Below are 57671 nucleotides of genomic sequence, written 5' to 3'. Positions count from 1 at the left end.
GCGGAATGTGCAGATTTTGTAGTGAAAGAACAGCTCGGCTACGACATGAGCGGTGATGGCGAATTTGTCGCTGTAAAAGTACGCAAAACCGATTGCAACACCTTGTTTGTGGGCGAGCAACTAGCAAAATTCGCCGGCATTTCCGCGCGTAACATGAGCTACGCCGGTTTGAAAGATCGCAAGGCCGTTACCGAGCAATGGTTCAGTCTGCAAATGCCCGGACAACCGACACCGGATTTCAGTCAATTTTCCCTCGAAGGGGTAGAAATTCTCGACGTCACCCGCCACCAACGGAAAATCCGTATTGGCAGCCTACAAGGCAATCATTTTGAGATTTTGCTACGCAACGCCGAAGAAACTGATGAACTCAAAGTGCGGTTAGATTTTCTGGCAAAAAACGGCTTCCCAAATTATTTCACCGAACAACGTTTTGGCCGTGATGGCAATAACTTAACGCAGGCGTTACGCTGGGCAAACGGCGAGATTAACGTCAAAGATCGCAATAAACGCAGTTTTTATCTTTCTGCTGCACGCAGCGAAATGTTTAATTTAATCGTGTCCAAACGGATGGAATTAGACTTGGCACAGCAAATTTTGGTCGGTGATGTTTTGCAACTGAACGGTTCACACAGTTGGTTTGTAGTGGACGAATCGGAAGATTTGGCACAACTGCAACAGCGTTTGGCACAACAAGATGTTTTACTCACTGCGCCCCTTATCGGCGAAGAAGAGAAAAGTGCGGTGGATTTTGAACATGAAATTTTCGCCCAACATCAGGCGTTATTTGATTTAATGCGACAAGAACGGATGAAAGCGGCACGGCGCCCCATTTTAATGCAACCGCAATATTTTCAATGGCAGTTTGAGCCAAACGGCTTGCGCCTTCAATTTGCTTTACCGGCGGGCAGTTATGCCACCGCACTCATTCGCGAACTGGTCAATATCGAGAATTAAAACACAGGAATTTTCTATGAATATTTTATTGAGTAACGACGACGGCATTCACGCGCCGGGCATTCGCGCCATGGCAGAGGCCTTGCGCAAGATCGCCAATGTCACCATCGTCGCCCCTGACAGCAACCGCAGTGCTGCGTCGAGTTCGTTAACCTTAGTGAAACCATTACAACCGTTACATTTGGAAAGTGGCGATTACTGCGTTAACGGCACGCCCGCCGATTGCGTGCACATTGCGCTCAACGGTTTTCTTTCCGGGCGCATCGATTTAGTGGTCTCCGGCATTAACGCCGGCGCAAACTTGGGGGACGATGTATTGTATTCCGGCACGGTCGCCGCCGCCTTTGAAGGGCGCCATCTTGGCTTGCCGTCTATTGCGGTGTCTCTTGACGGCCGTCAACATTTTGAAACGGCAGCCCGTGTAGTATGCGAACTCGTCCCTAAATTACATTCTCAATTATTGGGCAAACACGAAATTCTCAACATTAATGTGCCGGATGTGCCTTATGAAGAGCTCAAAGGCATTAAAGTCTGCCATTTGGGTTACCGTTCTTCTTCCGCCGAAGTCATTAAACAACAAAGCCCGCGTGGCGAAGATATTTATTGGATCGGGCTAAGTGGCTTACCGGAATATGACGGCGAAGGCACAGATTTTCATGCAGTGAAAAACGGCTATGTGTCCATCACGCCAATTCAAGTCGATATGACGGCACACCACTCAATCAATGCTTTACAACGTTGGCTAGAAAGTGAATAATTCGCCCTTTCGAAATAAGGAATGCAAATGAATTTATTTGGTGCAATGTATGATAAAACCATGGCGTGGTCGAAACACCGTTTCGCCCCGTTTTGGCTAACTTTTGTCAGTTTTATCGAAGCCATTTTTTTTCCCATTCCACCGGATGTCATGTTAATTCCAATGTCCATGTCAAGGCCGCAAAGTGCGGTGAAATTGGCCTTAGTTACGGCAATTGCTTCCGTCTTGGGTGGCATGATCGGCTATGCATTAGGTTATTATGCGTTTGATTTTGTAGAACATTACATTAACCAATGGGGCTATCAGTCGCATTGGCAAACCGCTATTCAATGGTTTGAAAAATGGGGCATTTTAGTGGTGTTTGTAGCAGGATTCTCACCAATTCCTTACAAAGTTTTCACCATCTGTGCCGGCGTGATGCAAATGGCATTTTTACCTTTTGTCATCACCGCGTTTATTTCCCGGGCGGCACGATTTTTATTAGTCGCCAAATTAGCCGCTTGGGGTGGCGAAAAATTTGCAGCGAAACTGCGCCAATCCATTGAGCTCATTGGTTGGTCGGTGGTGGTTTTAGCCGTTGTCGCTTATTTTATTTTACGTTAAGCAAGGTTATACAATGAATAAACTGATTTTCGTGTTGTCTATGGCACTCACAGCCTGTACGTGGGATGTTGATGAGCCAATTCAAGAAGAAAAAGATAAGGATGCACTTCCGCCGGGCATCATGCAACCGGTAGAAGGCACCGGCGCTATCGCAGGCGGTAGTTGGCTGCCGGAAATTCAACAACAACGTATGCCAATCAATATGCAATAAGGAATATTTTTATGAAAAAGTCTTTTTTACTTTTACCTATTACGGTGGCTATTCTTACAGCCTGTAGTTCAGACGCGCCGGCACCGGTAGAAAATGCAGACGGCACCTTATCCCCGGGCATCATGCAACCGGTGGACAATCCCTCTATGGGTGGCAATACCAGCTGGGAGCCTCAAATTCAACAAAGTAGCGTTCCGAATAGCATGAACGGTCCAATACCACAAACGCCGGCTCAATCTGCTCCACAGCCGAATTTCCAGCCGACGCATCAACCGCAGCCGGCACCAAAACCACAACCGGCGCCGGCAGTGCAAAATAAACCGCAGCAAACCTCGCAAGATTTTACGATTCCGCGTAATCCGGAAACCAATGCCCCGGATTACAGCCAAATCAATAAAGGTTTCTACAAAGGCGATACTTACACCGTACGCAAAGGCGATACCATGTTCCTTATCGCATATATTTCCGGTTTGGATGTGAAAGAATTGGCGGCATTAAACAATTTGTCGGAGCCCTATCAGCTCAACGTGGGTCAAGTGATGAAAATTTCATCCAATCGTTCACAACAGAATGTGTCACGCACCGCGACAGCTACCACATCGTCTGCCGCACCACAGGCTACTATGCCGACTGTGCCTGAAAGCAAACCGGCGGAACCTGTGGTCACCTATACACCGGGCGCCAACGGCACACAATATGGTTCAGACGGCACGATTACCGGACCGGTAAAAGCCACCGTGGGCACTGTGCCACCGAAAAATGTGCCGCTTATTACACAAAATACACCGGCACAGCCATCTCCTTCATCTCAACCGTCTGCAGACACAGCACCAGCCAATTCCGGTGTCATATGGAATTGGCCGACAAACGGCAGCATTATTCAAGGTTTCTCCAATGCTGACGGAGGCAACAAAGGGATTGATATTAGCGGTTCTAAAGGTCAAGCGGTTAATGCTGCCGCCAGTGGTCAAGTGGTTTACGCCGGCAATGCGTTGCGTGGTTATGGTAATTTGATCATCATTAAACACAGCGATGACTTTCTCAGTGCCTACGCACACAATGATCGTATTTTGGTCAAAGATCAACAAATGGTCAGCGCCGGACAACAAATCGCCAAAATGGGGAACACCGGCACAGATGGTGTGAAACTTCACTTTGAGATCCGTTACAAAGGTAAATCCGTCGATCCAACCCGTTATTTGCCACGACGTTAATCGTCCTAATTACAGGTTTATCTAAAACACAAGTGCGGTCAAAAAAACACTTCGTTTTTTGACCGCACTTTTTTTTCGCGAACATAAAAAAGGCGGATTCCAACAAACCCGCCCTTGTGTTTATGTGATGATTCGCTTGTGCGTTTATCCTTAGCCAATGACTTGTGGCAAGAAACCGGCTTGAATCAAGAAAGGAATAGCAATGATAAGAAGTCCGATAATCAGCGCAAACACCAACATTCCATTTCCGCCAGCGACACGGTATGGCAAATTTTTATGTTGTTGTCTTACACGCCATGCCAAACCAATAGGCAAAATGAGGCAATAAAACGCACATAGCAAACCGGCATAACCTAAAGCCGCAATAAATCCGTTCGGGTAGAACAAGGCAAAAGCCAACGGTGGAATGAAGGTTGCCATGGTTAAGCTCAGACGATTTGCCGGAATTTTTGCTCGTTTGAATAAATCATTTAGTCCTTCAAATAAACCAAGTGCGACACCTAAAAACGACGTAATTAATGCAAGCGAATAAAACACAGGCAAAATGCGACTTAACACATCGCTACCGGTGAGCGTTTTGGTGGCATTAATCAAACCGGTCAATGTTGGATTTTCTTTTAAGATGGTCACAAATTCATTTTGATTGAAAATGCCGTGCGTGGCCAATTGCCATAATAAATAAGCACTTAATGGAATGGCTGTGCCAAGAATAATGGCAGTTCTAAAACGCTTCACATCACCGTCTAAGTAACTGTTGATACTGCCCATCACCACATGGAAGCCATAAGAGGTAAAAAATACCGGGCCGGCAGACAAAATTAAGGCGTAATCTAACGGCATTTCCATTAAATTCATCGGCACGACTTCCGGCAACATCATGGCAAGCACGATAATAAACACGAAAATTTTGCCGGAAAATAACAGGCGTGTAATGCCATCAACACCATTCGTACCGATGACAACAAATGCCCCGAGAATAATGGTAAAGAGCAAAATTGAAGTTTTAAGATGCGTCCCCTCTTCGCCAAAAAGATTCGCCGGCAAGGCACTGGCTAACAATTCTCCACCACCGGTCATATATGCCGCCGATAAGGCATAAAGCAAGACAAATAAAGACACCGTGGAAATAATACGTCCCGGCATACCGAAATAATTTTCTGCTAAGGTGGCGACACCGTCGTCTTTGCGTTTCGCAGTTTGATAAACCTCCACAAAGAGCAGTCCGCTGTAGGCAAGAAGCAACCAAAGCCCGATCAATAAGATCGCAGTAAATCCGAAACCGATGCCGGCTGAAGTGAGCGGCATTGCCAACATCCCGGCGCCAATGGCGGTGCCGGCAATAATTAAGGCACTGCCCAGTGTTTTATTTTTTAATAACATAAGATCATCCTAAAAAAGTGGAGTCGTATTATCGCATAAAATTCCCCAAGATTAAGGGGATGTATGAAAGTGCGGTGGTATTTTCAGGTGTTTTTGACCGTTCACACGCCTCGGTCATCCACCCCGATATAAAGATAGCGACCGGCTTCGTCACACAAACTGCGAAAACCGACGTTGATAATTTGATAAGGCTGTTTTGAGTCGGCGTAATCAAAATTCTCATGGTGGTGGCCATGGTAAATTTGTTGTACGCCCATTTTTTCTGCCAGTTGATTAATCACCGCAAAGCCCGATGGATGCGGTTTCGGTGCTTCATGGCAAATTAAAATATCCGCTTGTTGCGTTTCCAACACCTCAATATCCGATGGAAAAATTGACGTACGGTGACGTAACGGCACACCACCTCGCCAGATTCTTTCCTGAGAACAATATTGGCAATAATGGATAGGATCAAAAAACATTGGTTTATTTGGTGGCATCCAAATTTGTCCGCGAAAAACGCCGCCTAAACCGGCAATCCGTTTCCCTTGAATGTTCTGCACCCGTCCATGCAAGTTACGCTGTTTCCATTCTGTTCCCCACAACGCTTCAAACGCCTCAACGGTCTTGCTGTCATGATTGCCGTGAATAAACCACAAATCAGCCAGTTGCGCCAGCTTTTCTAACGGTTCCGGCGTAGTGAGTTGTAAATCGCCAAGAATGACCAGCGCCACATCCTGTTGGTTTTTTAGGAACGGATAAAGGTGATCAAAACTGCCATGGGGATCGCCTGCAAATAAAATCATACGTACTCGAATTTAAAAAAGGGAATGCCCATGCTCACTGTTGAGCTCCGGCAGTTCTTCTTCGTTGAGAATTTTTTCAACAATCACTTTGACTTGATTATAACGCTCCAAATAACTCGGTGATTCAATTTCAATGTAAGGCACATTGTATTTATCAAGCAATTTTTTTAAGAGTTGTTGGAACCGCTGCCGTTGTTTTTGGCTTCCCAAGCTGCGTAAACCATCGTCCACCCATTGCGTATTGTTGTTGAGCAAAATGGTGACATCAAAAGGATATTCCTTGATCATGGAATCTAAAAACGGATGGGCTTTACCTTCATATTGAATGCAAAAGGCTTGCGTGGTGATGAAATCCGTATCAATAATGGCGACCTTGTGCGCATGACGCACAGCATAGTCAATGTAGCGTTGATGCCCCAGCGCCATTTGTGGGTAATCGGAATATTGCATGGCCTGCTCATTCCCCCCCAGTTGCTCAAACACGAATTCACGGCCGTATTCCCATGCGGATGTGGTGTTGAATACCGTCGCTAATTTGTTGACCAACACGCTTTTCCCGCTGCTTTCGCCACCTAAAATCGCAATGGTTTTGGCGAAAAATGGGTGCACTTCTTTCGGGATAAATTTCCAATAATGGAAAGGGTGATTCCGAATTTTAGTCGCAGAAACATTAAAGAATTCCCGTTTAGGATCCACTAAAGAGACGTCCAGATTTAAATACTTTTCATAAGGCGCTTTATCTTGCACTTCGCTGCTGAAAACTACACTTGGCGTAAAGCCTTTTTCTTTGAATAATTCTTTTACCCGACTCGCCCATTCCGGCCAACCGTTTGGGTAGCTGGCGATACCATCTTCCACTAAATGATGAATAAAAATATGATTTTTCTGATATTTAAAAATTTGTTGCATCCAGCGCAAACGATCTTGCACCGTTGGCATCCGTTTCATTTTGCTATCATAAAATAGCTTTAAATCCCGTTCCGTATCGCTACACACAATCACGTGCACTTCATCGACTTTACTGAAGGCTTCGTAAATCATATTAATATGGCCGGTATGAACAGGATAAAATTTTCCGAAAATTACTCCGACTTTTTTATTATTCGGCTCATTAATTTGTAGCACACGATGCAACGCAGTTAATTTTGCGGCGCTAGGATTCTTAATTTTTCCACTCACTAATTGATTGAAATAAGCACGAGTGATATTCGCCTGTTGGCATATATCGCTTACTTTCAGGTTAAGCTGTTTACGTTTTTCTTGTAAGTATTGGAAAGTTGACATACTTATTTCCTTATTTAACCTCGTTATTGAGGCAAAAGTGCGGTGATTTTTGGTAACGTTTTATAAAAAGCACAACACACCTTGATGCGCTTTAGTGCTGTCGCATAGCCTGCACTATTTTTGAAAAATATCGCATAAATGCCCTATTTTTATCTATTATCCGCACTATTTTGTGTAATTCAAGCATAAATAAAAACGTTTTTTATTCACAACCTTTGCGCTATACTACATCCACATTCTCAGGGCAGGGCGAAATTCCCTACCGGTGGTAAATATGTTTACACATAAAGCCCACGAGCGTTTGCTTTTTTGGCAAAGTCAGCAGATTTGGTGAAACTCCAAAGCCGACAGTAAAAGTCTGGATGAAAGAGAATTTAGGCAACGTCATGCGTTGTTATCTTTACGGCAATGTATGATTTACACCGGCGATATTCCCTCATCAGCCCTGATTCTGGTATCTCAAGTTTTAACGAAGGAATTTACTATGAATCAGTCATTACTCTCCCAATTCGGCACTCCGGAACAACGCGTTATGTCAGCCATTCAGGCTTTTCAACAAGGCAATGGCGTCTTAGTGCTCGACGATGAAGATCGTGAAAATGAAGGCGATCTGATTTTTCCGGCAGAAACCATCACGCCTGAACAAATGGCGAAATTAATTCGCTACGGAAGTGGCATCGTGTGTTTATGTATCACTGATGAATTATGCCAACAATTGGATCTCCCACCGATGGTGGCCAATAATACCAGTGTGAATAAAACCGCCTTTACGATTTCAATCGAAGCAGCAAAAGGCGTTTCTACCGGTGTTTCCGCCGCCGATCGTGTAACAACCATTAAAACGGCGATTGCCGATGGCGCGAAACCATCCGATTTACATCGCCCAGGTCATATTTTCCCCTTGCGTGCAGCCAAAGGCGGTGTATTAGAACGTCGTGGTCATACGGAAGCCGCCATTGAATTAGCCCGTTTTGCCGGTTTTAAACCTGCCGGTGTCATTTGCGAAATCACCAATGACGATGGCACCATGGCTCGTGCACCGGAAATCGTCGCCTTTGCCAAACAACATCACTTCCCTGTTGTGACGATTGAAGATTTAGTCGCTTATAAATTACAAGGTGAATAACAACCCGCACGTAAAACGTGCGGTTTTTAGGCTCCCCTTTAAGATCTATACTTCACAAGCCCGAAAGGGGCTTGTGAAAACTGGTAACCGTGTTTATTTTCATATCACTATTTTAGTGAATCGTAGCGTGCAACTTCTTGCACGAAATCATGAATGCCCGAAAGAGTTAAATAACGTTCCGTGCGTAATTTGGTCGTGCATCAAGATGCACGCTACGAACTTGCGCAACGAAATTTATTTCCGACGATACATATTGGCGCAAATGACTTCGCCTAAAATGTACAACGAAGATTGCGGTTGTAACGTAATCGTGTGCTGAGATTGACGTTTTGGCGCAGTACGAATGCCTTCTCCCCAGAAATCAGCATAAAAATCGCTACGCACATGCGTAAAATGATGATTCTCACAATTTAAGATCTTATATTGACGCATAGATTTGGCATATAACTTAGGATGCTCTTCAAAGACATATAATCCTTTATCTAAATTGATCACCGCATCAAAATGAATAAGACGTTTATCTTTGTTATCCACCCAAATGGAATCAGTATCAACATAATAAAAAATGCCCGGCATGAGTTGCAAGAAACCGACCTTAGTTTTCTTTGGTGGCGTGATGGAAACCTCTTCCTGCGCTTTTGCCTCATCTTGCTGCGTGGATACCGATTTGTTCGAATGGGAGAAGGAAGTACAAGCTGCCAATAAAAGTGCGGTTAAAATGACGATCGTTTTTTTCATAGCAAACTCCTTTTTTATTTCGAACGGTTCCTATGTGGTTCATTTTGTCATAATTTCTACCTAATAGCTAATTGAAACCTCGCCTTGAGAGAAAAATCCGTTTCACACCTCGCAAACGATTGCGTAAGCGTGTACAATGGCGCCCTCATTCATTTTATTTTCATAAATCAACGGGAAGCCATCGTGAGTACACCATCCTTAAGTTACAAAGATGCCGGCGTAGATATCAATGCCGGTAACGAATTAGTTGAGCGTATTAAACCTGACGTCAAACGCACTACTCGCCCTGAAGTCATCGGCGGCTTGGGCGGATTTGGTGCGTTATGTGCGATTCCGGCGAAATACAAAGAACCGATTTTGGTGTCCGGCACCGATGGCGTTGGCACAAAATTACGTTTAGCCATTGATTTAAATCGTCACGACAGCATTGGTATTGATCTTGTCGCCATGTGCGTAAACGACTTGGTGGTGCAAGGTGCCGAACCGTTGTTCTTCTTGGATTATTACGCCACCGGCAAATTAGACGTGGATGTTGCCGCCAGCGTGATTAAAGGCATTGCCAACGGCTGTGAACAATCCGGTTGCGCCTTGGTTGGCGGTGAAACGGCTGAAATGCCGGGAATGTATCACCAAGGTGATTACGACCTAGCCGGTTTCTGCGTGGGCGTGGTAGAAAAATCCGAAATCATTGACGGCAGTCAAGTCAAAGTCGGCGATGCATTAATCGCCCTAGGGTCCAGCGGCCCACATTCCAACGGTTATTCGTTAATTCGTAAAGTCATTGATGTTGCCGGTGTAAATCCTGCCGAGGCACAACTTGACGGTCGTTCTTTAGCGGATCACTTGTTGGCACCAACCAAGATTTATGTAAAATCCATTTTACAACTGATCAAACACGTTGATGTTCACGCTATCGCCCACTTAACCGGCGGCGGTTTCTGGGAAAATATCCCGCGCGTCTTGCCTAACAGTGTCAAAGCGGTGATTAACGAGAACAGCTGGCAATGGCCGGCAGCCTTTGATTGGTTGCAACAACATGGCAACATTACCGACCACGAAATGTACCGCACCTTTAACTGCGGCGTCGGCATGATTGTGGCATTGCCGAAAGAAGATGTGGAAACTGCCCTAGGACTTCTCCAACAAGCAGGTGAGAAAGCTTGGGTCATTGGTGAAATCCAACATCTTGCCCAAGACGATAAAGAACAAGTTGTTATTCGTTAATGAAGAAAATCGTTGTTCTCATTTCCGGTTATGGTGCGAATTTACAAGCGATCATTGATGCTTGCCAATCGCGCTATATCAATGCCGAAATCGTCGGCGTATTCAGCAATCAAGCAGATGCCTTTGGACTGCAACGCGCCCAAAGTGCGGGTATTTTTCACCGCACTTTTTTGCGCCGTGATTACGCCGATAACCTCGCCATAGATCGCCATATTGGTGATGAAATCGACAATCTCGGTGCGGATTTAATTGTGCTTGCCGGCTACATGAAAATTCTGAGCGCAGAATTCACCCGACGCTTTGCAGGAAAAATTCTCAACATTCACCCTTCCTTATTGCCGAAATACGCAGGGTTGCATACTTACCAACGCGCCATAGACGCCGGTGAAACGGAACACGGCATGACCATTCATTTTGTGAATGAAAAAGTGGATGGCGGAGCCATTGTATTACAAGCCAAAGTGCCGATTTTCCCCGATGATAACATCACGGACATTGAAGAACGGGTAAAAACACAAGAAATTCGGTTTTATCCCTTAGTGATAAAATGGTTTATGGACGGGCGTTTAACGCAAAAAGGCGATGGTGCTTATTTAGATGGGAACTTGTTGCCACCGCAAGGTTACGCAGTGGATGAATCCTAAACGTCATCTACACAATTTCTGTGTAGATGACGACATGAGGCTGACTTAAAATTAATGGTGCGCGTCGGCTAATGCTTTTTCAAAGCGTTCGTTCGCAAAATCCCAGTTGATTACATTCCAGAATTCTTTGATGTAGTCCGGACGGCGGTTTTGGAATTTCAAATAGTAAGCGTGTTCCCAAACGTCTAAACCGAAGATTGGTGTGCCTGAACAGCCGGCAAATTCTTTACCCATAATTGGGTTGTCTTGGTTTGCTGTAGAAACCACCGCAAGTTTGCCGTTTTCTAACACTAACCATGCCCAACCGGAACCGAAACGGGTCGCTGCCGCTTTTTCAAATTCCGCTTTGAAGTTTTCAACAGAGCCAAAATCACGTTCGATGGCATCTTTTAATGCGCCTTGTAACGTGGTGCCTTTTTTCAAACTTTTCCAGAATAAGCTGTGGTTTAAGTGGCCGCCTGCGTTGTTGCGTAATGCCGGGCGTTTTTCAGGCGCAACTTCATGTAAATGAGCCAATAATTTACCCGGGCAACCGCCGGCAAGTTCTTGTAATTCTGGGGAATTTTCCAACACAGCATTGGCATTGTTCACATACGCTTGGTGGTGTTTAGTGTGGTGGATTTCCATGGTTTGCGCATCAAAATGAGGTTCTAATGCGTCATAGGCATAACCTAATTCAGGTAAAGTATAAGCCATAATTTTTTCCTTTTGTTTGAGTAAATTCATGTTTAAAAAACGGGAAAATCATAGCATAAAAATTGATTAAGATCATTAAATGCTGCAATCAGAAAATAACTTGTTCTTGAGCTAAAAGGGGCATTTTTAGTAGAATTTGCCGACAAATTCAACGTGATATTTTTAGCGAAGAGAATTATAAAAATACACGTATCTCTTGATTAATCACGACAAGGAACGAAGATGAAAAACACTTCAAAAAAACACCGCACTTTTCAGTTAAGTTTGGTGGCTGCGGCATTAAGCTTAGCCCACTCGGCATGGGCGGTGGATCTCACTTGCAATACGCCAACCGGTTGTATATATACCCACGGAATTAACAACGAATGGTACATCAACAAAGCACCGACGGCATACAAAAATGCGCTAAATATCACCGTTGAAGCAGGAAATTACCAAAATAAAGCAAAAACAGAAAATGGGGCTGATCGCTCCCTAGGTCAACCTAGTCAATTAACGGATTTTTTGTTTAGTGTTTATGATTCAACAGCACAAGGGAATGTCATCACCTTAAAATCAGGCGTTAAAGCAACACTCAAAGAGGATTATACGTCTAGCCAATTACTGGATGCATTTAACACAACAGCAAATTTAGAAAAAGGTGTCAAACTCATTGTTGACCAAAACTTCTCTCAAATTCACAAGATTCCTGATGCTTACGGTGAATTTGACGGCAATGCTGCAATTCGCTCCTATCATTCAACCATCAATACACAAGCAGACATTGAGCTCAATAATGACGGTTCAAATGCAATTGAATCGAGACAAGCATCGATCATTAATTCTTCGAATCATCAAATCACGATGAATGGTAAAGACAACACAGCGTATGCACTTAACGAAAAAGACGTTGTGAACATTGAGAACGTGACCGTTAACGGCAATCGAGATTTGCAATCTGTTATTGATATTGTCTCTGATCTCCCTGACACGCAAAGTGTTAACGCTAAGAAGTTAAACGCCTCGTTAAACGATAAAAGTACCTTCATGGAAACCTATGAAGGTGGTTCACCAACGGTTAACTTAACTGATTCTAACATTAAAGCCGGTTATGGATTGATTTTGGGGACATTAGGTCAAGAACGCACAATCACTCTGAACTTACATAACACCGAATTAAATACCACTAAAGCACTCGTTTCCGTCAATGATCCGAATTTCCCATTTGAAGAAGACGAGGAAGACATTGCCAATAAAGCCACGTTCCATGTACAACTGCTTGCTGATAACAACTCCAAACTGAGTGGCGCAATTATTGAAAACCCACAAAAACCGGCAAACACTGAAGTAAACGTCACATTAGCAAACAGCCAGTGGCGTTTTAATCAATCAAGTATTCTTCATCATTTGAATACGCAAAATTCAACGGTCAAATTTGAACCGACATCGGAATATAAAACGTTAACAATTAAAGGAGATCTCACTGGCTCCACCACCTTTGATCTCAACACCAATATCGCTGAAAACAAAGCCGATAAAATCATCGTGAAAGGAAACGCGGAAGGTGATCATAACCTTAATGTGACAGATCACGGCGCGCATGTGGCAAACGGTAAAGTAACCTTAGTTGAAACCAATAGCGGCAATGCAAAATTTCACTTAGCGAACGCCAATGGTTATGTGGCGCTCGGTGCTTATAAATACTTCTTAACCACTGAAGGGAAAAATTGGGTGCTAGCGCACTCACAAAACGCAGTCACACCACAGCCACAAACTCAACAGCCACAAGCTCAACAGGCTCAGGCTCAGGCTCAGGCTCAGGCTCAGGCTCAGGCTCAGGCTCAGGCTCAGGCTCAGGCTCAGGCTCAGGCTCAGGCAAATATTACACCATCCTTACCGAAGACAGCGCAACTTCTTGAGCGCGCAAACGCACAAGTGTCTCTTCGCCAAGCGGAATTACTGATGGTCGAAAATGAATTAAACAGCATTCACCAACGTTTAGGTGAAATTAGAACCGGTGAGAAAGGCAATATTTGGGTGAAAAACGTCAATTCACATCAAAAACTCACCGCACTTTCCACAGGTGAAAGTCAAACTTCCGGCTTTAAGCAAAACGTACATAGCTTACAAGTTGGTGCAGATGCTGCAGCGACGAATAAGGTGCGTTTAGGCGGATTTGTCGGATATAGCCAAGCCAATATTGACTTCAACAATCATTACGGCAACGGAAAAGTGAAAGGACAAGCCATTGGAGTTTACGGGACTTACATGGCTGACAATGGTGTCTATTTAGATAACATCGCGCAATATAGTCGCTTAACCGCTGACTCGAATCATACAGAAAAACAGCGTTACAACGCTTACACGTTAAGCAGTGAAATCGGCAAACAATTCCAATTAGCCGGCGCATGGACCGTGACCCCACAAGCGCAATTGGCTTGGACGCATATTAACGGTAAAGAAAAGGAAGATAGCCTCTCAGCCGTGTCTTCTCGTGTCGGATTACGTCTCGCGAAAACCTTCGAGTTGAGCCAAGGATGGAAACTTCAACCTTATGCCGAAGCGAATGCGATCACGACACGCCACCGCCATAGCAACATTAACTACAATGGTAGCCAACTCAATGTAGAAAGTTATCGCGGTCGTTTTACAAGTGCGGTCGGTTTTAACGCCGGTTTTGGCAATCACCGCATTGGTTTAGAAGTGAATCGCGCCGACGGCAAACACATCAAGCAACCCTTTGGCGTACAAGCCGTCTATCGTTTCCAATGGTAGTTTAAACCGTTCACGTTCAGATTCCGTCTGAACATTTAGAGAATCCATAAGCGTTTTTCTTGCCAACAGAAAAACGCTTATTTTTTCACCGCACTTTGTCGTTCTAAAAGCAAGATCATTACATAAATAAACTTGCTTGCCGTGTATGCCTATTCATTGTTTTTATGGCTAGAGTTTTGAGCCTCAATCCGCTATATTAGCGCACAACTGTTAGCTGACTTTGGATTTTTAACCATGGATCTCAATTTTCATTTGATTCACCGTGTACGTAGCCAAGCAAAAACGCTGGCAAATCGCACCGCACTTCGTTACTTCAAAGACAACAATTGGTTGTCTATTTCTTGGTCAGAGTTACAACAACAAATTGACCAAATTTCCTTAGCGTTATTAGCAAATCATATTGATATTCAAGATAAAATCGGTATTTTTTCACACAATATGCCGCGTTGGACAATCACTGACATCGGTACATTGCAAGTGCGTGCCGTCACCGTGCCGATTTATGCCACGAATACCGCTAAACAAGCCCAATTCATTATCAATAATGCGGAGATGAAGATCATTTTCGTGGGCGACCAAGAGCAATATGATCAAGTGCTGGAAATCGTTGATGAATGCCCGAAACTAGAAAAAATCGTGGCAATGAAAAGTACGCTCCATTTGCATGAACACGTCAAAGCCTGCCATTGGCAAGACTTTATTGAGATGGCAGATGAGCAATATCAGGTGGAATTACAACAACGATTGGATGGCAAATGCTTAGAGGATTTATTTACGCTGATTTACACCTCCGGCACGACCGGTGAGCCGAAAGGCGTCATGTTGGATTACGCGAATTTAGCGCACCAACTCAATGCGCACGATCAGGCGCTGAAAGTAGATGATACCGATGTATCTCTTTCCTTTTTACCCTTATCGCATATTTTTGAACGCGCTTGGGTAGCTTATGTGCTCCATCGCGGTGCGACCAACTGTTACATTGAAGACACCAATCAAGTGCGGTCGGCTTTGACAGAGATTCGACCAACCTTAATGTGTGCCGTGCCACGTTTTTACGAAAAAATTTATACGGCCATTTTAGATAAAGTGCACAACGCTCCCAAACTACGCCAATGGATTTTCCATTGGGCGATGGCAGTCGGACGTCAACATTTTGATGCCCTTGCCCAAGGACAAAAAATCGGCTTTTTGTTAAAACAACAGTATGCCCTCGCCAACAAGCTGGTACTTGGCAAATTACGTGCACTGCTCGGTGGACGCATTCGCATGATGCCTTGCGGCGGTGCCAAATTAGAACCGACGATCGGGTTATTTTTCCACAGTATCGGTTTAAACATTAAGCTGGGTTACGGCATGACAGAAACCACCGCGACGGTTTCCTGCTGGGATGATCTCCACTTTAACGCCAATTCCATCGGTCGCTTAATGCCGGGCGCAGAAGTCAGAATTGGCGAAAATAACGAGATTCTCGTGCGCGGTGGCATGGTGATGAAAGGGTATTACAAAAAACCACAAGAAACCGCCGATGCTTTCACTGCAGACGGTTTTTTAAAAACCGGTGATGCGGGCGAATTTGATGCCGAGGGCAATTTATACATCACCGACCGCATTAAAGAATTAATGAAAACCTCCAACGGCAAATACATTGCACCGCAAGTGTTGGAAAGTAAAATCGGCAAAGATAAATTTATCGAACAAATTGCGGTCATTGCTGATGCCAAAAAATATGTCTCCGCCCTTATCGTGCCTTGCTATGCTGCTCTTGAGGAATACGCCAAACAGGTCAACATCAAATATCAAGATCGTTTGGAATTGCTCAAACATTCCGAGATTTTGCAAATGTTAGAACAGCGAATCAACGAGTTACAAAAAGAACTTGCCGGGTGGGAACAAATCAAACGTTTCACGTTGTTGCCTCAGGCATTCAGCACGCAACTGGAAGAAATTACCCCTACCTTAAAATTACGCCGAAAGGTTATTTTGCAACGCTATCAAGCGCAGATTGAGGCGATGTATAGTTAATAACGCGTGGCGTGAGTAAAAAGATTATTCATTCACGCCAGCCGCGATAAAGACGAGAAAAGAAAAAACCTGTTTTGAAAAAGATCAAAACAGGTCTTAAAAAGAAGTTACATCATGAAAAATGGTTGCGGGGGCCGGATTTGAACCGACGACCTTCGGGTTATGAGCCCGACGAGCTACCAAGCTGCTCCACCCCGCGATTGAGTTGGGCTATTCTACTCATTTCAAAATAAATTGCAAGTTTAAATTGAAAAATAATCGCGTCTGGCTTGAAATTGGACATAATTCACACATTATCTCTGTGAATTTATCGTTTTTTGATTAATCGCGGTCTGTTGAGACAGTCTGTTAAGACATAGGCTGCCTCCAGAAAAAGAAAAGGAAATTCAGAAAAAACAACAAGATGAAACATAACAAAACATTTACAAACACGAAGTAACATTTTATAGTAATGCGCGTTAGTCGGGGTGCTTCGTTCGCTTAAATAACGAAGCTGAGAAATACCCGTGAACCTGATACAGTTAGCACTGACGTAGGAAACTAATGCACTTCACTCTGCTTCTACGGCGTCTTTCAGCCGATTTCCCCCGTTGAGTTGTTAGCTGGTTTTATTTTTCAATCTCATCAAGGATTAGATCAATGACCATGCTTGCTAAAAATGATTCCCTTTTAAAAACGACCTTAAAAACCACCGCACTTTGCTTGCTTCCAATGCTGTTTTATACGCAAAACGCCCAAGCGGAAGGCAAACTCACCGTGTATTGCAGCGTGCAAAATGTCACCTGTGAAAAAGTCACGAAACGCTTTGCCGAAAAATATCATGTTGACACCCAATTTGTACGCAACAGCACCGGCACCGTGCTGGGTAAAATCAAGGCAGAAAAAGACAATCCACAGGCAGATGTGTGGTTTGGCGGCACCTTTGAACCGCACCTACAAGCCGCTGATCAAGGCTTGCTGGCAGTTTATCGCTCCCCATTACAAAAAGACATCATGCCACAGTTCAAAAAATTAATGGATGAACGAGGCGACTACACGTCAATTATCTATTTAATGGAAGTTGCCATCGGTGTGAATACGGAAAAATTAAAACAGCTCAATATTCCGGAACCGAAATGCTTTGCCGATTTACTCAAACCAGAATTCAAAAATCAAATTCAATATGCCGATCCCCGCGTATCCGGCACAGGCTATTCTTTTCTGACGACATTAGTGCAACTTTGGGGTGAAGAAAAAGCCTTTGATTACTTGAAAAAACTCAATTCGAACGTGGCGCAATATTCCAAGAGCGGTTTAGCCACCGGTAATTTATCCACCGGTGAAGTGAGTGTGGATGTTTCCTTTATGCATAGTTATGTACGTGAAAAAGACAAAGGCGCACCGGTAAAAGGCATTTTGCCTTGTGAAGGTGTGGGCTACACACTGGGTGCGGTCAGCATTATCAAGGGTGCACGTAATCTTGAAAATGCCAAACACTTCGTGGATTTCGTCCTCGATGCGGAAGCACAAGAAATTCCATGGCGCGAATCCGATTCTTATCAAATTCCAACGAACATTCACGCTAAGGCGTCTCCGAAAGCCAGCGATCCAACAAAACTGAAGTTATTGGATATTGACTTCATCCGCTTTGGTGCTGATGCAGAAAGCAAACGCCTCATTGAGCGTTGGGTTAAAATCACGCAAGAAGAAAAATAATTTCATCTCATTCTTACGTTGGGAGAGCAACGTGCTCATTACGCCATACCATGGTTTTTTCGTTGCTCTCCGCCTCCCCAGTTTTGTGACCAACTTCAAAGATCCGAAAATTTTAACCAAAATTCCATTTTTTTTTAGGAAGAATGAAAGTATCCTAACTGCCGGCGAACATTTAGGGAGAGAAAGATGTATCAGTTTCAACAATTTACTCAACAGGATATTGAGATTTTAGAGGATGAAACAGTTTATCGCGGTTTTTTTAAACTAAATAAAGTGAAATTTAAACATAAACTTTTTGCCGGCGGCTGGAGCGGTGTGGTGACCCGTGAGTTATTAATCAAAGGTGCAGCGTCTGCCGTCATCGCTTATGATCCGATATTGGATAATGTAGTTTTAGTAGAACAAGTCCGCATTGGAGCTTACGATCCAAAATCAAACCAATCCCCTTGGCTTCTAGAATTGATTGCCGGCATGGTAGAAGAAGGCGAGACGCCGGAATCCGTCGCATTAAGAGAAAGCGAAGAAGAAGCCGGTGCAAAAATCACCCATCTACAACACTGCTTAAGCGTTTGGGATAGTCCGGGAGGCGTACTAGAACGCATTCATTTATTTGTCGGCAAAGTGGACAGCACCCAAGTTGGCGGTTTGCATGGTTTGGCGGAAGAAAATGAAGATATTCGCGTTCATGTCGTTAGTCGAGAAACCGCCTATCAATGGGTTTGTGAAGGCAAAATTGATAATGGCATTGCCGTTATGGGGCTTCAATGGTTAGCGTTAAATTATCCTCAACTGAAAACGCAATGGCGATAACCCCATGCGTTTAGACAGCTCAGGCCATTTAGGCGCAGTTAATATGAGGAGTTTACTTTGTTAAATACCTATCAATATCACGCCCAACAAGAGGTCTTTCGTATTATACAAATTACGGATCCTCATTTATTCAAGGACATCAACGGGGAATTGTTGGGAATTAATACACAAGCCAGTTTTTCGCAAGTACTCACTGAGATCCAACAAGCCCACTATACCTATGATCTCGTGCTCGCGACAGGGGATTTGGTACAAGACGGCAGTGATGAAGGTTATTTACGCTTTTGCGACAATGTAAAATCGCTAGAAAAAATGGTGTTTTGGATTCCGGGAAATCATGACTTTCAGCCTAAAATGGTTGAGCATCTCACCCAAGGCAACGTCAATGCCGGAAAGCACCTCTTATTAGGGGAACATTGGCAAATCCTATTATTAGATAGCCAAGTACAAGGCGTGCCGCACGGTCAACTTGAACCGGAAACACTGGCATGGTTAAAAACAAAGTTAGAGGCGCACCCTCAACGCTATGCCCTTGTTGTGTTGCATCACCATTTGCTGTCAACCGGCTCAGCTTGGTTGGATCAGCATAATTTGCGCAATCCTCATGAATTAGCCGGCGTGTTAGCGCCATTTCCACGCGTTAAAGCCCTATTATATGGTCATATTCATCAACAGGCAGATAGCACATGGCATGGCTACCGTGTCATGGCCACCCCTTCCACCTGTGTGCAATTTAAACCGGACTGCAACAGCTTTACGCTTGATACCCTTCAGCCGGGCTGGCGTGAAATCGAGCTCTATGCAGACGGGCGTATTGAGACCCGCGTCAAGCGGATTCAGCAGGCTTCATTCTTGCCGAATTTTCAGGAAAGCGGTTACTAGCCTCTCAAAAACCAAGTGCGGTGAAAAAACGTGATATTTTTCCACCGCACTTTTTTATCACCTACTGACGTTTATTACGCATTATGCCTTTAACTTACCGGTAATTCGACACCACTCTTCGCGCTCTGCCACCGGCTCGAGCACAAAACGCTCGGCGTAGGCATCGCACACGGATTGCGCTTGTGTAGCTAAAATGCCCGACAAGCCTAAATCTCCGTTGGGTTTCACTAACTGGCTAATCACCGGGTAAAGCTCCTTTAACGGCCCCGCCAGAATATTCGCCACCACCACATCGGCTTTCAAGTCCGACGGTTTTGCATCGGATAAAAACAGTTGCAAACGATCCGCCACACCGTTTTGTTCCGCATTGTTGCGGCTGGCTAAAATCGCTTGCGGATCGATATCAATACCGACCGCACTTTTCGCGCCTAACTTCAATGCCGCAATGGCTAAAATACCGGAACCACAACCAAAGTCGATCACCGTTTTATCTTTTAAATCTAAACTATCAAGCCATTCCAAACAAAGCGCGGTGGTCGGGTGCGTCCCCGTACCAAACGCCAAGCCCGGATCAAGCATCACGTTCACGGCATTCGGATCCGGCACGTCGCGCCAACTTGGGCAAATCCACAAACGCTTACCGAATTGCATTGGATGGAAATTATCCATCCACTCGCGCTCCCAGTCTTTGTCTTCGATTTGTTCGATTTTATAGGCGGTATGTTCCTCTAAATGGTTCGCCTGTTTAAGTGCATCCACCACCACATTCATATCGGTTTCCGCATCAAACAAAGCAATCACGTCCGTGTTACCCCAAAGCCGTGTTTCTCCCGGTAACGGTTCAAAAATCGGCGTATCTTGGCTGTCCATGAAGGTGACGGACACCGATCCGATCTCTTCTAAAAAATCACTGATTTGCTCTGCCTTTTCGTTAGTACTGTTTAGGCGAATTTGAATCCAAGCCATGTGTTTATCCTTTTATTCTTTTTCATAACCTTCGTAGTAGTAGGATTGCTCAATGCCTTTAAAAATAATTTCACGATTATCCACATCACCCGTTAAATTATTTTGCAATAAAAAACGGATTTCTAAATCATTAATCGGACTACGCTCCATTGCCTGCAAATACAAGGTTTTATCGACATTTTGCCAATTTACGACTTTGCCTAAATTTTTCTTTAAGATTAAATCCAACCAAATCCTTGTTGAACGACCATTGCCCTCTAAAAAAGGATGCGCAATATTCATTTCAACGTATTTATTAATAATCTCTTCAAATGTCGTTTCCGGCATTTGCTCGATTTTGCCCAAGGCTTCTTTTAAATACAACGAATTAGCAAAACGAAAATTGCCTTTGGAAATATTTTGTTCTCGAATCACGCCGGCAAAATCATACAAATCTTGAAATAAATAGCGGTGAATTTGCTGCAATCCCCGTGTTGTTCCCACTTCAATTTGCTGAATATCATTCGTTTCAAACAAGCGGTAAGCATTTTCTAAGCTTTTTTGATCGATTTTTTTCATGTATTTTACCTGTCATTTTCACCGCACTTTGAATGGCGCTTCTCTCCAATTTTATTCCCCATCAAAAATGCCGCTAAGCCGAAGACTAACGCTGGCACAATCGGGTTGAAGCCAAAAAGTTTAATACCAAATTGGGTAAATAAAATAAACGAAACCAAGCCAACCAACATGGAGCTAACCGCACCGTAAGCATTGGCTTTGTCCCAGTAAAGTCCAAGAACAATAACCCACAAAAATGCGGCTTCAAGTCCACCAAAGGCAAACAGGTTCAGCCAAATGATCATATCCGGCGGATTAAGAGAAGCGAAAATTAAAAGTGCGGTCAAAATTAACGTAATAACGGAGGAAATTCGACCAATCCGTTTTTGATTTTGCACTGCCTGTGGTTTTGCCGCCAAATACAAGTCTTTTACAAAAATAGAAGACGATTGAATCAGTTGTGCATCTACCGTGGACATAATCGCCGACATTGGTGCTGCAAGGAAAATCCCCGCGACAATCGGCGGCAACACTTGTAACATCAGGGTCGGAATCACTTTGTCCGACACCGTTAAATCCGGCACGATGGCGCGCCCCAATGCTCCTGCCAAGTGCATACCGAACATGATAATCGTCAACACGATCGTGCCGATCAACATACCATTGTGCAGGGCTTTGCTGTCTTTAAACGCCATGCAACGCACGGCCGTGTGCGGCAAGCCGACCACACCGAAGCAAACCAAAATCCAGAAGGACGCCATAAATTGGAAATCCAGCATCTCATTTGGTCCGTACGGGCTGACGAGGCTTGGGTCAATTTCAGTTAATTTTTTGACCGCACTTTCTACGCCGCCTACCTGATAAATCACGCCGACCAATAACACTATCGTGCCGAGAATCATGACAGTACCTTGAATCGTGTCCGTTAACACCACGGCACGGAAACCACCGATGAAGGTATAAATCCCCACGGTTAAAGCGAAAATTAACAAGGCTTGGGTGTAAGGAATGCCGATGGTAGTTTCCAACAAACGGGCGCCACCGATAAATTGCACGGTCATCGCCGCAAAGAACGCGATCAACAACGCAACACAGGCAATCCACACTAAATATTTGTTTTTATAGCGATAAAGCAATAAATCATTGATGGTCAAGGCGTTAGTTTCGCGTGAAAGCAAGGCAAATTTTTTCCCTAGCGCACCAAGCGCCAACCACACCGCCGGTACTTGGATCATGGCAAGCAAAACCCAGCCTAAGCCGTATTTATACGCCGCACCGGGGCCACCGATAAAAGAACTCGCACTGGCATAGGTGGAGGCAGTCGTCATAGCGAGCACGAAGCCCGTCATAGAACGGTTACCGACATAATATTCGGAAAGAAAATCCCCGCCTTTTTGACGTTTCACATAAGCATAAATCGCCGCCCCGAAGACAAAGGCTAAATAAATGACGAGCGGAAAAATAATCCCTAGGTTCATTGATGACGCTCCATTGTCATATCTTGATTTTTCTGTTCCACATCCAGCGGAATATCTTGAAACACAATTTTAATCAACCAATACGCCACCACAATAAACAGCATCGGCAGGTAAATACAGGCAAGTTCAAACCACAGCGGAAAGCCAATAGGACCTTGTGTGCCTTTCGGCAAGTAAGCACATAAGCACCACCCAATCACATAAAGCAGGGTTAAACCTAATGCCCAACGGGCTTCCTTTGTTGCTTGTTGATAGCGTTGTTGTAACGTCATGATCGTTGCCTCAATCCATGATTAAAACGTTTTACTCATTTCTAAATAAATCCGATTTTTATCATAGCGATAAAACGGATGATTACTGTCATTTTTTTGGTACGACCAGGTAATTTTCGGCGTAATACCCCAGAAATACACGTTACGATGCCATAAAGTGACATTGGTTTGATATTCCTTGTTTTTTTGACGAATGCCAAGTAAATCTTCCCCTTTATACGCTCGTCTTGCATAAGCGACAGAAAGACGACTGGAAATGCCCAACGGCCATTCTTGCACCCAACCTAAACGCACGTTTTTACGTTGATAGGCATTATCACGATCACGTGTATTTTCGCGATTATAATCCGCACCGATATACCAATATTGTCCGCTGTAAGGTAAAAATAAGAGCGTATTCGACCACAAATAATTATTGCCATTTAAATGTTTACGCGTGGCATAACGCTGCTCACCATATTCAAGTGCGGTCGAAATTTGCCATGATTTATTGAGCCAATGGGTCACATCAACACGCACACCGGAATTTTTAGAATATTGTTTCATGGCATCACTGCCGGACGATCCACCGGAATACCAACGTCGTTCTGTGAAAGGCACTAAGGCAAGTTCAGTATTTGCCGTTTGATAACCCAGGCCTGCACCGATTCGGGCATTAAATTCGTTATATTTTTTGTTATCCCAATAATATTTGCCTTGCCCATCTAAAACCAGTTTCGCAAAAAACTGATGAGGCAACGACCATTTTTTTTCGGCTCCGACATAATAAGACAGCCCATGCGCCTGTTCTCGCTCCCAAGCTTTCCACGCACCAATACGGGTGCCGGCTTTTGGCGCATTATTAATATTGGATTCATTTAAGAAACTGATGCCGCCGTTGATTTTCCACTGATCTCGTTGGTTAATTGCGGTTAAATACTGATCGATCATTTGCTGCGATGAGGCATCATTCACTTCCGCACGAAGTTTTTGGAATTGATCTTTCGCCGCTTCATTATCGTTATTCAAAAATAACGCATGGGCTAATTGATAACGCAATGGTAAAACTTCAGGATGTTTTGCAAATAATTCACGATATTGCTGCACCGCTGAGGCATAATTCCCTTGATGCGTTGCCATCATAGCCTCGCCCCAAGCCACCAAAAAAGGATCTTGTTGTGGCAAATTTTTGTATAAGGGCAACAACAATGCCACTGCCTCCGCATGGCTTTGTAGCAATGCCGGAATCAGGCCACGGATAATCAAATCCGGTCGTTTGGCAAGTTCTTCTTTTGTAATAGACAGGGTATGTTCTTTTGAAGTGGAGGTCTCTACAACGTCATGTTGAGGCAATTGAGGGCTCGCCAGCTTTAAATGTTCTTCAGGCGATGCGTTCTTTGGTGCAGCAATTTCTGCCGCTGCTGAAGCAGACACGAATACGCCAATCGCAATTCCAAAAGATAAGGGTAATTTCATCATATCGTTTTAACCATATATTCAAATAAATAAAGCAAGCACATGGCTTGCTTTATTGTTCACTCGGGGAGATTACTGTTTCTTACCAACAAAACCGGCGCCCCATGAATTATCATTTGCTTTTGCCAAGCCGCCTAATTCTACCGCATTATTGCCATAAAACTTACCTTCAACTGCGCCATCAGTCAATTTTGTCGATTTAGCCGTGCCCTCAAAGCTATTACCGGAAATATTCGCACTAATATTAATGGTTGGTACATTGTTGGCTGTAATAGAACCGCTTAGCGTCTTCGCACCAAAATCAACATCAAAAGAAGATTGACCGGCTACCGCATCAGAATCATCGCTAATATCATCTGACGAAATAATACTATCGCCTTTATACGACGCCAAACCGGTTACAGGCATATTTTGGGTTGGAGCACCATTATAGAACAGAATATCTTTCTCAGTCGGACCCTTGCTTAAAGATACGCCCATACGGACATTGGCATACTTACCACAACATACGGCTGTATTATTTATACGTTGCCAGCTACCTGCGTAAATGCCAGGGTAAGTAAGTGTAATCGTTTGGCCATCAACCTCTAATTGATTTATATTTGCGTTATTGAATTTAACATTTTTGACTTGAACCTTGTTATCTTGTTCAGAGATAACAAAAGCTGAACCTGTAACGGTTTGATTTGCCTTAGTTGAATTTTGTGTTGGCAAATTGGTTTTAGATGGCGTTGCCTGTGTTTTTTGTTCATTGCTTGGTGCAGCAGTATTATCACTGCTACCACCACTGCTCCCACAAGCAGCTAACGTGAATGCGGCTAATGCCGTTAAACTGAATTTTACAATAGCGTTCTTCATAAAAGGACCTCTAAGTAATAAGATTTAAAAGTTAAACGAATGCAAAAAACGATGCATATCGACCATTTGCTTGGCGTAAAACATCAAAGCCGGCTGACTATAGCATATCAATTTCAAAAATGAAGTCTCTTTATGTAAATAAAATGTAAAGAAAACATCCTTAAAGAAGACTACTGCACCAACATCAATCCCATACAGCCTTTGTCTGCCAACATTAAATCAGACGCACCAAACGTGAACGGATAATTATTGGAGGACGTATTTTCAAATTTCACTAAAAGAGACAGGTTTCCATTGATGAGTACGCTATCTTTCCAGCCGATTTCGTTTTGTGCTAACGGCTTGTCATTCACAGATTCGACAATAAATTTTGCGCCGACCACATTAAAACCGACCGGAGAGGAGGCACTGAGGTGCCAGCGTTCTACGCTACCGAGTGTTGCGGAAACATCCAAGCGGCGCGGATCAAAGCGTTTTTGGTTTATGGTGGCATTGTTGGTATCCAGATAAAACGTGCGTTCTTGTTGAACGTTAGCCGACAGCAAACTCGGCGCATCCGTGTTAAATTGCCAAGTCTGTTCTTTTTTCTCAAAGGCGCCGGCAAGGCCTTCCGGACGCAGTTCTAAAATGCGATTATCAATTAACTCACCGTCAGAACCAAAGAAATGACTGATGTTATCTAAAATACCGCGTTTTTTACCGGTAATGAGACTCACATTTTCACCGTCATTTAAGTCCACCAAAATTTCCACACGCTCACTTGGCGCGAGTGTAACGACATTGCGTTTTTGACCTTGCGGCAAGAAACCGAGATCTTGTGCAATGAGCGTAAATTCCCGCTCGTCATCAAAACGTAATTCATAGGTGCGGGAAAGCGAGGCGTTAAGGAGACGTAGGCGCACTAAGCCGCGTGGTACCGTGAGATAAGGCGCTTCTTGACCATTAACAAACAAACGCTCACCGACAAAACTGCCTTGATTTTGTTGGAAGAGTTGCGCGCCCTCACCGTTCAGTTGCATATCTTGGAGAATCAACGGAATGTCGTCCACACCATATTTTTGTGGCAATCCCAATTTCAAACTTTCTTTATCTTCGATAATCCATAATCCAACTAACCCACGATACGTTTGATACGCTGAGCTGGCAAGGGTGCAGGCATGATACCAACAGGTGGACGGCGCTTGCGTAATGGGAATGATCGGTGACCAGGTTTCGCCTTTTTGTAAGTTTTTCGCAATGCCACCGAGCAACTCGCTCGAGGCTTGCAAACCTTGGATATTCATCGCGACAAATTGCGGTAAATTATTTTTCCAATTCAGTTTGGCAAAATCGTCTTTCTTAATTTTAATGGTTGGCCCTAAATAACTGCCGTTAAAGCCCCAGACTTCCGTGCGTTTTCCGGACAATAGCGGTGCTTGGGTATTTTGCATATTCAGAAAAATTGGCTTGCCTCGCCGTGCCTCAAACAGCGGCGGAATTGTCAATGCCGGGCGTGTTGCCGCCAGCAAGGGCACCGGTACACTAAAAAGTGCGGTGGAAAATAAGGTTGTTTTCAACAGCTGACGACGGGAGCAATGTTTCATTTAGGCCTGCTTATTCTCGTTTTTCTGTTCAATGGCTTTTTGTGCGATTTCACGATCCAATTCCGCAATGCGATTTTGCATCACATCATGACAATATTCCGCTAATTCGCGCACATTTTCACGGCTGTAGCCGGACACATCAATAGGTTCCAGCATTTCACAAATCACCGTGCCATTATCCCAACGGTTTAAATCGATTTTATTATGGGTTGTCGAGCAAACGACCGGCACAATGGGTACGCCGGCGGCAATCGCAGCGTGGAATGCTCCGGTTTTGAACGGCAATAACCCGCGTCCGCGACTGCGTGTTCCTTCCGGGAACATCCAAATGGACAGATTATCTTCATTAATACGACGCGCTAATTCCGACATGGTGTTATGCGCTTTAGAACGGTTATCACGATCGAGAAAAATATTGCCCGTTGCCCAATATAAAATCCCGAAAAACGGCACCCAAATCAGACTCTTCTTGCCGACGCTCACTGTACGAGGCATGACCATGTAAGAAATGGTTACCATATCGTAGTTATTTTGATGGTTGCCGATATAAATACAACGACCCACTTTATCGGCATTCGCCGGGAAACGATGTTCCACTTTCAGCCCAAAGAGTGGATGTAACCGTCCAAACCAACGGGCAAAAATGCCCACATTACTCGGATTACGGAAACGAATGAAGGAATAAAGCGTACCCAGGATACAAATCAGAATACAACAAATCACAATGATGAAAATTCTGGCGATTTTTAGCATGATAAAGCCTCTTAAAAATTTGCGTAAGTATAACGAAATTAGCCCGTTAAGTGTATTCATAACGATGAAATGTGCTAATCTAATCAAAAAATTTTTAATTGAATTGCTATGCAAAAAACCTATTTTATTGCGGATTTACATCTCTCCGAAAATCGACCGCACTTATTCGCCCTGTTTCGTCAATTTATGCAAGAACAAGCGCCAGAAGCAGAAAAACTCTATATTTTGGGCGATTTATTTGATTTTTGGATTGGCGATGATGAACAATCCGATCTCATCAGCGAAGTGCAACAGCTCATCAGACATCTGACAGAACAAGGCGTGCCATGCTATTTCCAGCATGGTAACCGGGATTTTTTGATTGGTAAAAAATTTGCCAAGGCGTGCGGGCTGACGTTACTGCCAACTTATCAAGTCATTGATTTATACGGCACCCCCACCCTTTTATGTCACGGCGACACCCTTTGCGTAGACGATGTGAAATATCAACAATATCGCAAAAAAGTTCATCAAAAATGGCGCCAGTGGCTGTTCTTACATTTACCGTTAAAAGTGCGGTTAAAAATTGCAGAGAAAATTCGCGCGAAAAGCCGCCAAGATAAACAATTAAAATCGACGGAAATCATGGATGTGAATGCCGTTTTTGTGCAGCAAATGTTTGTGCAATTTCATGTAACGCAAATGATTCACGGACATACGCACCGTCAAAAACACCATGAAATTCCACCGCACTTTCATCGTATCGTGCTGGGTGATTGGGGAGAAACCGCTTCCCTTTTAGAAGTCACGCCCCATTCAATCGAATTTATTAATGATACGTTAAGGAGAAAAAATGGCTGATCCACATATTAAATCGCCTATGGATGGTTGGGATTACGCAACCGTAATCATTTATCGCTTGGGCTTCGTTCTTGCTGTTCCAATGTTGTTTATGCTGCCTTGGTATCCCGCAACCGCACACGTTGGTTTGCTTATCGCAGCGACCTTATGTGCCGCTTGCGTGCATTTATATATGAAAAACTTCCGTTATATTTTTCAATTTGCCATGTGGGTGGGCTTGCTCTGCCAAGTGTTAGAGTTTCCGCAACTAGCGCTGGGCGCAGCATTTTTGGTGCTCGGCGGATTAAGTTATAAAGAATATTTTTGCTTCCGTGTCTTTGCCTTAAATCTACAACCGATATTTTTTGCGGTGTTATGGTTTGCCTTATTATTCAATATCACTTGGTTAAGCACTTTATTATGCTTTGTGACCGGTATTCTCATTTTGCTATTAAGCATTCAAAAATGGCGCATGCCGTTGCATTTTGACATTGGCGATAAAACGAAATATCAGGTGTAATTCCTATCTCCAACACACAAATAACAATCCGCACGTAAAACGTGCGGTTTTTAGGCTCTCCTATAAGGACCTATACTTCACAAGCCACTCAAGGGGCTTGTGAAAACAGGTAACCGTGTTTATTTTCATATCACTATTTTAGTGAATCGTAGCGTGCAACTTGTTGCACGAAATCGTGAATACCCGAAAGAGTTAAATAATGTTTTGTGTGTAATTTGGTCGTGCATCAAGATGCACGCTACGCACAAAATCGTGAATTACGCATCGAGGTTAATGCTTTAATCATTCGTGCAACAAGTTGCACGCTACGAGGGGTAAATAATCCTCCTATATGTTGAATTTTGGTTGTCAGCCTTGTTCATTATATCGCGAGGATTTTTTTCTGTTCATCGCTTAAGCTATTTGGCTCCATACGCATAGCGTATGGTTTTTATAGCCAGACTTTGGCTGGCTATAATAAAAAAACAGGCTAATCAACTGATTAGCCTTCTTGCCGTCCTAGGCGTTACTTCTTCCAATTCTTCAGCGCATCCGCAAAAGCATTGCCCATTGCATTATTTGCTCGCGAATTGTTACGGTCTTGACGAGCATTATCAGAACGCGATTTTGCGGATAAAGTGCGGTCAGATTTGCCATCATTTTTCACCGCACTTTCATCTAAACGCATAGTTAATGCAATACGACGACGCGCCACATCCACTTCCAATACTTTCACTTTCACGACATCGCCGGTTTTCACCACTTTATGCGGATCTTCCACAAATTTATCGCTGATGGAAGAAATATGAACCAAGCCGTCTTGATGTACACCAATATCCACAAAGGCACCAAAATTAGTCACGTTGGTTACCGTACCTTCTAAGATCATGCCGGCTTTCAAATCTGTGATTTCTTCCACGCCCTCAGCAAAGGTTGCGGTTTTAAATTCACCGCGCGGGTCACGTCCCGGTTTTTCCAATTCTTTGAAAATATCCTGAACAGTCGGTAAACCAAATTGCTCATCGGTAAACTGTTTTGCATCAAGCTGGCGCACTAAGCCTGCATTGCCCATTAAATCCTGAATCGATTGTTCCGTTGCTTGCAGAATTTTTTCCACCACAGGATAGGCTTCCGGATGTACACCCGATGCATCTAACGGATTGTTGCCTGCAGCGATACGCATAAACCCGGCGCATTGTTCAAAGGCTTTCGGGCCTAAACGCGGGACTTTTTTCAGTTGCTCGCGACTGTCAAAACGCCCGTTTTCATCACGATATACCACAATATTTTGAGCAATCGTTTTAGTCATCCCCGCTACACGGGCTAATAACGGCACAGAGGCGGTGTTTAAGTCCACACCTACGGCATTTACACAGTCTTCCACCACCGCATCCAATTTACGCGCTAATTGGCTTTGATTCACATCATGTTGATACTGCCCCACGCCAATGGCTTTCGGCTCGATTTTCACCAATTCTGCCAACGGATCCTGCAAACGACGGGCAATGGACACGGCGCCACGCAAGGATACATCCAAATCCGGAAATTCCTGCGCAGCCAATTCGGAAGCGGAATAGACAGAAGCACCCGCTTCGCTCACCACCACCGTTTGTGGTTTATGTTCTTTAATTTCCTTAATCACGTCTTTGGCGAAACGCTCTGTCTCACGAGAGGCGGTCCCATTTCCGATAGCAATCAATTCCACGTTGTGTTGTTTAATTAATTGGAAAATAGATAACATCGCACGCTCCATCTGCCCAGTGTGCGGATAAATAGTATCGGTTGCCAATAACTTACCGGTGTTATCTACCACGGCCACTTTCACACCGGTACGCAGACCCGGGTCTAACCCCATCGTGTTCTTGGCGCCTGCCGGAGCAGCCATTAAAAGTGCGGTCAGATTTCGTGCAAACACATCAATAGCTTCATCTTCCGCTTTCTCACGCAAGGTTGCCATAAGTTCCGTTTCCAAATGCAAGGCCACTTTAATTTTCCATGTCCAAGCAATCACTTGCTCACGCCATTTATCGGCAGGTTGGTCATTAAAACGAACACCTAAATAATCACGAATAATCTCTTCGCAATAACTCTGGCGACTCCCCTCTTCCGCTTCAGGATCCGCATTTAAACTTAATTGTAAAATGCCTTCATTACGGCCACGGAACATCGCCAAAGCACGATGAGACGGCACATTTTTAAGCAGCTCTTGGTGATCAAAATAATCTTGGAATTTCGTACCTTCCGCCTCTTTACCCTCAATCACTTTAGAAACAATCAGCGCATTTTTGCTTAAATAATCGCGCACTTTTGCCAATAATCCTGCATCTTCGGCAAAACGTTCCATCAAAATATAGCGAGCGCCATCTAATGCAGCCTTAACATCGGCCACCCCTTTCTCCGCATTCACATAATCAAGTGCGGTGGTTTCCGGTTCTGTTTTTGGCTCGTTCCAAAGTAAATCCGCTAATGGCTCAAGCCCCGCCTCAATGGCAATTTGACCTTTCGTACGGCGTTTTGGTTTAAACGGTAAATACAAATCTTCCAACTCAGTTTTGCTTTGCGTGGCTTGGATTTTGTCACTCAATTCATCCGTTAATTTGCCTTGTTCTTCAATGGATTTCAAAATGGTTTGGCGACGGTCTTCCAATTCGCGTAAATAAATTAAGCGGGTTTCAAAATGACGTAATTGTGTATCGTCTAGGCCGCCGGTGGCTTCTTTACGATAACGGGCGATAAAAGGAATCGTGTTGCCATCGTCTAATAATTGAATGGCGGCAAGAATTTGACTATCGCGTACATTTAACTCTTGCGCGATAAGTTGGCTAATTTGCTGGTTTAACATGATATGTACTTCTTAAGAATGAAAAAACGGGCATAGCATACTGTTTTTGCGCAAGAGGCTCAAATATTTGTTCCTTTTTCGGTATAATTTTGCGGCAATTGAGGACAGGATTATGGCAAAGTCAAATTACATCACCCGACAAGGCTGGAATGTGCTGGATCGGGAATTAAAATTTTTATGGAAAGAAGAACGCCCACAAGTCACCCAAGCCGTGTCTGATGCTGCTGCGTTAGGCGATCGCAGTGAAAATGCAGAATATATTTACGGCAAGCGTCGCTTACGCGAAATTGACCGTCGAGTGCGTTTTCTCACCAAACGGTTGGAAGTGCTACAAATCGTAGATTATTCGCCAAAGCAAGAAGGCAAAGTATTCTTTGGCGCCTGGGTGGAATTAGAAAATGAAGATGGCGATATCAAACAGTATCGCATTGTCGGTTGTGATGAATTTGATCCGGCAAAAAACTGGATCTCCATTGACTCGCCGGTAGCTCGCGCCTTAATAGGCAAAGAACAAGATGATGAAATTACCGTAGAAACGCCTTCCGGTAAAATCCAGTTATATGTAAATCGTATTTGGTATGAAAAGGCTTAGCCAAGGTAAAGTACGGTTAATTTTCTTCGCATTTTACGTATTGAGATAAAATTGATATAAAAACATTGAGATAAAAAATCAACACCTTTAAAAGGATAGTTATGAAAGAAACAATCGTTGCTCAAGCCACTGCGCCGGGGCGTGGCGGTATTGGCATTTTACGTGTATCCGGCCCGAAGGCCACTGATGTGGCACAAGCGGTATTAGGAAAATGCCCCAAACCACGTATGGCAGATTATTTGCCCTTTAAAGATGCGGATGGCACCGTGTTAGATCAAGGGATTGCATTGTATTTTAAAGGGCCAAATTCCTTTACCGGTGAAGACGTGCTTGAACTTCAGGGGCACGGAGGACAGGTCGTATTAGATCTGTTGCTAAAGCGTATTTTACTTATTGATGGCATTCGACTCGCGCGCCCAGGCGAGTTTTCTGAGCAGGCATTTTTGAACGATAAATTGGATTTAGCCCAAGCGGAAGCGATTGCCGATTTAATTGATGCCAGTTCCGAACAGGCGGCTCGTTCAGCCCTAAAATCGTTGCAAGGCGAGTTTTCCAATAAAGTGAATCAGCTTGTGGATTCCGTCATTTATTTGCGTACTTATGTGGAGGCGGCGATTGATTTTCCGGATGAAGAGATTGATTTTCTTGCCGATGGCAAAATTGAAGGGCATTTGAATGGCATTATTGCGCAGTTGGACCAGGTTCGTGCCGAAGCGAAGCAAGGTTCTATTTTGCGTGAAGGGATGAAAGTGGTCATTGCAGGCCGTCCGAATGCAGGTAAGTCCAGTTTGTTGAATGCCCTTGCCGGACGTGAAGCGGCCATTGTCACAGACATTGCCGGTACTACGCGGGATGTATTGCGAGAACATATCCACTTAGATGGCATGCCATTACATATTATTGATACTGCGGGGTTACGTGATGCGACAGATGAGGTGGAGCGCATTGGTATTTCGCGTGCATGGAGTGAAATTGAACAGGCGGATCGGATTTTATTGATGCTGGACAGCAGTGATGCCGAACAAGATTTAATAAAAGTGCGGTCGGAATTTCTGGCAAAATTACCGAACACTATTCCGGTTACCCTTATTCGCAACAAAGCGGATTTAACCGGTGAAACGGAACGTTTATATGAGCAAGACGGTTATACGGTCGTCAATTTGTCCGCAAAAACTCAGCAAGGCGTGGATTTATTGCGTGAGCATTTAAAACAAGCGATGGGGTATCAAACGGGTATCGAAGGGGGCTTCTTAGCACGCCGTCGCCACTTGGAAGCCTTAGAACAGGCGGCACAACATTTACAGACGGGACACATTCAATTAACCCAATTCCATGCCGGTGAATTGTTGGCGGAAGAGTTGCGTATGGTGCAAGATGCCTTAAGTGAAATTACCGGCCAGTTTACCTCTGATGATTTGCTCACGAATATTTTTAGTTCGTTTTGTATCGGGAAATAGCGGCAAAGTGCGGTCGGTTTGAGTGGCGTTTCAGGTATTAAAACCGCTCATCGGGAACGATAAAAGAAGTGGATTACAACAAACTTCACATACTGAAAAAAGTGATTTTCCTAGTTAGAAAATCTAAAGCCCCTACTCCTACTAGAAATTTGTTGATAATATTATAAATCAATATATAATATGTGCACTTATAAAAATAGGAGAGTCATCATGGAATTCAGCTTTAGTTTAAAAATTAAAACCACAAAAGAAGATGTGTGGAATTACTATGCAAATATTGAAAAATGGTATCACTGGGAAACCGATTTAAAAAATATAACACTGAACGGAAAATTCGAGACGGGTTCATATGGAACGATGGAACTTGAAGGGATGCCTCCCATGGAATATCAACTTACTCTTGTAAAACCTTTTGAAGAATTTTGGGATAAGACAGAGACACCTTTTGGAGATATCCTTTTCGGTCATCAAATAATTGATAATCATGACGGAAGTGTAAATATAAAACATACTGTAATTTTAGAAAATGAAGATGAGCAACATTTAGACTTTTTAAAACACGTTTTTTCAGACGTTCCACAGTCCATATTTATCCTAAAAAATCTCTTAGAAAAATAAGGTAATTGCTATTTGTTTATCTCGAAATATAAAGACGACTCAGAAAAATCAACCGGCTTGTTATTTATGAGGGTGTACAATAAATGGCACCTCATGATAAAAAAGGAGCTGAAGAGAATAAATCTGACACACCCTCAATTTGTTGTTCTGGCTTCTCTTGCTTATCTATCACAAAACGAGAACGAAGTTACACAAGTTATGATTTCAAAACTCTCTGAGATAGATGTCATGACGGTATCTCAGATACTGAGTTTATTAGAAAAACATCATTTTGTAGAAAGAAAAGAACACTCAAGAGATACCAGAGCAAAAGTTGTTATGTTGAAAAAAAAGGGAGAAGAAATATTAAAAACAGCTGTTCCGTTAGTTGAGAAAATTGATGAGTTATTTTTTGGAAAACTAAATAGTCATGAAGAACAATTTAAACATTTTCTCATTAAATTAAACAAAGAATAAGAAATATTTTTTGTAACCTATAGGAATATAAATTCTGATATTGCCATATTATATATTTAGTCATTTAAGTCAATTAAGATCAAACGCTGTTTCAAATGTTCTTGAATTTGCCACAGGAGCAGAAAAAAGTGGTGCGTGAAGTGATTATGGCGATGGATAAGGCGTATCGTTCAAATAAATAAATGTAGAAGATCCTCACAGATCTTCTACATCAGTAAGACGATAAAATTACACTAACAAGCCAGCCGCTTTCACTACCACATGAATGGCGGTTTCTTCCGTGGATTGAATCGTCGCCTCATTCGGGATTTCTTGTTGGGTGCGGTTGACGATAGCGCCTGCGATCATGCCGGCACGTAAACCAAGGGCAGAGCACATGGTGAACAAGGTAGCCGATTCCATTTCGTAGTTCATGACGTTCAGTTCTTGCCATTGTTTTAATGAACCTTGGAAATGACGATAAATTTTGCCGGTATAGGTGTCGTAACGTTCTTGTCCCGGATAGAAGGTGTCGGAAGAGGCGGTGATACCCACATGGACAGCATCGCCGACCTCTTCTTTGGCGACTTTGTAAAGGGCTTCGGTACACTCAAAGTTTGCTACGGCAGGATATTCTAACGGCGCAAAATGACGGCTGGCACCATCAAGACGTACAGCACCAGTTGTGACTAATAAATCACCGACATTAATGTGCGGTTGGATGGCACCGGTTGTGCCGATACGTAAGAAAGTACGCACACCGAGTTGGGCTAATTCTTCTACCGCGATGGAAACCGATGGTCCGCCAATACCGGTGGAACATACGACTACGGCATGTTCCTCAATATAGCCGAGCCAAGAGGTAAATTCGCGGGTGGAGGCGAGGAATTTGGGGCGATCTAATAAGCGTGCAATGCGTTCCACACGCTCCGGTGCGCCCGGGACGATGGCTAATTTAGCCCCATCTAACATGGCTTTCGTTAAGCCAAGGTGAAAGACTTCTGACATAACATCCTCCTTTCTTGTTCTTTGTTTTTTACGGTTTAATATCACGCAAAATCGGGTTCTGCATGGAAATTAAGGTTTCTGTGGATTGAATCTCATCAATTAATTGAATTTTTGCCGACAAGACTAAATGCAGTTCGGCAATCGTGTGTGTCATGACTTTAATGAAGATGGAGTAATTGCCGGTGGTGTAATAGGCTTCTACTACTTCATCAATGGCTTCCAGTTTTTTGATCACTTTGTCATAATCTTTTGCCGATTTCAAAATAATGCCAATGAAACCGCAAACATCATAACCCAGTTTGCGTTCATTGATTTTCACTTTTGTCCCTTCAATAATGCCTGATTGGCGCATTTTTTCCACCCGAACATGAATTGTGCCGGGGCTAACACCAAAATTTTTCGCCATTTCTGCATAAGGGGTTCGGGCATCTTTGGTTAATACACGCAATATTTGTTGATCTAAATTGTCGATATTGTGCATAACACACTCCTTTGTTTTAAAAACTCTAAATAATTATATTATTTTTTAGATGTCATTTAAATAATGATGAAATTTCTTTGATTTCGGCTAAATTGTGTTGCATTAACCCTAAAGAATAGAGAGAATCTCCGCCATTCATGTAGGAACATTAGATAATATAGGGTAAAAACAATGAAAAAGACATTTATTTTGCAACAACAAGAGATTAGTTTTGTAAAAAATACATTTACTCAAAACCTCATCGAGCAATTAGGCATCATCGAAGTTCAAGGCCCGATTCTTAGCCAAGTCGGTAATGGTATGCAAGATAACCTTTCCGGTATTGAAAAAGCGGTTCAAGTGCATGTAAAACAAATTCCAAATGCGGTGTTTGAAGTGGTTCACTCTTTGGCAAAATGGAAACGTCATACATTGGCTCGTTTTCATTTTAGAGAAGGCGAAGGCTTGTTTGTACACATGAAAGCGTTGCGTCCGGACGAAGATTCGTTAGATGCGACCCACTCCGTTTATGTTGACCAATGGGACTGGGAGAAAGTGATTCCGGAAGGTCGTCGTAATTTCGCCTATTTAAAAGAAACCGTGAATTCGATTTATCGTGCGATTCGCTTAACAGAATTGGCGGTGGAAGCCCGTTTTGATATTCCGTCCGTACTACCAAAACACATTACTTTCGTACACAGTGAAGACCTCGTGAAACGTTATCCAAACATGAGCGGCAAAGAACGTGAAAATGCGATTTGTAAAGAATACGGCGCCGTTTTCTTAGTCGGTATCGGCGGCAAATTGTCTGACGGCAAGCCACACGATGGACGTGCACCGGATTATGATGACTGGACAACAGAGTCAGAAAATGGCTACAAAGGCTTGAACGGAGATATCTTGGTTTGGAACGACCAGCTTGGTAAAGCCTTTGAGTTGTCTTCAATGGGCATTCGTGTAGATGAAGCAGCGTTACGTTTACAAGTGAGCTTAACCGGTGATGAAGACCGTCTCAACATGGATTGGCACCAAGAATTATTGCAAGGCAAATTGCCGTTAAGTATTGGTGGCGGTATCGGTCAATCTCGTTTGGCGATGTTGTTATTACGTAAAAAACATATCGGCGAAGTGCAATCCAGCGTTTGGCCGAAAGAAATGTTAGAAGAATATCAACATATTCTGTAATAGATGAAAAAGTGCGGTAGGTTTGAAAAACGTTTTTTAAATCCACCGCACTTTTGTTTTTCCTGCCTCTACTTTCGCCTCTAAATCTTAAATCGCTGAATAAGCCCTGCCGCTGAATAGCTGTCGGAAATATTAGATGCGGTCTGTTTTTTTGACGCTAGTCGATGAATCACTTGGTTCGCCGAGCCACGCCAAACTAAGCTCGGGTCCGCCTGTTCTTGAATAAACTTACCATCAATGAGCACGTCAATATAAGGCAGCATTTGACGTTGATATTCATCCAACTCTTCTAATTTGTAACCCGTCCAAACCCAAATGTCTTTATCGGGACATTCTCGTTTTACCCGTTGAACCAAAGGCAGCAGGGCTTCTATGTTTCTCGGATGCAAAGGGTCTCCCCCGGAAAGGGTTAATCCTTGTCGCTTAATGCGCGTGTCTTTGAGATCCTTGAGAATTTGTTCTTCCATTTCACTACCAAAGGGCACCCCGGCGCTAAATGACCAGCTTTTTTGGTTGTAGCACCCTTTGCAGCCATGAGTACAGCCGCTGACAAACAGTGTACAACGCGTGCCTTCGCCGTTGACGATATCGACGGGATAGTATTGGAGGTAGTTCATTTTTGTTTTATTTAAATCAAATTCGCTTTTTTAAATATCGGGTTTCGCCGATGGCGACTCACTTTCTTTTGTTTGCACAAAAGAAAGTAAGCAAAGAAAAGTGCACCCGGATAAGCCGCTGTTCTTCGCTTGATTGCCATTTTCTTTACGGCAATTTTCGAACTCGCTACGCTCAAACAGACGAAAATTGCCTAAAAATGGCAAGCTGCTCAGGCGTCTTATACGGGAATCCCATTTTATTTGAGCGTTGCAAAAGTGCGGTCAGATTTTTTCATGTTTTTGACTGAATATCTCCCCCAAAAAATGACCGCACTTTATCGTGATAATGCTCCTAAAATCCCCCTCTTTAGCAAAGAGGGGGTAAAAGAGGGCTTAGAGGAGATTTGGCAACGCCTTAAGATTACATGTGTTTAACCCGACGCTTCACCTCTTCCTGTTTCCCAGCATTAAACGGACGGGCATCTGGGCTGCCGAGGTAGCCGCAGACGCGGCGAGTAACAGAAACTTTTTCACTGTCGTGGTTGCCGCATTTCGGGCAGGTGAAACCTTTGCTGGTGCATTCAAATTCGCCGGTGAAACCACATTCATAACATTCGTCGATTGGCGTGTTGGTACCGTAGTAAGGTACGCGGTCGTAGCTGTAATTCCACACGTCTTCTAATGCTTTCAGGTTGTGTTGAATGTTCGGGTATTCGCCGTAGCAAATAAAACCACCGTTAGCCAATGGTGGGTACACCATTTCAAAGTCTAACTTGTCGTATGGGTTCACTTTTTTCTCAACATCCAAGTGATAGCTGTTGGTGTAGTAGCCTTTGTCGGTCACGCCGTCGATAACACCGAATTGTTTGGTGTCAAGGCGACAGAAACGGTCGCACAGATTTTCACTTGGCGTGGAGTATAAGCTGAAGGCATAGCCTGTTTCGGCGCGCCATTGTTTAACCGCGTTACTTAAATGCTCTACGATGGCACGGCCTTTTTCACGTAGCATTTCGTCATCGTAAATATGTCCTTGGTGATACAACGCATTGATGGTTTCGTGAATACCGATATAGCCTAGAGAAATGGAGGCACGGCCATTTTTGAAGATTTGTGCCACATTATCATCTGCTTTCAAACGCACGCCACAGGCACCTTCCATGTAGAGAATTGGCGCGACGCGGGCCTTGGTGTGTTCCAAACGGGCGATGCGGGTCATTAAGGCTTTTTTCGCTAAAGCCAAGCGTTGATCCAATATGTCATAGAAACGTTTTTCATCGCCTTTGGCTTCAATGGCGATACGTGGCAAATTGAGGCTCACTACGCCGAGGTTGTTACGCCCGTCATGGATTTGCTCGCCATCCTCTTCGTAAGCGCCTAAGAAACTGCGGCAGCCCATTGGGGCTTTAAAGGAGCCGGTGACTTTGACGACTTGGTCGTAATTCAGAATATCCGGATACATCCGTTTGCTAGCACATTCCAACGCAAGTTGTTTGATGTCGTAATTCGGATCGTTTGGCTCCAAATTTACGCCTTTGCGTTGAGTAAAGACCAGTTTCGGGAATACCGGTGTTTTGTGGTTTTTGCCTAAACCGCGAATCCGATTTTGTAAAATGGATTTTTGAATTAAACGTGCTTGCCACGTTGTGCCTAAGCCAAAACCAAAGGTAACAAACGGTGTTTGTCCATTGGCAGTATGCAGCGTGTTTACTTCATATTCCAAAGACTGGAAGGCATCGAAACATTCTTTTTCAATCAAGGCTTGCGCATATCCTTGTGCATCCGGAATATGCCATTGTTCCGCATTTTTCAAGTGTTTCTCATAGCTTAACTGCACATAAGGCGAAAGCACTTCATCAATGCGGTTAATAGTAGTACCACCGTAAATATGGCTAGCCACTTGGGCGATGATTTGGGCGGTGACGGCTGTCGCGGTGCCAATGGATTTCGGCGGTTCAATTTCAGCATTCCCCATTTTAAAACCATGGGTCAACATGCCTTTTAAGTCGACTAACATACAGTTAAACATCGGGAAGAAAGGTGAATAATCCAAATCGTGATAGTGAATTTCACCTTTTTCATGTGCTTCTACGACATCGCGCGGCAAAATGTAACGTTTAGCATAATGTTTCGCCACGATACCGGCCAATAAATCCCGCTGTGTTGGGATCACTTTGGCGTCTTTATTGGCATTTTCATTGAGTAACTCCACGTTACTTTGTTCAATCAGGCCCTCGATTTCTTTGGTTAATTGACTGCGTTTTTCACGTGCCATATCACGTTCGTGGCGGTATTCAATATAAGCGCGCGCAATTTGTGGATATTGGCTTGCCATTAGGTGATTTTCGACAATCTTTTGAATGTGGCTAATGTCAATTTCTTGTTGATGATGCGCAAAAATGTCATTGCTGACTTTTTGTGCAATATCATGACAAAAACGTTCATCTTGAATACCCACCGCTTGGGCTGCCTTTTTAATGGCATTAATAATGCGTTGAATTTCAAACCCGATGCGTGAACCATCACGCTTAATGACGAAGAATGTTCCCATGTATGCCACCTATAATGTGTGATTAAAGTTGGCAATACTATATATAGTTATCTTTAACTATTCAACACACAATATGTAGTGTTTTTATAAGAGAATGAGGAAGGTTTGTATAACAGAATAAGGTTAGTCTTTGGATTTATTGAGAAATTTTGTGATGGCGGTGTGATGTTGTGATTTTCTTTTGATAAAAAAAAATTTAGGCGGTTATTAAACCGCCTAAATTGAGAATCAGAAATTATTGATTGTTTTGAACGTAATCAATTGCTGATTGAACAGTTGTGATTTTTTCAGCTTCTTCATCTGGAATTTCGATATCGAATTCTTCTTCTAAAGCCATCACCAATTCAACAGTATCTAAAGAATCCGCACCTAAATCTTCAACGAAAGACGCTTCAGGTTTTACATCTTCTTCTTTCACGCCTAATTGTTCAACGATGATTTTTTTTACGCGTTCTTCAATGCTCATTTGTTTCTTCCTATGTTTAAGTTTACGCTCATTGCGATAAGTTAAGTAGTGTATGTATTTACAAAACATTTCGCAAGATTTCTTGTTAGAGGTCAAACCTCAAAAAAGAGTTCCGAATTTTTGCAACCACATACAGTTTAAAATAGTTATGTCTTTCACAGACATTGAATGACGTAACCAAGTGACAGTTGCGGGGTGGATTCTAACATTAAGCAAATTAATTTGCACGCATTTATCCAATTTATCCGCAACCTCCACTTGCTACCCATTAGCTCATGTACATACCACCGTTAACGTGCAACGTTGTACCATTAATATAAGACGCATCCTCAGAAGCCAAAAATGCCACGGCTTTAGCGATATCTTTCGGCTCACCTAAACGGCCTGCCGGGATTTGAGTTAATAAGTTATTTTTTAGTTCTTCGCTTAACACTTCCGTCATGTCGGTAGCAATAAAGCCTGGTGCCACAACGTTTACCGTAATGCCACGGGAAGCCACTTCTTTTGCCAAGGCTTTACTGAAACCAATGAGACCTGCTTTTGCCGCACAATAATTTGTCTGACCGGCATTCCCCATGGAGCCCACGACAGAACCAATGTTGATGATACGCCCGAAACGTTTTTTCATCATGGTGCGAAGCATCGCTTTGGAAAGATGGTAAACAGAACTCAAGTTAGTTTGTAAAATATCGAACCATTCTTCATCTTTCATGCGCATTAACAAATTATCACGGGTAATACCGGCGTTATTCACTAAAATATCAATGTCGCCAAATTCTTGTTTGATCTGTTCCAATACCGTATCAATGGAAGCTTGATCCGCAACATTTAATACCAATCCTTTGCCTTTCTCACCTAAATAGGCAGAAATACTTTCAGCACCTTTCTCAGACGTTGCTGTACCGATAACAAAAGCGCCTTTTGATACTAATTCTTCGGCTACTGCACGGCCAATACCACGCGTTGCACCTGTGACTAATGCAATTTTACCTTGCATAACTTTCTCTCCTTTTCACTACTATGCTAATACTTCTTCGACGGAATCGAGGGATTTCACATCATTTACAGAAACCGCTTGTAAGGAATCCACGATTCGTTTCGCTAACCCGTTTAACACTTTACCCGGCCCCACTTCCACTAACACTTCGACGCCGTTTTGTGCCATTTTCTCTACGGTTTCTGTCCAACGTACCGGGCTATAAAGTTGGCGAACCAAAGCATTACGAATCGCAACGGCATCAGTTTCGGCTTTTACATCCACATTATTTAACACCGCAACTACCGGCGCTTTCAACGTAATACTTTCTAAGGAAACAGATAATTGATCCGCAGCCGGTTTCATTAAAGCACAGTGTGAAGGCACGCTAACCGCTAGCGGTAATGCACGTTTAGCACCGGCTTCTTTACATAATGCTGCCGCACGTTCTACCGCCGCTTTCGCACCGGCAATCACGACTTGGCCCGGTGAATTGAAGTTCACGGCGGAAACCACTTCGCCCTGTTCTGCTTGTTTGCAGGCGTTAATAATGGCGTCATTGTCTAAACCAATGATCGCGTACATCGCCCCAGTACCTTCCGGCACAGCTTGTTGCATAAGCTTACCGCGCAATTCCACTAATTTAACCGCATCTTGGAAATCTAACACACCTGCACACACCAACGCAGAATATTCACCTAAGCTATGACCAGCCATCACTTCCGGTTTTAATGCCGGGTATTTTTGTTGCCATACACGATAAACAGCCACAGATGCCGTTAACAACGCTGGCTGCGTTTGCCATGTCTTGTTTAATTCTTCCGCAGGGCCTTCCTGCACTAATTGCCACAAATCATATCCCAATACTTCTGAAGCTTGTTTAAAGGTTTCTTGTACAATTGGGTAGTCGCCGGCTAATTCCGCTAACATTCCCACCGTTTGTGAACCTTGTCCTGGGAAAACCATTGCAAATTTTTTCATGTCTCTTACCTATACTAAAAAATAAATCAATTTATTCCGATATGCGTTACAGTCGAAAAGTGCGGTCAAAAATAACCGCACTTTTTTTCACGAATGATAACAGATTATCTAAAATCTCACTAAAGCCGAACCCCAAGTCCAACCACCACCAAAGGCTTCAAGAAGGAGCAACTGACCACGCTGAATACGTCCATCACGCACCGCTTCATCCAATGCGACCGGCACGGTTGCCGCGCTGTTATTGGCATAACGATCCAGCGTGACCACCACTTGCGACATATCCATGTCTAATTTTTTTGCCGTGGCGGCAATAATACGTAAATTCGCTTGATGAGGCACCAACCAATCAATGTCTTTTTTATCTAAATTATTGGCGGCAAGGGTTTCTTCCACCACATTCGACAGTTCACGCACCGCCAATTTAAAGGTTTCATTGCCTTGCATTTCGATATAGCCGGATTTTGCCACGCCACGCTCAGGCTGAGGAAGTAACAATGCGCCATTTTTATCTGCTGAGGCGTGTAAATGGGTAGAAATAATCCCTTCTTGTTCCGATGCTTCCAAAATAGCCGCGCCTGCACCATCACCGAATAACACAACGGTACTACGATCTGTTTCATCTAATTTACGGGAATTTAAATCAGAACCGATCACGAGCGCCTTTTTCACTTTACCGGTACGAATAAATTGATCAGCAACACCTAACGCATACACAAAGCCGGTACAAGCCGCCGCTAAATCAAACGCAATGGCATCGTCAATCTCTAACATCCCTTGAATTTGGCAAGCTGCACTTGGATAAGCATGAGAGTTGCTGGTTGTTGCTACTAAAATAAGATCAATTTCCTGTGGATTGATGTTTGCCGCTTCAATGGCTTTTTGGGCTGCTTCAAATCCCATGGTAGAGACGGTTTCATCCGGTGCAGCAATGCGACGTTCACGAATACCGGAACGGGTAACAATCCACTCATCTGAAGTATCTACCATTTTTTCTAAATCGGCATTGGTGCGAATATGCTGCGGTAAATAGCTACCTGTCGATAAAATTTTGCTAAACATAGTCATCTCGTTAAAAATAATAGCGAGGAAACTCACTACTTCATTGATATTTCATTTTTATTTAAGCCCGCCAAAATTTTCTGCGGGATTTGACGTCGGGCTTGTAATGCCGCATCGGCAATCGCATAAGCAAATGCCTCTATATTTGCACTTCCGTGACTTTTCACCACAACAGAGGTCAAACCGATAAGCGATGCGCCATTATATTGATCAGGGTTGATTTGCTTTAATCGTTGGTATTTATCTTTGAAAAGATATTTAATTAAATACTCAAAAACGTGACTTAATATACTCTTTTTCTTATCACTTTTCAGTAGAGAAATCACGTTCTTTGCCGCGCCTTCCAAGGTTTTCAGCGCAACATTGCCGGCAAAGCCATCTGTCACAATCACATCCGCCTTGCCATTGAGTAAAAAATTGCCTTCAAGGAATCCAATGTAATTAAGTGCGGTGTCTTTTTTCAGTAAATCTGCCGCATCCCGGATAGATTTGTATCCTTTCACCGCTTCAATACCAATATTCAATAACGCAATGCGTGGATAAACTAAATTCAAGGTATTTTCTGCAAAAATGGCACCCATCAAGGCAAATTGATACAAATTTTCTGCATCACACTCAACATTCGCCCCCAGATCCAACATAATCGAACGCTCACCTATCACCGTTGGAATCGTAGAAATCAGTGCCGGACGATGGATACCTTCTAGAGGTTGCAATAAGATTTTCGATAAGCCCATCAAAGCTGCTGTATCACCCGCACTCACACAGCCCTGCGCATCCCCTTTTTGTACGGCTTCAATCGCTAAACGCATAGAAGTATCTTTGCTATGACGCAGTGCATAGGAAATTCCCTGACGACTATCAATCACACGAGTGCAATGAACAATGTCACAGCGTTGACGAAGACTGTTGGGAGCAGAAGATAAAAGCGGAAGAATTTGTTGACGATCGCCAAACAATAAGAGAGAAAGCGTTGGATCGCGCTCCAAGGCTAAAATGGATGCTGGGATAGTAATACGGGGACCAATGTCCCCGCCCATCGCATCTAACGCCAGGGTTAGACGACTCAAGTGATTACCTTGATGTAATTGAGATAATTACTTGTTAATCACTTTACGACCACGATAGTAACCGTCAGCGGTTACATGGTGACGCAAATGAGTTTCACCACTTGCTTTATCAACGGATACTGCAGCAGTTGTTAACGCATCGTGAGAACGACGCATATCACGACGTGAACGGGATTTTTTATTTTGTTGAACAGCCATTGGCTATACTCCTAAATTATTTTTGCTTTAAATTAGCTAATACAGCGAACGGGTTCGGTTTTTTTGCCAATTCTTCCGGCAATTCGCCAAAAACCTGTTCAGCCACGGACACTTCACAGTGTTCAGATGAATGCATTGGCACAATCGGCAGACTTAAAATTAATTCATCTTCAATTGTTCCAAGTAAATCTATTTCACCGAATTCATTGAATTCAATTGGCTCATAGATTTCCGGCAATACATCAATTTGATCCAAATTAGCCACCGGACTGTAACAAAACTCACAATCAACGGTTTGAACGAAAGGTTCACCACAACGCTGACAATTTAATTCAACATCAACCTTGGCATGACCTTTCATAACAACCAATTTTTGCGGATCAACAAAGAACGATAATGTAACCTGTGCATCGCTGAGCACTTTACCAACCGATTCGGCAAGACGACTTAATTGATTGGCAGCGTAATAACCCTGATAATCTAATCTTCGTTGCGCATCTTTCACCGGATCGACAGTGAGGGGTAGTTTTACCTTTTGCATAGGGCGTGAATATTACCCTCAGAAAATAAAATAGTCAAAGGAAATCTTGCATTCCACGCGCACCACTCGCCTTACGTTATCCATGATTTTACGCAATCACGTTCTTCGTAATTTTATCGGAGAAGTGCGGTGGATTTTTTAATTATTTTTGATTCTCCAAAACATCGTCAAAAACGACCGCACTTCAAGCAAACAAAAAGGCGAATCCTCCGATTCGCCTTTGCGTTCTTGGAATATTATTTCAACTCCGGAAAGAGCATTTTCAGTACGTTTTGCGTCACCCGACGGGATTGTCCTGCGTACGGGAAGATATGCATCATCATCATTGGATTAAAGTTGGCTTCAATCACGCCCCAAGATTGCAGGCTCGGCTCAGCCGGTTTGGTTAAATCGGGAATGATTAAATCCACACCACACACCGCAGCGCCCATGGCTTTGGTGATGCCAACCGCCAAGGCTTTGTAGCTTGGGTGCATTTGGTCGGTCATGTCAATGGAATCGCCACCGGTGCTAATGTTGGAATTGGCACGTAACTGCACCAGCTGATCTTTCGCCGGCACGCTGTCCACGGTTAAGCCTTGCTCTTTTAACTGTAACTGTTCGATGTCGCCCAACGCAATTTTCTTCAATGGCGTGCGGCTACCATCGCCACGCAACGGATGATCATTTTTCTGAGCCACTAATTCCGCCACCGTATGCACGCCGTCGCCAATGACATTTGCCGGCACACGCAACAACACGGCAAGGGTTTCATCACCTAGCACGAAGAAACGGTATTCCGTGCCGGTGAGGTAATCTTCTACCATCACTTCTTTGTCTTCACGGAAAGCAATTTCAATGGCTTTGGCAAAATCCTCAGGATCATGCACGCCCTGTTGGAAAATACTGATGCCTAAACCGTAATTAGTGGATTTCGGTTTAATCACCACAGCACGCCCTGCGAATAAAGCATAATTGGCCACGGCTTGTTCCACACTGGTAAATTCCACGCTTTGCGGCACGTTAAAGCCGGCTTTCGCCAACACTTTTTTGGTCACCACTTTATTTTCCATGATAAGAGGCGAAATGTAGCTGTCATGGGAAGTCATGTTGCCGTTTTTGACATATTCCAAATGGTCACCGAATTGCAGACTTAAGAACTGATCGCGCTCGTCTAAAATCTCCATTTTTAAGCCTTTTTGAATGGCATCAAACATCAGCGCTTGGGTGGAAAGCTCCATGTTGTCGAAAGCTGACAACGCATAAAAACGTTCAAAGGCTTGTTTTTTGTAACGAATCGCCAGTTCCGCGCCCAGTTTTTGATAACCACCATGTGCTTCGATAGCATTGACTAAGCGCGCACCAAGCGTTTGGCTTGGATCAGCAAACTGCGCCAGTTTCTCTTTGACGATCTCGGTCATCTCTGCATCGGCGTGAATTTCCGCCAACATCGCCAATAATTGCTGTAAAACACGTTCGCCTTCTGCTTGGAAAGCCGTTGCCGACAATGGATTTTCCCACGCCACTTGGGCTAATTTTTCTTTGCCTAATTCCACCGCACTTGCCAAAGATTCTTCATCCAACCACGCCATTAATAAAATAAAATAATGCACAAATTTGGCATCATTCAAGGCAATACCATAAGCCTCAAACGGGTTTAGATCGAATAGACGGAATTCCAAATATTGAATGCCGTTTTGGAGCAATTCACGCGCTTGTTTCGCACCACGCAAACGCACGTTGGAATAAAATTCTTTTTCGGCAATAAGCTGTCCGCTGTTGACTGCCTGCTCCAAGGTTGCCACATAATCTTTCAAACTGTCATAAGACACTTTCACACTTGGGTCATTCACATAACCATATTGGCCAGAACGTAAACTACGGACGTATTGCCCCGCTTTCAATGGCGTACCGTGACGGAAATAATTGGCATCAACGGTTGGCGTGGCCGCTAATAAATAGACGAGGATCCATTGATAACGCAAGAAATTACGGGCAATTTTCAAATATAAATCGTTCTGAAAATCCACCGCACTTTGGTAGTCATTTTGTCGTGCAAACAGCTGTTGAATGAACGCTGGCTCAAGCTGGAAGTTGTAGTGAATACCACTCACCATTTGCTTGCTTTTACCGTAGGATTTCACTAAATGCTCGCGATACGCCACATCGACCGGATTGTCCAGTTGTGCCACTTTAATTTGATCCTCCGGTGGCAAGCCGGCCGGCATGCTCAACGGAAAGACATATTCGTCTTCCGGCAAAGAACGTAACACCACTTCGTGAATGGCGGATAACCAACGCAACGTATCTTCAATTTTTTTATTGGGTGGGGTGATTAACTCAAGCTGACTTTCCGCAAAATCCGTCTGAATATAAGGGTGATAAGAACGATTGCCGAAGCATTTTGGGTGCTCAGTCACCACAATCGCTCCGTCTGCGTGTACACGTTGGCTTTCTTTTTCAATGCCAAATGACCCTTGTTGGAACAACAGCTCCAAGCGATTTTCTTTTATAACCTGTTGAATATTCATAAAATTTCCTTTTAGCTAAACGAGGAATCATACTGTTTAGGCATGCCTACTTGCATAAACTTCTTAAAAAATCGCCACATTATTAAAATTAATCCCCTTAAATGCAAATAAAAAAATCGCATCCCCCATAAGGAATGGTTATAACTTAATGTATTGAAACGAAAATACTTCATTTTGGGGAATAAAGGGTCTAAAATTTCCGCCCTTAGAAAAGTACATGGAAAACACCTGTGGCACATAAAATGAGTCAATTCAAAAAACACAATCTCATCAATAATGACATCACTTTTGCGTTGTTATTATTGATTTTTTCCTTTCTTTCCCACATTGCCTTGGGCATTTTGGATAATTATCTGACTAATCTGGTGAGTATTTTTGCATTAGGTTTGCTGCTTTTGACCTTACGGAAACACAGCAAGATCTTATTTTTAATTGGCTTTCTTTTTATTTTCGCTCTCTCTCTCGGCTATCTTCCTTCCGGCTTATTATATGGCCCGGTGTCGATTGGGGTAATTGCCTCGGTTTATGAAACCAATTTCAGTGAAGCCATCGGTTTTTTTAAAGCGATTCCGCTCTCTATTTATATTTTTACTTTTTTCTATCTTCTTTTATTTATCGTTATCTTATTGATTCAACGACATAAAACCTCAAATAAATCTCAGAAGAAAATCTATGCTGCCGTTTACCTTGGTCTTCTCACCTTTTCACTTTATACGCCCATTGCAAAAGAAGTGGAAAATACGGATCCTGAAAAAGCATTTAAGCTCTCCGAATTTTTTAAAGCCTCAAACTTTTATCCGGTGAGTTTTCTTTCCAACGCCATCAAAGTAAATAACACCTATTTAACGCAACGGGCATTATTAAACGACGCCTTGACCAAAACACCGGAATGGCAAATCCTTTCCGTTGAGCCAAAATATCAAAACTATGTCTTAGTGATCGGCGAAAGTATGCGACGGGATTACACATCCTTATACGGCTACCCACAAAAAACCACGCCGTTTTTAGAACAAGTGAACGGCTTGATTTTCGATTTATATGTGGCTGCCGGCCCGAATACCCAGCCGTCGTTGCAACGCACGTTGTATCGTTCCATTAACAACAATGAAGAAACGGTTTACACCGATAACATTATCTCGCTCGCCAAACTTGCCCATTACAAAACTTATTGGCTGTCTAACCAAGGCAAAGTCGGCGAATGGGACACCATGGCATCGCGTATCGGCATTCAAGCAGATGAATCGTTCTTTACCAAAAAAGGCGGGTATGATTCGGACAATATCGCCGATACGGCGTTATTAGAACCATTGAAACAACTTTTGGCGAAAGATAAAGATCAAACCAAATTAATCGTTTTACATTTAATTGGCTCGCACCCAACATTTTGCGCCCATTTAAATGGTGAAGAACCCAAATTCCATTTAATTAGCCGAGAAATGTCGTGTTATTTAGACACCTTAAAACAAACGGATAGCTTATTGTCTGAGGTGAATCAAATTCTCAAAGATCAAGGCCAAAGCTATTCCGTCATTTATTTCTCAGATCACGGGTTGGCGCATTTAGGCGCAGGCAAAAATCTGTCTATGCTAAATAATAAGGAATATAAACAAAGTTATGCGGTGCCTTTTGTTCGTTTTTCCAGTGACGACACCAAAAGAACCCTCATTAAAAACCCGCAAAGCGCCTTTAATTTTATTCACGGCTTTGCCCAATGGTTAGGCATTAAAGAAAGTCATTTAAGCCAAGAAGATTTTTTCAACCCGAAACCGCAACCAATCAAAGTGTTTAACTGGCGGGCCTTGGTGGACTATCAGTCGTTGAAAGAGGATCCGGCGAAACAAGAACCGTAATAACAGGTCCCAACCCTAAAAGTGCGGTCATTTTTTCAAACGAATGACCGCATTTTTATTTTTGCCGGAATAGCCATTCAGCAAACCTAATTTTTCAGGTAGAATAACCGCCGTTTTTTATGAAAGAATTTTGTTCTTGCGGCGCTGTTGGCTCGTCCAATATCAAAAAACTCCGTTTTTTCTGACCGCACTTTTCACCCTATCCTGACTAAATTGAGGAACATATGAGTGTAATTCCTATGGTCGTTGACCAAACTTCCCGTGGCGAACGCGCCTATGACATTTATTCCCGCTTACTAAAAGATCGCGTGATTTTCCTAAGCGGTGAAGTGGAAGACAACATGGCCAATCTAATTGTGGCACAATTGCTTTTCCTAGAATCAGAAGATCCCGATAAAGACATCAATTTATATATCAACTCACCGGGCGGTTCCGTTACTGCCGGTATGGCAATTTACGATACCATGCAATTCATCAAGCCGGATGTACGAACCCTTTGTGTTGGACAAGCCTGCTCTATGGGCGCATTTTTACTCGCCGGTGGCGCAGCAGACAAACGCGGGGCATTACCACATGCCCGTATAATGATTCACCAACCATTAGGCGGTTTCCGCGGACAAGCATCGGATATTCAAATTCATGCCCAAGAGATTTTAAAAATCAAAAGCACGTTAAATGAACGTTTAGCTTTCCACACCGACCAACTTATTGAAACCATTGAAAGAGACACTGACCGCGACAACTTTATGTCGGCAGAAGAAGCCAAAAACTACGGCTTAATCGATAAAGTGTTGACTAAACGTTAAGAGATAAAAATGGCAAAAGATAAAGAATTACATTGTTCTTTCTGTGGCAAAGAACAAGACGAAGTCAATAAACTTATCGCTGGCACTTCCGGTTACATTTGTAATGAATGCATCGAACTGTGTCACGATATGTTGCTCAATGAAGAGCATGGCGAAGAAGCCGAAAGCGAAGACGCAGAAGCGACAAAAGAGCAGGAATTACCCACACCGCACAAAATACGTGCCCACTTAGACGATTATGTCATCGGCCAAGATTATGCGAAAAAAGTGTTAGCAGTGGCGGTGTATAACCACTACAAACGCCTACGCACCAAACATCAAACCAATGATGTGGAATTGGGTAAAAGTAATATTTTACTTATCGGCCCGACCGGTAGCGGTAAAACCCTATTAGCAGAGACCATGGCGCGTATGTTAAACGTGCCTTTCGCCATGGCGGATGCCACCACCTTGACGGAAGCCGGTTATGTGGGCGAAGACGTGGAAAACGTGTTACAAAAATTACTGCAAAATTGTGATTACGACATCGAACGTGCGGAACAAGGCATTATTTATATCGACGAAATCGACAAAATCACCCGCAAATCAGAAAATCCGTCCATTACCCGCGATGTTTCCGGCGAGGGCGTACAACAAGCCTTGTTAAAACTGATTGAAGGCACGGTTGCTTCCATTCCACCACAAGGCGGACGCAAACACCCACAACAGGAAATGTTGCGCATCGATACCTCCAAAATTCTGTTTATTTGTGGCGGTGCCTTTGCCGGCTTGGATAAAGTCATTGAAAAACGCACCAGCGTCGCCACTGCGATTGGTTTCGGCGCCGAAATCAAGAGCGAAAAAGACAAAGCCACGTTGACGGACTTGTTCAAACAAGTAGAACCGGACGATTTAATGAAATACGGCTTAATCCCGGAGTTTATCGGACGTTTACCGGTGGTTGCGCCGTTAAGCGAATTAGACGAAGAAGCCCTTGTGCGTATTCTGACCGAACCGAAAAATGCCTTGTGTAAACAATATCAAGCGTTATTTGGTTTGGAAAATGTGAAACTAGAATTCACTAAAGAAGCCTTAATCGCCATGGCGAAAAAAGCCCTCGCCCGCAAAACCGGCGCCCGCGGCTTGCGCTCTATTATTGAAAGCGTTTTACTCGACACCATGTACGACTTACCTTCTTTAGAAGGATTGGAAAAAGTGGTAGTTAACGAGCAAACCATTAATGACGGCAAGGCGCCTGAACTTATCTACGCCTAATTTTCTCTCTCAAAACATCACGGACACTTTTGTTTCAGCATCAGTGTCCGTTTTATATGACAGATTCGTGCATACCGTGACTCTTTTTTCTCATAGAGAACGGTTATCAAGCCAAACATTTTGTTCTAAGAACAGCCTGTGGTTTAAGTTGAATTTTGCCGGATTATCGTGTTAAATCGCCATAAGTTTTATGGTTATTAAGATATTAGGTCAAGTATGTGTCAACTATTAGGAATGAATTGCAACACACCGACAGATATTGTGTTTTCCTTTGAAGGTTTCCGCCATCGTGCCGGTTTAACCGACTGTCACTCGGACGGTTTCGGGATTGCTTTTTTTGAAGGCAAAGGCGTGCGCGTGTTTCGTGATAATAAACCGGGACACAGCTCCCCCATTGCCGACTGTGTAAAACAATATAACATTAAGTCACTTAACGTGATTGCCCACATTCGAAAAGCGACGCAAGGTGATGTCAACATCGAAAATACCCACCCTTTTATGCGTGAAATTTGGGGTGAAAATTGGGTATTCGCGCACAATGGCAATTTGGTGAATTTGCCTGTGACTGAAACGATTTTTTACCAACCGATTGGTACCACCGATTCTGAAACAGCATTCTGTTATATGTTAGAACAGCTCAAAACACGCTTTAAACACAAACCGAGTGAAGAAGAAATTTTTGAGGCGATTCAACAGATCAGCAATGAGCTGGCACGCTACGGCACATTAAATTTTATGCTGTCGAACGGCGAATGGATGATCGTGCGTTGCTCAACAAACTTACATTACATCACCCGTCAAGCGCCCTTCGGTAAGGCACAACGGGTGGATGATGGCGGTGTCATCGACTTCAACGACTACACCAAAGAAGGGGACAAAGTCACAATTATTACGACTGTTCCACTGACAAAGGATGAAGTTTGGACCAAAATGGATAACGGTGGATTTGTGTTTTTCAAAAATGGCGATAAAGTCTGGGAAGTGCTCGGCACGCTAAACACCGCCCCAATTGATGACGGCACCTTAGGCAAAGCCGGTATCGCTTAATCCCTCGCCATCCTCAAAGTGCGGTCAATATTCACCGCACTTTATTCCGCCATGCGTTCTTTATAATGCAATCGACATACTGACAAATAGCTGTCGTTACCGCCGATTTGAATTTGGTCTCCTTGTTTGACAACGTCGCCCTGTTCATTGAGACGCAGGACAAAATTGGCTTTACGACCGCAATAGCAAATAGTCTTAAGTTCTTCCAACTGATCCGCCCATGCCAGCAAATAGCGGCTGCCTTCAAAAAGCTCCGCTTGGAAGTCCGTGCGCAAGCCATAACACAACACCGGAATGTTCAATTTATCCACCACATCGCTTAGTTGATACACCTGCGCTTTAGTTAAAAACTGCGCTTCATCCACCAAAATGCAATGCAACGGTGCTTTCGCTAAATGTTGTTGAATTTCTGCGAATAAATCCGTATCCGGTGCGAAGGTATTCGCTTGCTCGCTGATCCCAATGCGGGAAGTCACGCGACCTGTGCCGAAACGATCATCAATGGCCGCCGTATAAACCAGCGTATTCATGTTGCGTTCACGGTAGTTGTAGGAAGATTGCAGCAACGTTGTGGATTTTCCTGCATTCATGGTGGAATAGTAAAAATACAGCTTAGCCATGATTATTTAAGCACCCATTTCCAAAAGTAATAGCAAATAAAACCGGTAAGCGGTGGTAACGAGGCAAGTATGAAAACCCCGATCGTAGTTCGTCCGCCAGCCATTTCGCCAATCTCCGTTAAGAAATCAATAAGCGCATTTGTCGGCGTGGTAAACACGAAAAAGCCGATAATCGCTAACATAACAACACAACCGATACCGGCAGCACGCATGGCTCTAAATTTAATCTCATCCATAGTCTTCCCTTATAGATAAAAGAAATAAAAAATCATTTTTTAAATGGGTTCACGCAAATTTACTCAGGCTATTTTGCCAAATTGTCTCGGCAATTATCTCCGGCGTTTCGCGTCTTAATTCACACAACACCTTAAAAACCTGTTGCACTCTTTCCGGGCGATTCGGTTGACCTTGAAAACCAAATACCGGCATGTCGGGCGAATCCGTTTCTAACAGCAAGGCATCCAGTGGCAATTTCGCGATGGTTTGACGGGTTTTATTAGCGCGTTCATAGGTAATCGTACCACCTACACCAATAGAATAGCCCAAATCAACAAAGCGCTTTGCCTGATCGTAACTGCCTGCAAAACCATGTACGACGCCACGTTTCGGCACCTCAATGCGTTTGAGAAAAGAGAACAGCTGATCGTGCGACTTCCGGGAATGCATGTTCACCGGCAAATCGTACTTCTTCGCCAAATACAGTTGCGCCTCAAAAAAATCACATTGCTTACGCCATAATGCCTCGCTTAACAAGTCCGATACGGCGCGCTCCAAACCGATTTCTGCGATTGCCGTGCAATTTGCCGAACGCGTTGCTAACGCCTGTTCCAATAAATCCAAATCCTGCGCTTGGTGTTCTTTGATGTACAACGGATGTAGCCCCAAGCCGTAATACAAGTGTTCAGGATAAAGTGCGGTCATTTTTTCAATCGTTTTGAAATCCCGCTGTAACACGGCAACAATCAAGACCTTTTGCACACCAGCCGCCTGTGCATTTTGCATAAGCTGTGCTAACGGCTCACCGGTGGCTTGCTGCAAATAATCGAGGTGGGTATGGGTGTCGAAAAATGAATACATATCAATCTAAAAAAATCAGGCAACTCAATGAGTTGCCCATAGTCTTATTCGTCAACAGTAACAGAGGTAATCACCACATCTTCATTCGGCACGTCTTGATGGAAACCTTTGTTGCCGGTTTTCACACCTTTGATTTTGTCCACGACATCCATGCCTTCAACCACTTCGCCAAATACCGCGTAGCCCCACTCTTGTACCACTTCTTTGCCAAACATTTCTTTTGAACGGTAATCCAAGAAGGTGTTATCCGCCACATTAATGAAGAATTGCGCCGTCGCAGAATGCGGATCAGAAGTACGCGCCATGGCGATGGTGCCGCGCTTGTTGCTTAAACGGTTGTTCGCTTCATTTTTAATCGGTGCGTTAGTCGCTTTCTCGCGCATACCGCTTTCCATGCCACCGCCTTGGATCATAAAACCGTCAATCACGCGGTGGAAAATTGTGTTATCATAAAACCCATTTTTACAATAAGTTAAGAAGTTTTCTGCCGTTACCGGTGCTTTCTCATGATTTAAGGCAATTTTAATGTCGCCGAAATTAGTGTGTAGTGTAATCATTGTGCTTTTCCTATACGAATTAAAGAGCGTCATTATTCCATAATCCGCCCCAAATCGCCATAAAGTGCGGTGCGTTTTCAAAAAGATTTGGATCCCAATATGTTAAAACTTTTCAATACTCTTACTCGCGAAAAAGAAATTTTTAAACCGATTCATGCAGGCAAAATCGGCATGTATGTTTGCGGCGTAACCGTTTACGATCTCTGCCATATCGGGCATGGACGCACCTTTGTGTGTTTTGATGTTGTCGCACGTTACTTACGCTATTTAGGCTACGAGTTAACCTATGTACGCAACATCACTGACGTGGACGACAAAATCATTAAACGCGCCTTAGAAAACAAAGAAACCTGCGATCAACTCGTCGATCGCATGGTCGTGGAAATGTACAAGGATTTTGATGCCCTGAACATTTTGCGTCCTGACTTTGAACCACGTGCAACCCATCACATTCCTGAAATTATTGCCCTTGTTGAAAAACTGATTCAGCGCGGACATGCTTATGTGGCAGACAACGGCGATGTGATGTTTGATGTGGAAAGTTTCAAAGAATACGGCAAATTATCCCGCCAAGATTTAGAACAATTACAAGCGGGCGCACGTATCGAAATCAATGAAATCAAGAAAAACCCAATGGATTTCGTGTTGTGGAAAATGTCCAAACCAAACGAACCAAGTTGGGATTCGCCTTGGGGCAAAGGTCGCCCGGGCTGGCACATTGAATGTTCCGCCATGAACAGCAAACAACTTGGCGAACATTTTGACATTCACGGTGGTGGCTCCGACCTGATGTTCCCGCACCATGAAAACGAAATCGCTCAATCTTGTTGCGCCCACGGTAACCAGTATGTGAACTACTGGCTGCATTCCGGCATGATCATGGTGGATAAAGAGAAAATGTCGAAATCCCTCGGCAACTTCTTCACGATTCGCGATGTATTAAGCCACTACGATGCAGAAAGCGTACGCTACTTCTTGCTCAGCGCCCACTACCGTAGCCAATTAAATTACAGCGAAGAAAACCTCAATCTCGCCCACGGCGCATTAGAACGCCTCTACACCGCATTGCGCGGCACCGATAAAAGTGCGGTGGCTTTTGGCGGTGAAAATTTTGTGGATGCCTTCCGTGAGGCAATGGACGATGATTTCAATACGCCAAATGCCCTTTCTGTGCTATTTGAAATGGCGCGCGAATTGAACAAACTAAAAACCGAAGACATGTCCAAAGCCAACGGACTTGCCGCGCGTTTACGCGAACTTGCCGGCATTCTCGGTTTGCTTCAGCTTGATCCTGAACAATTTTTACAAGCCGGCTCTGATGATGACGAAGTCGCTAAAATCGAAGGACTCATCAAACAACGCAACGAAGCCCGTGCTGCCAAAGACTGGCCGGCTGCAGATGCAGCCCGCAACGCCTTAACGCAAATGGGCATTGTATTAGAAGACGGTCCGAACGGCACCACTTGGCGAAAACAATAAGACGATAAGTTAAAAAACAAAAAGGAAAGTGAATCACTCACTTTCCTTTTTTGTTTATTCCCATTTCAAATGTACTTCACTCGTACAATTTCCAGACTCAACTCATCTTTTGGCGCAATCAGAAACCTGATGCGCATAGCCAACCACAAAAGCAGATAAAGTGCGGTCAAAAAATGTTGTGTTTTCTTATGTTGTCTATTTTATAGTTGAGAATATAAATAAGAATTATTTGCATACAATAAGTAAATACGTTAAATTTCTTCGCGATAAATTTCATCTTTCATTAACCTTTATAGGAATAGGAGCATTTATGCGCAAACATTTTTCCTTGCTTCCCCTCGCAATGTTAGTTACCACCGCTGTTTATGCGGACAACTTAGACGTGATTAACGTGGTGTCTGAAAATACCGGTGCAAAAAGTAAAACCAATGTGATTACAA

Annotated in this window: 56 protein-coding genes, 1 tRNA gene and 2 riboswitches (2 of these 59 cut by a window edge); of the genes, 26 read left to right on the top strand and 31 right to left on the bottom strand. The window is 43.5% G+C overall.

Annotation, left to right across the window (positions count from 1 at the left end; all coding sequences use genetic code 11):
* The 5 genes in view from truD to nlpD are tightly spaced (at most 27 nt apart) and all read left to right on the top strand, a layout consistent with a single transcriptional unit that may run on beyond the window.
* Positions 1-954 carry the 3' portion of a tRNA pseudouridine(13) synthase TruD gene (gene truD / locus J5X96_RS02680; RefSeq protein WP_209364252.1) on the top strand. The gene continues 57 nt to the left of window position 1, outside the view, so 954 of the gene's 1011 nt are visible here — the last part of the coding sequence; its start codon lies beyond the left edge, outside the window; its stop codon occupies positions 952-954.
* Positions 955-970: 16 nt separating this feature from the next.
* Positions 971-1711, top strand: a complete 741-nt coding sequence (gene surE, locus J5X96_RS02675; RefSeq protein WP_209364250.1) for a 5'/3'-nucleotidase SurE — start codon at positions 971-973, stop codon at positions 1709-1711.
* Positions 1712-1738: 27 nt separating this feature from the next.
* Positions 1739-2314 (top strand): YqaA family protein, encoded by a 576-nt coding sequence (locus J5X96_RS02670; RefSeq protein WP_209364248.1) that lies wholly within the window; start codon positions 1739-1741, stop codon positions 2312-2314.
* A 13-nt stretch (positions 2315-2327) separates the two neighbouring features.
* Positions 2328-2525, top strand: a complete 198-nt coding sequence (locus J5X96_RS02665) for a hypothetical protein (RefSeq protein WP_209364246.1) — start codon at positions 2328-2330, stop codon at positions 2523-2525.
* 11 nt (positions 2526-2536) lie between these two features.
* Complete coding sequence (gene nlpD, locus J5X96_RS02660) at positions 2537-3739, top strand: murein hydrolase activator NlpD (RefSeq protein ID WP_209364244.1); 1203 nt, start codon at positions 2537-2539, stop codon at positions 3737-3739.
* 150 nt (positions 3740-3889) lie between these two features.
* On the opposite strand, the gene J5X96_RS02655 is transcribed toward nlpD, so the two are convergent.
* From J5X96_RS02655 to nadR, 3 genes are all read right to left on the bottom strand, one after another.
* Positions 3890-5119 carry an aromatic amino acid transporter gene (locus tag J5X96_RS02655; RefSeq protein ID WP_209364236.1) on the bottom strand — a complete coding sequence of 410 codons (1230 nt, stop codon included), beginning with the start codon at positions 5117-5119 and terminating at the stop codon, positions 3890-3892.
* A 101-nt stretch (positions 5120-5220) separates the two neighbouring features.
* Positions 5221-5904 (bottom strand): metallophosphoesterase, encoded by a 684-nt coding sequence (locus J5X96_RS02650; RefSeq protein WP_209364234.1) that lies wholly within the window; start codon positions 5902-5904, stop codon positions 5221-5223.
* A 12-nt stretch (positions 5905-5916) separates the two neighbouring features.
* On the bottom strand, positions 5917-7188 hold the full coding sequence (gene nadR, locus J5X96_RS02645; protein WP_209364233.1) for a multifunctional transcriptional regulator/nicotinamide-nucleotide adenylyltransferase/ribosylnicotinamide kinase NadR: 1272 nt from the start codon (positions 7186-7188) through the stop codon (positions 5917-5919).
* A 231-nt stretch (positions 7189-7419) separates the two neighbouring features.
* Positions 7420-7566: riboswitch (FMN riboswitch) on the top strand.
* Positions 7567-7672: 106 nt separating this feature from the next.
* On the opposite strand from nadR, the gene ribB reads away from it, so the two are divergent.
* Positions 7673-8314 (top strand): 3,4-dihydroxy-2-butanone-4-phosphate synthase, encoded by a 642-nt coding sequence (ribB, locus tag J5X96_RS02640; protein WP_033002819.1) that lies wholly within the window; start codon positions 7673-7675, stop codon positions 8312-8314.
* A 234-nt stretch (positions 8315-8548) separates the two neighbouring features.
* On the opposite strand, the gene J5X96_RS02635 is transcribed toward ribB, so the two are convergent.
* The gene (locus J5X96_RS02635) at positions 8549-9052 is read right to left on the bottom strand and encodes a surface-adhesin E family protein (protein ID WP_209364231.1); all 504 of its coding nucleotides are present in this window, start codon (positions 9050-9052) and stop codon (positions 8549-8551) included.
* A 183-nt stretch (positions 9053-9235) separates the two neighbouring features.
* Between J5X96_RS02635 and purM the strand changes: the two genes are divergently transcribed.
* A complete protein-coding gene (gene purM / locus J5X96_RS02630; RefSeq protein ID WP_209364229.1) occupies positions 9236-10276 on the top strand; it encodes a phosphoribosylformylglycinamidine cyclo-ligase in 1041 nt (346 codons plus the stop codon).
* Positions 10276-10920, top strand: a complete 645-nt coding sequence (gene purN, locus J5X96_RS02625; protein ID WP_209364227.1) for a phosphoribosylglycinamide formyltransferase — start codon at positions 10276-10278, stop codon at positions 10918-10920. Before purM ends, purN begins: the two co-directional genes overlap by 1 nt.
* Before the next feature lie 51 nt (positions 10921-10971).
* On the opposite strand, the gene sodA is transcribed toward purN, so the two are convergent.
* Positions 10972-11616, bottom strand: coding sequence for a superoxide dismutase [Mn] (gene sodA, locus J5X96_RS02620; RefSeq protein ID WP_209364226.1), 645 nt, complete (start codon positions 11614-11616; stop codon positions 10972-10974).
* A 222-nt stretch (positions 11617-11838) separates the two neighbouring features.
* Here sodA and J5X96_RS02615 point away from each other — a divergent pair, with 222 nt between their 5' ends.
* The gene (locus J5X96_RS02615; RefSeq protein WP_209364224.1) at positions 11839-14370 is read left to right on the top strand and encodes an autotransporter outer membrane beta-barrel domain-containing protein; all 2532 of its coding nucleotides are present in this window, start codon (positions 11839-11841) and stop codon (positions 14368-14370) included.
* A gap of 234 nt (positions 14371-14604) precedes the next feature.
* Entirely contained in the window at positions 14605-16392 is a 1788-nt protein-coding gene (locus tag J5X96_RS02610) for a long-chain fatty acid--CoA ligase (RefSeq protein ID WP_209364222.1), read from the top strand.
* 122 nt (positions 16393-16514) lie between these two features.
* Here J5X96_RS02610 and J5X96_RS02605 read toward each other — a convergent pair.
* Positions 16515-16591 (bottom strand) — tRNA-Met (locus J5X96_RS02605).
* Positions 16592-16845: 254 nt separating this feature from the next.
* A riboswitch (TPP riboswitch) is annotated at positions 16846-16948 on the top strand.
* Positions 16949-17031: 83 nt separating this feature from the next.
* Here J5X96_RS02605 and J5X96_RS02600 point away from each other — a divergent pair.
* The 3 genes from J5X96_RS02600 (at position 17032) to cpdA (ending at position 19779) form a co-directional block, all read left to right on the top strand.
* Complete coding sequence (locus J5X96_RS02600) at positions 17032-18087, top strand: ABC transporter substrate-binding protein (RefSeq protein ID WP_209364220.1); 1056 nt, start codon at positions 17032-17034, stop codon at positions 18085-18087.
* Between the two features lie 186 nt (positions 18088-18273).
* The gene (gene nudF / locus J5X96_RS02595) at positions 18274-18897 is read left to right on the top strand and encodes an ADP-ribose diphosphatase (protein WP_209364218.1); all 624 of its coding nucleotides are present in this window, start codon (positions 18274-18276) and stop codon (positions 18895-18897) included.
* Positions 18898-18954: 57 nt separating this feature from the next.
* A complete protein-coding gene (gene cpdA / locus J5X96_RS02590; protein WP_209364216.1) occupies positions 18955-19779 on the top strand; it encodes a 3',5'-cyclic-AMP phosphodiesterase in 825 nt (274 codons plus the stop codon).
* A gap of 81 nt (positions 19780-19860) precedes the next feature.
* Here the strand turns inward: cpdA and prmA are convergent, their stop codons facing one another.
* The 8 genes from prmA to J5X96_RS02550 form a co-directional block, all read right to left on the bottom strand.
* Positions 19861-20745 (bottom strand): 50S ribosomal protein L11 methyltransferase, encoded by an 885-nt coding sequence (gene prmA / locus J5X96_RS02585; protein WP_209364215.1) that lies wholly within the window; start codon positions 20743-20745, stop codon positions 19861-19863.
* 12 nt (positions 20746-20757) lie between these two features.
* On the bottom strand, positions 20758-21303 hold the full coding sequence (gene fic / locus J5X96_RS02580; RefSeq protein ID WP_209364213.1) for a protein adenylyltransferase Fic: 546 nt from the start codon (positions 21301-21303) through the stop codon (positions 20758-20760).
* A 5-nt stretch (positions 21304-21308) separates the two neighbouring features.
* Complete coding sequence (panF, locus tag J5X96_RS02575) at positions 21309-22760, bottom strand: sodium/pantothenate symporter (protein WP_209364211.1); 1452 nt, start codon at positions 22758-22760, stop codon at positions 21309-21311.
* Positions 22757-23032, bottom strand: coding sequence for a YhdT family protein (locus J5X96_RS02570; RefSeq protein ID WP_209364209.1), 276 nt, complete (start codon positions 23030-23032; stop codon positions 22757-22759). Before J5X96_RS02570 ends, panF begins: the two co-directional genes overlap by 4 nt.
* Positions 23033-23053: 21 nt before the next feature.
* The gene (locus tag J5X96_RS02565) at positions 23054-24487 is read right to left on the bottom strand and encodes a surface lipoprotein assembly modifier (RefSeq protein ID WP_209364752.1); all 1434 of its coding nucleotides are present in this window, start codon (positions 24485-24487) and stop codon (positions 23054-23056) included.
* Positions 24488-24559: 72 nt separating this feature from the next.
* Positions 24560-25345: a Slam-dependent surface lipoprotein gene (locus J5X96_RS02560; RefSeq protein ID WP_209364200.1), complete on the bottom strand. Its 786-nt coding sequence runs from the start codon at positions 25343-25345 to the stop codon at positions 24560-24562.
* Positions 25346-25515: 170 nt separating this feature from the next.
* The gene (locus J5X96_RS02555; RefSeq protein ID WP_209364191.1) at positions 25516-26928 is read right to left on the bottom strand and encodes a multicopper oxidase domain-containing protein; all 1413 of its coding nucleotides are present in this window, start codon (positions 26926-26928) and stop codon (positions 25516-25518) included.
* Positions 26929-27681, bottom strand: a complete 753-nt coding sequence (locus tag J5X96_RS02550; protein ID WP_209364189.1) for a 1-acylglycerol-3-phosphate O-acyltransferase — start codon at positions 27679-27681, stop codon at positions 26929-26931.
* Positions 27682-27789: 108 nt separating this feature from the next.
* Here J5X96_RS02550 and lpxH point away from each other — a divergent pair, with 108 nt between their 5' ends.
* Both lpxH and J5X96_RS02540 read left to right on the top strand, forming a co-directional pair.
* Positions 27790-28521: a UDP-2,3-diacylglucosamine diphosphatase gene (gene lpxH / locus J5X96_RS02545; protein ID WP_209364187.1), complete on the top strand. Its 732-nt coding sequence runs from the start codon at positions 27790-27792 to the stop codon at positions 28519-28521.
* The gene (locus tag J5X96_RS02540; RefSeq protein ID WP_209364185.1) at positions 28514-29020 is read left to right on the top strand and encodes a DUF2301 domain-containing membrane protein; all 507 of its coding nucleotides are present in this window, start codon (positions 28514-28516) and stop codon (positions 29018-29020) included. Before lpxH ends, J5X96_RS02540 begins: the two co-directional genes overlap by 8 nt.
* Before the next feature lie 505 nt (positions 29021-29525).
* Here J5X96_RS02540 and J5X96_RS02535 read toward each other — a convergent pair.
* Positions 29526-31841, bottom strand: coding sequence for a Tex family protein (locus J5X96_RS02535; protein ID WP_209364183.1), 2316 nt, complete (start codon positions 31839-31841; stop codon positions 29526-29528).
* Positions 31842-31953: 112 nt separating this feature from the next.
* Between J5X96_RS02535 and greB the strand changes: the two genes are divergently transcribed.
* The 4 genes from greB (at position 31954) to J5X96_RS02515 (ending at position 34964) form a co-directional block, all read left to right on the top strand.
* The gene (gene greB, locus J5X96_RS02530; protein WP_209364181.1) at positions 31954-32433 is read left to right on the top strand and encodes a transcription elongation factor GreB; all 480 of its coding nucleotides are present in this window, start codon (positions 31954-31956) and stop codon (positions 32431-32433) included.
* A gap of 101 nt (positions 32434-32534) precedes the next feature.
* Positions 32535-33890, top strand: coding sequence for a tRNA uridine-5-carboxymethylaminomethyl(34) synthesis GTPase MnmE (mnmE, locus tag J5X96_RS02525; RefSeq protein ID WP_209364172.1), 1356 nt, complete (start codon positions 32535-32537; stop codon positions 33888-33890).
* Positions 33891-34100: 210 nt separating this feature from the next.
* Positions 34101-34508 carry a polyketide cyclase gene (locus J5X96_RS02520; RefSeq protein WP_209364170.1) on the top strand — a complete coding sequence of 136 codons (408 nt, stop codon included), beginning with the start codon at positions 34101-34103 and terminating at the stop codon, positions 34506-34508.
* Between the two features lie 93 nt (positions 34509-34601).
* The gene (locus J5X96_RS02515) at positions 34602-34964 is read left to right on the top strand and encodes a MarR family winged helix-turn-helix transcriptional regulator (RefSeq protein ID WP_232209093.1); all 363 of its coding nucleotides are present in this window, start codon (positions 34602-34604) and stop codon (positions 34962-34964) included.
* A gap of 228 nt (positions 34965-35192) precedes the next feature.
* On the opposite strand, the gene udp is transcribed toward J5X96_RS02515, so the two are convergent.
* Complete coding sequence (gene udp, locus J5X96_RS02510) at positions 35193-35951, bottom strand: uridine phosphorylase (RefSeq protein WP_209364168.1); 759 nt, start codon at positions 35949-35951, stop codon at positions 35193-35195.
* 28 nt (positions 35952-35979) lie between these two features.
* On the bottom strand, positions 35980-36432 hold the full coding sequence (gene asnC, locus J5X96_RS02505; RefSeq protein ID WP_005715729.1) for a transcriptional regulator AsnC: 453 nt from the start codon (positions 36430-36432) through the stop codon (positions 35980-35982).
* A 171-nt stretch (positions 36433-36603) separates the two neighbouring features.
* Here asnC and asnA point away from each other — a divergent pair, with 171 nt between their 5' ends.
* Positions 36604-37596 (top strand): aspartate--ammonia ligase, encoded by a 993-nt coding sequence (gene asnA, locus J5X96_RS02500; RefSeq protein ID WP_005715731.1) that lies wholly within the window; start codon positions 36604-36606, stop codon positions 37594-37596.
* Positions 37597-37676: 80 nt separating this feature from the next.
* Here asnA and nrdG read toward each other — a convergent pair whose 3' ends face one another.
* From nrdG to gshAB, 10 genes are all read right to left on the bottom strand, one after another.
* Positions 37677-38213 carry an anaerobic ribonucleoside-triphosphate reductase-activating protein gene (nrdG, locus tag J5X96_RS02495; RefSeq protein ID WP_209364166.1) on the bottom strand — a complete coding sequence of 179 codons (537 nt, stop codon included), beginning with the start codon at positions 38211-38213 and terminating at the stop codon, positions 37677-37679.
* A gap of 400 nt (positions 38214-38613) precedes the next feature.
* Positions 38614-40740: an anaerobic ribonucleoside-triphosphate reductase gene (nrdD, locus tag J5X96_RS02490; protein WP_209364164.1), complete on the bottom strand. Its 2127-nt coding sequence runs from the start codon at positions 40738-40740 to the stop codon at positions 38614-38616.
* Between the two features lie 235 nt (positions 40741-40975).
* The gene (acpP, locus tag J5X96_RS02485; protein ID WP_005544465.1) at positions 40976-41206 is read right to left on the bottom strand and encodes an acyl carrier protein; all 231 of its coding nucleotides are present in this window, start codon (positions 41204-41206) and stop codon (positions 40976-40978) included.
* A gap of 268 nt (positions 41207-41474) precedes the next feature.
* Positions 41475-42203: a 3-oxoacyl-ACP reductase FabG gene (gene fabG, locus J5X96_RS02480; RefSeq protein ID WP_209364162.1), complete on the bottom strand. Its 729-nt coding sequence runs from the start codon at positions 42201-42203 to the stop codon at positions 41475-41477.
* Positions 42204-42224: 21 nt separating this feature from the next.
* The gene (fabD, locus tag J5X96_RS02475; protein WP_209364160.1) at positions 42225-43163 is read right to left on the bottom strand and encodes an ACP S-malonyltransferase; all 939 of its coding nucleotides are present in this window, start codon (positions 43161-43163) and stop codon (positions 42225-42227) included.
* A 108-nt stretch (positions 43164-43271) separates the two neighbouring features.
* Positions 43272-44222 (bottom strand): beta-ketoacyl-ACP synthase III, encoded by a 951-nt coding sequence (locus tag J5X96_RS02470; protein WP_209364158.1) that lies wholly within the window; start codon positions 44220-44222, stop codon positions 43272-43274.
* Between the two features lie 35 nt (positions 44223-44257).
* Positions 44258-45292: a phosphate acyltransferase PlsX gene (plsX, locus tag J5X96_RS02465; protein ID WP_209364156.1), complete on the bottom strand. Its 1035-nt coding sequence runs from the start codon at positions 45290-45292 to the stop codon at positions 44258-44260.
* A gap of 27 nt (positions 45293-45319) precedes the next feature.
* Complete coding sequence (gene rpmF / locus J5X96_RS02460) at positions 45320-45490, bottom strand: 50S ribosomal protein L32 (protein ID WP_005544470.1); 171 nt, start codon at positions 45488-45490, stop codon at positions 45320-45322.
* Between the two features lie 16 nt (positions 45491-45506).
* Entirely contained in the window at positions 45507-46031 is a 525-nt protein-coding gene (gene yceD, locus J5X96_RS02455; RefSeq protein WP_209364154.1) for a 23S rRNA accumulation protein YceD, read from the bottom strand.
* A gap of 236 nt (positions 46032-46267) precedes the next feature.
* A complete protein-coding gene (gene gshAB / locus J5X96_RS02450) occupies positions 46268-48541 on the bottom strand; it encodes a bifunctional glutamate--cysteine ligase GshA/glutathione synthetase GshB (protein ID WP_209364153.1) in 2274 nt (757 codons plus the stop codon).
* 242 nt (positions 48542-48783) lie between these two features.
* Here gshAB and J5X96_RS02445 point away from each other — a divergent pair, with 242 nt between their 5' ends.
* The 4 genes from J5X96_RS02445 to J5X96_RS02430 all read left to right on the top strand — a co-directional run bounded on the left by J5X96_RS02445 (position 48784) and on the right by J5X96_RS02430 (position 53498).
* Positions 48784-50391 carry a phosphoethanolamine transferase gene (locus J5X96_RS02445; protein WP_209364151.1) on the top strand — a complete coding sequence of 536 codons (1608 nt, stop codon included), beginning with the start codon at positions 48784-48786 and terminating at the stop codon, positions 50389-50391.
* A 224-nt stretch (positions 50392-50615) separates the two neighbouring features.
* On the top strand, positions 50616-51197 hold the full coding sequence (gene clpP, locus J5X96_RS02440; protein WP_209364149.1) for an ATP-dependent Clp endopeptidase proteolytic subunit ClpP: 582 nt from the start codon (positions 50616-50618) through the stop codon (positions 51195-51197).
* Positions 51198-51206: 9 nt separating this feature from the next.
* Positions 51207-52451 carry an ATP-dependent protease ATP-binding subunit ClpX gene (gene clpX, locus J5X96_RS02435; RefSeq protein ID WP_209364147.1) on the top strand — a complete coding sequence of 415 codons (1245 nt, stop codon included), beginning with the start codon at positions 51207-51209 and terminating at the stop codon, positions 52449-52451.
* A gap of 216 nt (positions 52452-52667) precedes the next feature.
* On the top strand, positions 52668-53498 hold the full coding sequence (locus J5X96_RS02430; protein ID WP_209364145.1) for a class II glutamine amidotransferase: 831 nt from the start codon (positions 52668-52670) through the stop codon (positions 53496-53498).
* Positions 53499-53539: 41 nt separating this feature from the next.
* On the opposite strand, the gene J5X96_RS02425 is transcribed toward J5X96_RS02430, so the two are convergent.
* From J5X96_RS02425 to J5X96_RS02410, 4 genes are read right to left on the bottom strand one after another with little or no spacing between them, the layout of a single operon-like run.
* Positions 53540-54118, bottom strand: coding sequence for a thymidine kinase (locus tag J5X96_RS02425; protein WP_021615471.1), 579 nt, complete (start codon positions 54116-54118; stop codon positions 53540-53542).
* A gap of 2 nt (positions 54119-54120) precedes the next feature.
* Positions 54121-54354: a hypothetical protein gene (locus J5X96_RS02420; RefSeq protein WP_209364143.1), complete on the bottom strand. Its 234-nt coding sequence runs from the start codon at positions 54352-54354 to the stop codon at positions 54121-54123.
* Positions 54355-54403: 49 nt separating this feature from the next.
* Complete coding sequence (locus J5X96_RS02415) at positions 54404-55195, bottom strand: TatD family hydrolase (protein ID WP_209364141.1); 792 nt, start codon at positions 55193-55195, stop codon at positions 54404-54406.
* 44 nt (positions 55196-55239) lie between these two features.
* Positions 55240-55752 (bottom strand): peptidylprolyl isomerase, encoded by a 513-nt coding sequence (locus J5X96_RS02410; RefSeq protein ID WP_109103932.1) that lies wholly within the window; start codon positions 55750-55752, stop codon positions 55240-55242.
* Between the two features lie 99 nt (positions 55753-55851).
* Here J5X96_RS02410 and cysS point away from each other — a divergent pair, with 99 nt between their 5' ends.
* The gene (cysS, locus tag J5X96_RS02405; protein WP_209364139.1) at positions 55852-57231 is read left to right on the top strand and encodes a cysteine--tRNA ligase; all 1380 of its coding nucleotides are present in this window, start codon (positions 55852-55854) and stop codon (positions 57229-57231) included.
* Between the two features lie 310 nt (positions 57232-57541).
* Positions 57542-57671, top strand: partial view of a TonB-dependent receptor domain-containing protein gene (locus J5X96_RS02400; RefSeq protein WP_209364137.1) — the beginning only. It continues 1949 nt past the right edge of the window; the window shows 130 of its 2079 coding nt (coding positions 1-130); it begins with the start codon at positions 57542-57544; its stop codon lies off the right edge, out of view.

It is taken from the genome of Aggregatibacter sp. 2125159857, assembly GCF_017798005.1.
In the GTDB taxonomy this organism is placed as follows: domain Bacteria; phylum Pseudomonadota; class Gammaproteobacteria; order Enterobacterales; family Pasteurellaceae; genus Aggregatibacter.
This window is presented reverse-complemented; position numbering and strand designations above follow the sequence as displayed.

Bases quoted from the DNA above. Each gene is read 5' to 3' on its own strand.
- surE (WP_209364250.1), top strand. From the start codon at position 971: ATGAATATTTTATTGAGTAACGACGACGGCATTCACGCGCCGGGCATT.
- J5X96_RS02670 (WP_209364248.1), top strand. From the start codon at position 1,739: ATGAATTTATTTGGTGCAATGTATGATAAAACCATGGCGTGGTCGAAA.
- J5X96_RS02665 (WP_209364246.1), top strand. From the start codon at position 2,328: ATGAATAAACTGATTTTCGTGTTGTCTATGGCACTCACAGCCTGTACG.
- nlpD (WP_209364244.1), top strand. From the start codon at position 2,537: ATGAAAAAGTCTTTTTTACTTTTACCTATTACGGTGGCTATTCTTACA.
- J5X96_RS02655 (WP_209364236.1), bottom strand. From the start codon at position 5,119: ATGTTATTAAAAAATAAAACACTGGGCAGTGCCTTAATTATTGCCGGC.
- J5X96_RS02650 (WP_209364234.1), bottom strand. From the start codon at position 5,904: ATGATTTTATTTGCAGGCGATCCCCATGGCAGTTTTGATCACCTTTAT.
- nadR (WP_209364233.1), bottom strand. From the start codon at position 7,188: ATGTCAACTTTCCAATACTTACAAGAAAAACGTAAACAGCTTAACCTG.
- ribB (WP_033002819.1), top strand. From the start codon at position 7,673: ATGAATCAGTCATTACTCTCCCAATTCGGCACTCCGGAACAACGCGTT.
- J5X96_RS02635 (WP_209364231.1), bottom strand. From the start codon at position 9,052: ATGAAAAAAACGATCGTCATTTTAACCGCACTTTTATTGGCAGCTTGT.
- purN (WP_209364227.1), top strand. From the start codon at position 10,276: ATGAAGAAAATCGTTGTTCTCATTTCCGGTTATGGTGCGAATTTACAA.
- sodA (WP_209364226.1), bottom strand. From the start codon at position 11,616: ATGGCTTATACTTTACCTGAATTAGGTTATGCCTATGACGCATTAGAA.
- J5X96_RS02615 (WP_209364224.1), top strand. From the start codon at position 11,839: ATGAAAAACACTTCAAAAAAACACCGCACTTTTCAGTTAAGTTTGGTG.
- J5X96_RS02610 (WP_209364222.1), top strand. From the start codon at position 14,605: ATGGATCTCAATTTTCATTTGATTCACCGTGTACGTAGCCAAGCAAAA.
- J5X96_RS02600 (WP_209364220.1), top strand. From the start codon at position 17,032: ATGACCATGCTTGCTAAAAATGATTCCCTTTTAAAAACGACCTTAAAA.
- nudF (WP_209364218.1), top strand. From the start codon at position 18,274: ATGTATCAGTTTCAACAATTTACTCAACAGGATATTGAGATTTTAGAG.
- prmA (WP_209364215.1), bottom strand. From the start codon at position 20,745: ATGGCTTGGATTCAAATTCGCCTAAACAGTACTAACGAAAAGGCAGAG.
- fic (WP_209364213.1), bottom strand. From the start codon at position 21,303: ATGAAAAAAATCGATCAAAAAAGCTTAGAAAATGCTTACCGCTTGTTT.
- panF (WP_209364211.1), bottom strand. From the start codon at position 22,760: ATGAACCTAGGGATTATTTTTCCGCTCGTCATTTATTTAGCCTTTGTC.
- J5X96_RS02570 (WP_209364209.1), bottom strand. From the start codon at position 23,032: ATGACGTTACAACAACGCTATCAACAAGCAACAAAGGAAGCCCGTTGG.
- J5X96_RS02565 (WP_209364752.1), bottom strand. From the start codon at position 24,487: ATGAAATTACCCTTATCTTTTGGAATTGCGATTGGCGTATTCGTGTCT.
- J5X96_RS02560 (WP_209364200.1), bottom strand. From the start codon at position 25,345: ATGAAGAACGCTATTGTAAAATTCAGTTTAACGGCATTAGCCGCATTC.
- J5X96_RS02555 (WP_209364191.1), bottom strand. From the start codon at position 26,928: ATGAAACATTGCTCCCGTCGTCAGCTGTTGAAAACAACCTTATTTTCC.
- J5X96_RS02550 (WP_209364189.1), bottom strand. From the start codon at position 27,681: ATGCTAAAAATCGCCAGAATTTTCATCATTGTGATTTGTTGTATTCTG.
- lpxH (WP_209364187.1), top strand. From the start codon at position 27,790: ATGCAAAAAACCTATTTTATTGCGGATTTACATCTCTCCGAAAATCGA.
- J5X96_RS02540 (WP_209364185.1), top strand. From the start codon at position 28,514: ATGGCTGATCCACATATTAAATCGCCTATGGATGGTTGGGATTACGCA.
- J5X96_RS02535 (WP_209364183.1), bottom strand. From the start codon at position 31,841: ATGTTAAACCAGCAAATTAGCCAACTTATCGCGCAAGAGTTAAATGTA.
- greB (WP_209364181.1), top strand. From the start codon at position 31,954: ATGGCAAAGTCAAATTACATCACCCGACAAGGCTGGAATGTGCTGGAT.
- mnmE (WP_209364172.1), top strand. From the start codon at position 32,535: ATGAAAGAAACAATCGTTGCTCAAGCCACTGCGCCGGGGCGTGGCGGT.
- J5X96_RS02520 (WP_209364170.1), top strand. From the start codon at position 34,101: ATGGAATTCAGCTTTAGTTTAAAAATTAAAACCACAAAAGAAGATGTG.
- J5X96_RS02515 (WP_232209093.1), top strand. From the start codon at position 34,602: ATGATAAAAAAGGAGCTGAAGAGAATAAATCTGACACACCCTCAATTT.
- udp (WP_209364168.1), bottom strand. From the start codon at position 35,951: ATGTCAGAAGTCTTTCACCTTGGCTTAACGAAAGCCATGTTAGATGGG.
- asnC (WP_005715729.1), bottom strand. From the start codon at position 36,432: ATGCACAATATCGACAATTTAGATCAACAAATATTGCGTGTATTAACC.
- asnA (WP_005715731.1), top strand. From the start codon at position 36,604: ATGAAAAAGACATTTATTTTGCAACAACAAGAGATTAGTTTTGTAAAA.
- nrdG (WP_209364166.1), bottom strand. From the start codon at position 38,213: ATGAACTACCTCCAATACTATCCCGTCGATATCGTCAACGGCGAAGGC.
- nrdD (WP_209364164.1), bottom strand. From the start codon at position 40,740: ATGGGAACATTCTTCGTCATTAAGCGTGATGGTTCACGCATCGGGTTT.
- acpP (WP_005544465.1), bottom strand. From the start codon at position 41,206: ATGAGCATTGAAGAACGCGTAAAAAAAATCATCGTTGAACAATTAGGC.
- fabG (WP_209364162.1), bottom strand. From the start codon at position 42,203: ATGCAAGGTAAAATTGCATTAGTCACAGGTGCAACGCGTGGTATTGGC.
- fabD (WP_209364160.1), bottom strand. From the start codon at position 43,163: ATGAAAAAATTTGCAATGGTTTTCCCAGGACAAGGTTCACAAACGGTG.
- J5X96_RS02470 (WP_209364158.1), bottom strand. From the start codon at position 44,222: ATGTTTAGCAAAATTTTATCGACAGGTAGCTATTTACCGCAGCATATT.
- rpmF (WP_005544470.1), bottom strand. From the start codon at position 45,490: ATGGCTGTTCAACAAAATAAAAAATCCCGTTCACGTCGTGATATGCGT.
- yceD (WP_209364154.1), bottom strand. From the start codon at position 46,031: ATGCAAAAGGTAAAACTACCCCTCACTGTCGATCCGGTGAAAGATGCG.
- gshAB (WP_209364153.1), bottom strand. From the start codon at position 48,541: ATGAATATTCAACAGGTTATAAAAGAAAATCGCTTGGAGCTGTTGTTC.
- J5X96_RS02445 (WP_209364151.1), top strand. From the start codon at position 48,784: ATGAGTCAATTCAAAAAACACAATCTCATCAATAATGACATCACTTTT.
- clpP (WP_209364149.1), top strand. From the start codon at position 50,616: ATGAGTGTAATTCCTATGGTCGTTGACCAAACTTCCCGTGGCGAACGC.
- clpX (WP_209364147.1), top strand. From the start codon at position 51,207: ATGGCAAAAGATAAAGAATTACATTGTTCTTTCTGTGGCAAAGAACAA.
- J5X96_RS02430 (WP_209364145.1), top strand. From the start codon at position 52,668: ATGTGTCAACTATTAGGAATGAATTGCAACACACCGACAGATATTGTG.
- J5X96_RS02425 (WP_021615471.1), bottom strand. From the start codon at position 54,118: ATGGCTAAGCTGTATTTTTACTATTCCACCATGAATGCAGGAAAATCC.
- J5X96_RS02420 (WP_209364143.1), bottom strand. From the start codon at position 54,354: ATGGATGAGATTAAATTTAGAGCCATGCGTGCTGCCGGTATCGGTTGT.
- J5X96_RS02415 (WP_209364141.1), bottom strand. From the start codon at position 55,195: ATGTATTCATTTTTCGACACCCATACCCACCTCGATTATTTGCAGCAA.
- J5X96_RS02410 (WP_109103932.1), bottom strand. From the start codon at position 55,752: ATGATTACACTACACACTAATTTCGGCGACATTAAAATTGCCTTAAAT.
- cysS (WP_209364139.1), top strand. From the start codon at position 55,852: ATGTTAAAACTTTTCAATACTCTTACTCGCGAAAAAGAAATTTTTAAA.